We start from the raw sequence: 57,266 nt of genomic DNA, 5'->3' as shown, positions 1-57,266 counted from the left end.
GCTGTCGCATTGCTGCACTTCGGTACATACTCTCCGAAGCCTCTAGAAAACACTCGTTGACGTGGAATACTCGTCGCCAATAGTTGTTTTTCTACTTCACGAGCTCGCTTTTCAGATAGCGTGTCGTTGAAGCTTTCAGCTCCCGTACTATCCGCATGACCATCAATCACGACATCAACATCAGTTCTTCCAGCCAGATAGTGACCAATGTTTCGAATCCAATCTTGAGATTGAGCAGATAACCGTGCAGAGCCCGTTTGAAAATGCACTTGCTCTTTCAAACGTATCATCAGGTGACCACCACTGAGCGTCTCGTGAGGAATGTTATGCCTGCTCAGGAACATTTCCAGAGAGGTCACGTTTTGCGACTTTTTTACTGACGCCCTCGCCGTTTGATATGGACGAGGGGAAGAAGCCACATTGGATGCGCTCGGGTATCCCCATTCTGGGTGTCTCAGCTCTGTGTTTGATTTAGGAGCTGTATCTAAAATGTTCCCACCAGGGACCATATCTTGATCGAGGCTGCTGCACCCGGCCAGAATGCCACAAACAATTAAAAACCAATGCTTCATACCATTACCAACGTAGAAAAACTCTTGTTCATTGTGTCGACAAAACACGCCGAATCTTTAGCGCTTTTGTCCACCGATTGGTTTGTCTATGCAGCGTTCATGCCACTGGAGTCAATGCAAAATCATCTCTCAAATAAAAAGCAACACTAAAATACCCTACCCTTACAGCCCATACGTCAGGCAAAGTCTGTTACCAATGGTCTCACTTTATTGTTATTTAATGGTTTTAGTCACTATCGTTAACCGATAAACTAACGCAAATTTCTCATTTAGAGCACTACTATGTTAAAAACCATATCGAAAGGCTTTGCTGTTGTTGTTGCCGTAATGGCTTTGTCGGCATGCGATAGCGGCAAGAGTCAGCCTCAGCAAGGCAAACAATACGAAGTTTTGCCAGTATCCCTTGAAGAATATGATTTAGCTCCCCTGACTGAAGCATTCTCTTTAACTTGTGGCCACTGCCGCTCAATGGAAGAGTTTGTCCCTCAAATTGAATCATTGACCGATCAAAGCGTTGAAAAAATGCATGTAACGTTCAATGAAAGTGCACAAGTGAGCGCCATCATCTTCTATACTGCCGTAATGCAGCTTGAATCAACACCAGATAAAGCGTTTATGGCGGCTCTTTTTACTGCTGTGCAAATGGGTGCCGATGCAACGGCTGAGGAACGCCAAATCGCCGTAGAGAAAGCCTTTGAGTCTCGCAACCTTATCAGCCCTTACCATTTAGATGAAGCACAGCAAAAAACGCTGTTTGAGTACATCACTAAGGCAGAAGCGATCACGACTCGCGGCCAAATTAACTCCGTTCCAGCCTTTATCGTAAACGGAAAATATCAAGTGATTACTGGTGGTCATGACAGCGTTGAAGCCATGGCAGAAACCATCAACTTTTTGCTAAAACAACCTAAATAGACAAGGAGATTACGTGTCTAAATTTTTGTTTCCTCTTATTATTTTTATTTTGGCGGGCTTTTTCATTTACCGTACTTGGACAAACCATAAAGTAGCAGATGAAAACTTTGCCAAAGGCCAAGCATTCTTACTAGAAAATGCGAAAAAAGAAGGCGTTATCACAACAGAAAGTGGCCTTCAATACATGGTTCTTGAAAAAGGCGAAGGTGAGGTTCACCCAACGGCAACAAGTAAAGTAAAAGTACACTACCACGGCACCTTGATTGATGGCACGGTATTCGATAGCTCTGTTAATCGTGGTGAGCCTATTTCATTTGGTCTTAACCAAGTCATTAAAGGCTGGCAAGAAGGTCTACAATACATGGTAGAAGGTGAGAAAATCCGCCTTTTCGTACCAAGCACGCTTGGCTATGGTAAGAGTGGCTCTGGCCCAATTCCACCAGCAAGTGTTTTGATCTTTGATGTTGAACTACTAGAAATTCAATAAATCTAGAAAGCTTTGTCTTAAAGCCAAAGTATCAAAACCAAAAACGCCGCGAACTACGCGGCGTTTTCTGTTTTAAGAAAGGTTAAAAACCAATATAGTGATCCGAAAGCAATGCAATGAACAACGCCAAAAGATGATAGATAGAGAATTTAAACGTCTCCATCGCGGTATTTGGCTCTGGTGCATATTTTAGCTTCCATGCATGGTACATAAAGCCAACATTGAGTAGTAGCGAGGCAAAAAGATACACCACGCCGACCATACCAACCAAAACCGGTAGGACACAAACCAAAGTCAATAGCACCGTATACAACAGAATAGAAGTTTTGGTGTACTCAATGCCGTGTGTCACTGGCAGCATGGGAATATCTACCTTGCGGTAATCCTCGACACGATGAATAGCCAGAGCCCAAAAATGTGGTGGCGTCCAGATAAAAATGATCATCACGAGCAGCCAAGCATTCGCATGTAATTGCCCTGTTACAGCAGTCCAACCGAGAAGAGGCGGCATCGCACCGGCAATCCCTGCAATGACGATATTTTGGGGCGTAGCACGTTTGAGGTACATTGTGTATACCATCGCATAGCCGAGCAAACTCATCAAAGTCAACCATGCCGTCAGCGGGTTGACCATCGCATATAGAAGTACAAACCCTAAGACACCTAAAACTGTAGCGAAGGCTATCACCGATGATGGTTTAGTCTCACCCGATGGCAATGGTCGTTTGTGTGTGCGTGCCATTCTCGCATCAATTCGGCGGTCAATTAGATGATTAAACGCTGCCGCAGACCCTGCCATCAGACCAATCCCCGTTAGGCCAACTACCGCCTGCAACCAGGGGAAATCATCAACCGGGGCTAAGCTCATCCCTACTACTGCCGTCACCAACATTAACGCCACCACTTTAGGTTTCGTTAACTTCAAATAAACGGAACTTAGTCGCTTTCGCCCATTTAACGACAGCGCGATTTCTTTACTCATAGCGAACTCCTTTCGCGGTGTAATTCCAAGCCGTTTTACCCTGCCACAAGTAAAACTGGCTAACACAAACGAGACTCAACATAACAGCGGCACCAAGGTTGTGCGCCACCGCGACATAGATAGGAAGTTGAAATACTACGTTGCTTACACCCAGCATAATTTGGCACACCAGAGTGAATAACAACCACCCTCCGATTCTCTGTGAATGATGAGAATCTTGCCTCATAAGCCCAATACTATAAGCCAATACCACGGTGGCGGTAACAATAGCGCCTATACGATGAGTGACGTGTATAGTCATTCTTGCCGGATACTCCAAGACACCAAATTCATAATTCTCGAATCCAGTTTGCCAGAAAGAAAACGCTTCTTTCCATGAGAGATGGCTCATCCAGTCTCCCTCACAAATCGGCAGTGTGGTACACATCAGCGCAGCATAATTTGACGAAGTCCATCCTCCAAGGAGCACTTGCACCAAAACAACCAGGAAAACCAACAATGAAAAGCCTCTCAGAGAGCTAGAAGATGGAGAGAAATAGAGATTGTTTTGCGCTTTTAATTGGCAGTAAAAAATCGCCTGTAACGCCAATAAAACAAAACCACCGAGCAAGTGAAGCATCACGATGACGGGCATTAATTTAAGAGTAACTGTCCACATTCCCAAAAGTGCCTGCCCAATCACCAATACGCTTAGCAACATTGGAATGGTTGAATTTACACGCTCAGACCTTACTGATATCGCTGCCATCGCAAAAATGACTAAACCTAACGTTCCTGCAAAATAGCGATGAATCATCTCAAGCCATGCTTTCTCATGCTCTACTGCCCGCTCGGGGAAGTTCAGGTTAGCACGTATGACGTCTTCTTCTTGATGCGGCACAGAAAAGTGCCCATAACAACCAGGCCAGTCCGGGCAACCTAACCCTGCATCTGAAAGGCGAGTATATGCCCCTAACATGATCACCACGAGAGTTAGCAGCAAACTGAATCTAACCAACTGAATTAATTTCATATGCACTTCCTCTAACCGACTCGTGACAGTTTTAAGAGCTTGCGTAAGTCCGCCAACATACCTTTATTCAATAGGACTAAGTCCTCATTTGGTTTCGGCGAGTAAGACATCACCAGTTGCCCAAGAGGATCAACGATCAACATTTGCCCAGGTTTCACTTTTGCGGTAACCAATTCATTCATTTGCATCGCTAACATCGATACTTCTATGGGATCTGAATGCTCAGTCTGCCAAACGACTGGCACTACTCGCTCTTGATACTTACCTAAAGCAACATGGCTTTGCTGAAGCAGGTAAAGCTGCTGTTTACACTCTTCAGTGCATTCGTTAGGCAATACATAAGCGAGTTGCCAACCATGGTCTTTGAGAGGTGACTCTTGACCAAGTTGCTCTAACGTCGTGTATGGTTCGACTAACTCGCCTCTATTGGTCACTCCGCTTTGATACCACCCTTGTGTGAGAATGACTTTTGCAATGACAGCGGGAAGCGCGAACGTACAAACCAGCGCAATCAACATTAGTCGTCCTTTGGTTACTTTAGATGTCATGCTTCACCTCCATGTGACGCAACTTTTTTTGCCAACGAACAAAAACAATTAAAGTCAGTAATAAGAAAACACCTGCCATCGAAAACCATTGAATCGAATAGCCAAAATGTTTGGCACTATTGAGAGGCAATGGATTCCAAGGAAAGTCATAGGGCCAACGAGTTAAATTGTCTGGCTGCAAGACTGCGGGCATAAGTTCAATATTCAGTAGCTGATTCAATTGCGCGATGTTTAGGTTTTGCACGCGAATAACATCGCCAACTTCCGGCATTAACTCTGAACTCAGTGGATTAGTAGATTTTCGGTACAGGCGTCCTGTGATGAAAGTCGAATTATCGAGTTTGGTGACCGTTGGTAACACTGAGCGTTCTGCTCTTCCCTCGACAAAACCAAGCTCCAATAACGCATAGGCACTAGGCTCATCGATCGTCAATACAATCTGAAATGCTAAATATCCCACACTGCCTTGATGCGTTTGGTTGTCTAACAAAATTACGGGAAACGCCTGAGGAACAACATTAACTTCCACTTTTTTCCCGAGGATACTTTCCTCTCGCCAGTCGTTGTCTTCAAGAACGACGCTTAGTGCTTGGTACGCACTATCCGCACGCGCGAGAATGGCTTGTTCCAATGCTTGTTTTTCTTGCCCTCTCTCAAACTGCCAAAAACCCAGTTTGACCAAAAGAGAAAACACAACCACAGTTAAACCAACTGCAACCCAAAACCGTTTCGATAGCCATAATTGTCTTGATAACAACAATGATGAAACCGGAGGTGCCATGTCCACCGTATTTCTATTCAAACTGACGCTTGTCCTTTTGCTGCTTTTCATTATCTTCAACCTCGCAAAAGCGCTTATCGAAATGGTTCGTGAAGACCCAGATACTCCTGAAAAAAGAGACAAACCCATGAGTCATTACTTAGGCCGTCGAGTCATGTTCTCCGCTTTAGTGGTCGTCCTTTTGCTTATTGCGCTCAGCTCGGGTTGGCTAGCACCAAACCCTCGCCCTTATTAGTCGAACGAAGAGTTCACACTGCGCCTAAAGTACGTAAACAAACACAAACAGACATAACCAAACCACATCCACGAAATGCCAATACCAGCTGCCCGCTTGAAAGGCAAAATGGTTCTTTGGCGAAAAGTGATCTTTAGCGATTCTGAACAGCAGCACGATCAAGAAGATAGTCCCAAGACAAACGTGTAAACCGTGGAACCCCGTCAACATGAAGAACGTGTTACCGTAAATACCGGACTGCAACGTGAGCCCTATGTCTTGATAAGCATGAACATACTCAACCGCTTGGTAATATAGGAAAAAGCCAGCAAGTACGATGGTTATCTCTAACCAAACAATCAGTGCCGTTCTTTTGTCTTGTTCAAGGCTTATATGCGCCATATGTAGCGTAATAGACGACAATAGCAGCAAGATAGTATTGGTAAGGGGTATGCCCTGCCACGGCATAGCTTGTGTTGTTTCTCCCCCCGGTGTCAGTGTGAGTGGCCACATCGCTTCGAAGGTTGGCCACAGGACTTCGTTGGTCATGAAGTTATTATCTGCCCCACCTAACCAAGGCACAGAAATCATTCTGGCGTAAAACAAGGCACCAAAAAAGGCACCAAAAAACATCACTTCAGAAAAGATAAACCAGCTCATTCCTTGGCGAAAAGAACGAGTAATTTGCGAGCTGTATTTTCCACTCAGTGATTCAGTAATCACATTACTAAACCAACCAGCCAACATGTAAAGCAAGAACAAGAAGCCCACCGCTAGCACAATGCCACCAATGGTTCCCACTGCACCGTCACTTTGTGTCCCCTGGACGGTCATGCCTGCGCCAACAGCAACCAAAAACAGAGCAAATGCACCGATGATCGGCCAGCTACTTTGAGCGGGAACATAATATGTTCCTGGCTTGTTACTCATAATTTCTCTCCTTACTGACCAACCTTGGTCTGTATCTCTCTCCCTGAGTGGCTAAGAGCCTGTAGGAGGGGGAAGTTTATAGAGTGTGTAAGACAGCGTTAACGTGTGTATAGACTCCGGCAAGTCCGGTTCGATATAAAAAATCAACGGCATTTGAGCTTGCTGTTTACCATCCAGAGGCTGCTGGTTAAAGCAAAAACACTCAATCTTATTGAAGTAAGCAGCTCCAGTCCCGGGAGAAACAGAAGGAACGGCTTGCCCCACCAACTTCTGCCCGCTTTCATTAAATGCAAGGTATTCGGTTTGTACGACTTCACCTGGGTGAACATCCATCGAAATCACTTTGGGTCTAAACTCCCAAGGCATATCTGGGCTGACATGCGCCATAAACTCCACGCGAACAGTTCTGCTCATGTCCGGTTGCATACCTGTCGGTTGAATGGCGGCTACTTCACTTGTCTTTCCATTGATTCCCAGTGCGTCGCACATCACGTCATAAAGTGGGACCAGTGCATAGCCGAAGCCAAACATTAACAGGGTCGCCAAAAGCAACTTCACGGTGAGCTTCTTGTTTGATGGATTCGGTTTCATGTCACTCACCCCACTCTTTGCTAGTCAATCTTAGGCGGTGTAGTAAACGTATGATGCGGCGCAGGGCTTGGCACTGTCCACTCTAAGCCTTCCGCACGTTCCCACGGTTTTGCAGAAGCCTTCTCCCCGCCACGAATACACTTGATCACCAACCATAAGAAGATCAGTTGTGACAACCCAAATGCAAACCCACCAATTGATACTATTTGATTAACATCAGCAAACTGAATGGCGTAATCCGGTATGCGCCTTGGCATGCCTGCTAAGCCTAGGAAGTGCATTGGGAAAAACAGGACATTGACGGAAATAATTGAGCACCAGAAATGCCATAAACTCAGCTTGTGGTCGTACATATTGCCCGTCCACTTAGGTAGCCAGTAGTATGCCGCTGCCATGATCGAGAATACCGCACCAGATACCAACACATAATGGAAATGGGCAACCACGAAGTAAGTGTCATGATATTGGAAATCCGCCGGCACAATCGCCAACATCAGTCCCGAGAAGCCGCCAATAGTAAAAAGCACAATAAAGGCAATGGCAAACAACATTGGCGTTTCAAATGTCAGAGCTCCACGCCACATGGTGGCAACCCAGTTAAAGACTTTAACCCCCGTTGGTACCGCAATCAGCATAGTGCAATACATGAAGAAGAGCTCAGCAAAAACTGGCATCCCCGTGGTAAACATGTGGTGCGCCCACACAAGGAAAGATAACAATGCAATGCTGCACGTCGCGTAAACCATCGAATGATAACCAAACAGCTTCTTACCACTGAAAGCAGGCAGAATGGCGGAAATGATTCCAAACGACGGTAAAATCATGATGTACACTTCTGGGTGACCAAAGAACCAAAAGATGTGTTGGAACATTACCGGGTCACCACCACCAGCTGCGTCAAAGAAGCTAGTCCCGAAATATTTGTCAGTAAGAACCATGGTCACCGCACCCGCTAATACCGGCATAACCGCGATTAGCAAGAAAGCGGTAATTAACCAAGTCCAAACAAACATTGGTAACTTGAACCAAGTCATTCCCGGAGCTCGCATATTTACGATCGTCACGATAACGTTGATCGCGCCCATAATGGAGCTGATACCCATGATATGCACAGAGAATACAAACAGCGCAGTGCTATCCGGGCCATAAGTCGTGGACAGCGGAGCATAAAACGTCCAACCAAAATCAGGACCGCCGCCAGGTAAAAACAACGAGCTCAACAAGATGAGAAATGCAAAAGGTAAGATCCAAAAGCTCAAGTTGTTCATGCGCGGCAGCGCCATATCTGGAGCGCCGATCATCATCGGGATCATCCAGTTAGCAAGCCCCGTAAATGCTGGCATCACCGCACCAAATACCATCACTAAACCGTGTACCGTGGTCATTTGATTAAAAAACTGCGGATCGACTAGCTGTAGCCCTGGCTGGAACAGTTCGGCACGAATGATCATAGCCATCGCACCACCTGTAAGAAACATCGCAAAGCTAAACCAAAGGTAGAGGGTGCCTATGTCTTTATGGCTTGTAGAATACAACCAACGAGTGATGCCCTGGGGTGCATGATGCTCGTGACCATCATCAATCGCAATGGTACTGTTCGCACTGGCTTCTGCTGGCGCAGACTTCACTGCCTTATCTATTGGCTTACTCATATTTCCTCCTTAGCACTGCCTTGTGCTTTAAAGGCATTCACATCGGATGCTTGCACTGTATCGCCAGTATCGTTGCCCCATGCATTTCGTTGATATGTGATAACCGCGCCAATTTCTTTGTCACTTAACTGATTAGAAAAAGCCTGCATTGCGGTGCCCGGGCGACCGTTGACAATAATATCTATGTGCTCTGTAACATCTCCGGTTGCAATAGGACTGCCTTTAATCGCGGGAAATGCACCCGGAATCCCCTCACCATTTGCCTGATGACACACAGCGCAACGCGCCGTGTATATCGATTCGCCTTGCGACATCAATTCATCCATAGATAAGTCTTGAGAGAGCGCTTCTTGTGCCGCCGCTTTTTGAAGTGCGAGTTCTTGCTTCTTACTCGCTAGCCATTCATCGAACTTCTCTTCTTCCATCGCATGCACCACCACCGGCATAAATCCGTGTGCACGACCACATAGCTCCGCACATTGGCCGCGATATACGCCTGGCTCATCAATTCTTGTCCATGCTTCATTAATAAAACCTGGAATGGTGTCTTTCTTGACGGCAAAGTCCGGTACCCACCAAGAGTGAATGACATCATCAGAAGTCATCAAAAAACGCACTTTGCGATTCACAGGCAACACCAAAGGGTTGTCTACTTCCAGTAAGTAATGTGCGCCTTTAGCTTCGATTCCATCAATTTGTTTTTGGCTGGTGGCAAGCAAACTAAAAAACTCAACATCTTCGCCAAAATAGCTGTAATGCCATTTCCATTGCGAGCCTGTGATCTTGACCGTGATATCCGATTGGCTTGTGTCTTCCATTGCTACTAGAGTTTTTGTTGCGGGAATCGCCATAGCGACAAGAATGATGATGGGTATGACCGTCCAAATAATTTCCACTTTTGTACTTTCATGGAAATGTGCGGCAACTGCTCCTTTTGACTTGCGATGACGGAAGATGGAATAGAACATCACACCAAAAACAATCAAAGCAATTACACAGCAGATATAGAAAATCAGCATATGTAATTCATACACTTGCCCACTTATCTCTGTGACCCCTTTTGTCATGTTGTAGTCATTTTCCTTTGACCAACCAAAAGAGGAAAATGTGATTAAAATCACATTCAGTGATAAGGCTAGAGTAGTCGTTAATCTTTTCAAAAGATCTCTCCTCTGCTCAGCCGCTACGCCTACGCGAGCTTCCTTGCGTCCCGATGCAAATATCGAACAACTTTACGAAAAATCACAAAAACTACGATTTCGACACGGTTTGTTATATTTATGTTAAAAGACTAGTTATAGTTCCAAGGTTCTTCAAGAAATTAAGTATGATTAAATTTTGTTCGGATAAGAAAAATTAATTCGGTTTATCGATTGCCCTCTTTGAAATGTAATTGAGAACCATTTACATTGATTTAAAAGAAAACATTGAGATACTTACCAAACGAAGTGTCCAAGAAAGTAGGCTCCCCCTACTAAGGAATGACTGATATGACAGCACTAATTACGCAATGGCTAGAACGAGACCCTGATCCTAAGACTCGTGAAGAGCTACAACACCTCGTCGATACGAACAATGAACAAGAACTTACTGATCGCTTTGGCTCACGCCTTGCCTTTGGTACTGCAGGCTTACGTGGCAAAGTGGGCGCAGGTCCAAACCGAATGAACCGCTTGGTGATTCAAGAGACCGCCACTGGTTTAGGGAACTATTTGCTTGAGCAAGTCAAAGATGCCGCGAGTCGTGGTGTCGTTATTGGCTACGACGGTCGTCCCGATTCAAAACAATTCGCGCATGATACCGCCTCCGTACTGACGGCCCTTGGTATCAAGGTTTACCTAACGTATGACGTTGCAGCAACCCCAATTGTTGCGTTTGGTGTCCGTACATTGAATGCTGCGGCCGCTGTTGTTGTTACTGCCAGCCACAATCCACCAGAATACAATGGCTTTAAAGTATATTGGGAAAATGGCGCACAGATTATTCCTCCGCACGACTCTGGAATCGCAGCGAAAATTGATGACGCAACAACGAAGCCATTACCTTTAATGTCTCTCGATGATGCAAAACAGCACGGTTTGTTAGTTTGGTTGGAAGACGACTACTACCAAACTTACCGTAAGACAATGAATGAAAACGCGCTGCTTACTCCTGACAACAATACCGATATATCTATTGCTTACACCGCAATGCATGGCGTTGGCGCGAATATGGCGGAAACGCTACTTGCCGACGCAGGCTTCCAAAAAGTGGCAAGTGTTAAGGAACAGCGCGAACCTGATGGAAGCTTCCCAACCGTCAACTTCCCAAACCCTGAAGAAGCCGGTGCAATGGATATGGTGATGGCATTAGGTAAGTCCGTAGATGCCGATATCGCTTGCGCGAACGATCCAGATGCGGACCGTTTTGCCGTGGCAGTTAAACGCCCAGATGGCGAGTATCAAATGCTAACAGGTGATCAGGTGGGCTCACTGTTTGGCGATTACTTGCTGGAACAGCAACCTAACGCTTTGGTTGGCAACACCATCGTATCCTCAAGAATGCTGAGCAGCATCGCTAAGGCGCATGGCGCACAATACTATCAAACATTAACTGGCTTTAAATGGCTTACTAACGTTGCCATGGAACAAGAGACAGAAACCAACCCATTCTTGTTTGCTTATGAGGAAGCGCTCGGTTATACCGTGGGTAACAAGGTGTGGGATAAAGATGGTTTATCTGCAATCGTCGCGTTTTCACAGCTAACAGGCAAGCTTAAAGCGCAAGGCAAAACACTGTGGGATAAACTGGAAGAGCTGTACCGCGAGCACGGTTTCTACTTCAACGCACAACGCAGCATCGCTCTCGACCCGAACTCTCCACCAATCGGCGACAAACTCCGAGCCAATCCACCAACAGAGATTGCTGGTAAAAAAGTTGCAGTAACCGAAGATCTTAAAATATCGGTTCGCATGTTTGACGACGGCTCTGAAGAATCCATTGACTTACCAGCAAGTGACGTATTGATTTATCACCTAGAAGATCAATCTCGCGTGATTGTTCGTCCTTCTGGTACTGAGCCAAAACTAAAATGTTACTACGAAGTCATCAACCTCTTCCCTGCGGATATGAGCTATGAACAAGCACAGCAAGCAGCAGAAGCGAAGATGAACGAACTTATCGACGCGCACCAGCAAAGTTTGTAAGTCAAAGAGAAACATAGATATTTGATACAACAAGAGGCGCAAATTCGCGCCTCTTTTTTGATTTTCACTAGAACAAGTCAAGCTAACCCGTGCTTTCCCTAGCCTACAATTTCCTTTTGTAGAAAGTACTTGTGGATGCCCTCTGCAGGATAGCCTGAGTACTGCCCCACTTTCTCAAAACCCAATTTGAGATAGAACTCAAGAGCTTGAAAGCTGTAGGTATCCAAATAAACATGGGTAACCCCATGAGGCTTTACTTTTTGTTCTAGCATCGACATTAATTGACTACCGAGACCAGAGGTTCGACTTTCAGCGTCTACCCACAAAAACTCAACAAACACCGTATTTTTAAACATTTCGCCAGTCAAGCCACCCATGATCTTGCCATTCTCATCTTTTGCGAAACAGCCTATAGCATGCACTTCCCCTTCAGGTAAATGCAGTCGGTTATAAGATCGAATACCTTCACGAACAAAATCAAGGTCTGTTTGATCTGGATTTAAACAAAATTCAAGCTTCATATACCCTCTCCTTAGGAAACACCAATATCCTAAAACAAAAAGCCAGCAATTGCTGGCTTTCTGATGGAATATGATAACTTTACAAGGCGAAACTACTCAGCATCCACAACGCCAGAATAACAAACACTAACCCCATTAGTTTATGTTGATACGTGCGGAATTTTTCGTTCTCGAGCAGCCCTTTGCCCAATGTGCCTGCTAACCCAACAAGTAATAAATTGAATGACAAGCCAAGAACGTTCAACAATAACCCTAGCGCTAGCATCTGCTCACCAGAAGATGCCGTGATATTGCTTGAGACAAACTGCGGCAAAAACATCACAAAAAAGACCAAGGCTTTAGGGTTGAGCAAATTACTCATCAAAGCACGTTGATAATAAGTTGATGCCATTTTGTTTTGACCATCAAGCTCTGGAGCCGAAGATGCCTCAGCTCGTAAGCAGTCCCAACCCATTTTTAACAAGTAAGCGCCACCTAGTAGATGAAGGACTTTAAGGGCTATTGGGCTCATGGCAATCAGGGTAGATACGCCCATCGCAGCAAGCAAAGTAAGAATAACACCAGACGTCGCATTGCCTAAGCTAGCAAAAAGACCGACCTTCTTACCGTAACTCATACTAGAACTCGCTATCAGCAACATATCGGGCCCTGGTAACAGCAACAAAGCCACTACTGCGGTGAGATAAACAGGAAGTACAGATAAATCAATCATGATGGAACCGCTTTTCTACAACAAGGCGGCGAATGTTATACCAACAAAATAACATCATCCAGCCCAAAATAGCCAAGATAAATCAAAAAATAAAAATCATAGTTTGCCCAGCTGAAAAATAGCAATCAATTCGCCTGTTTATCAAAATCGAATAGCAATTTTGTACAAAAATAAGCACGATGGATCCGTTACACTTCTAAAATGATTTTCTTGAGCAGACCGGATAAAGATGAAAGAAAAGAATAAGGAAATCGCTACCTTCAAGATAGCTCAAGAGCTCGGCGGTTTAGAACTTCTCGATGCAAAGTATGAGAAGCAGAATTTTTCACGCCATAGCCACGAAGGTTACACTATTGGTGTCATCGAAAAAGGGGCACAACAATTTTTTAGGACGGGCGGGAATCATATCGCGCCACAGGACAGCATCATCCTTGTTAATGCAGATGAAGTACACAACGGACATTCAGCCTCGGAAGGCGGCTGGGAATACAAAGCAATGTACCCCGTACCTCAGCAGTTTCAAACTTTAGGACAAGAGCTTGGTTCACCAAATGTAGCTCTGCCCTATTTCCCTCAACCTGTGGTTTACGATCCTGAGCTGGCTAGTCAGTTACGATTGGTATTTGAAACACTAGAAAAATCAGACAACCGTTTGTTGAGAGAAACTTTGGTTTACGGCACGTTGATTAAGCTAGCCAGTAAACACAGCACTCATCGGGCACCACTGAAAGAATCAACCAGAGCTCAGCGACAAGTGCAGCTAGTCAGAGAATTTTTGGAAGACTTTCCACAAACGGACGTCTCACTAGAAGAACTCGCCAAACTGTCTGGATTAAGCCCTTTTCATCTGCTGAGAGAGTTTCAAAAGCAATTTGGCTTTCCGCCTCATGCCTATCAAATTCAGCAACGTTTACGTATGGCGAAGAAGCTACTAAAAATGGGACAAAAAATTTCAGACGTGGCACAAGAATGCGGCTTCCATGATCAAAGCCATCTGCATCGACACTTTAAAAAAGCCATGGGCGTCACTCCCGGCCAATACGTCCGTCACAGCTAAAGCAGCAATATTGTACAAGGCGTTATGCGACTACCGAGCTATCTTGGTAATCTGATTTAGGAATAAATAAGAAGAAACTATGGACCACACTTTGCCGTTACAAAAAGAATCAAAAGCCACGCTATTTTGGCAAGGTACACTTGCGATGATGCCTCTGAGTATCGCAGTGCTCCCTTGGGGCTTACTCGCAGGCTCATTCGCAATTGATACTGGGCTTCACCCTTTGGAAGGACAAGCACTATCCGCCATTTTGTTCGCAGGTTCTGCACAGCTCGTCGCGATGGGAATGATTAAAACGGGAGCAGGTCTAGTGACCATGTTACTGACAACGTTTTTTATCACCTCTCGACACTTCCTCTACAGTGTATCGATGCGCAGTAAAATTGCACCGCTCCCTCTAAAATGGCGATTATCACTCGGCTTCTTACTTACTGACGAGCTGTTTGCGATTGTAGGCCACCATTCCGATAAACAATTTAATCGCTGGTATGCACTTGGGGCTGGTCTGAGTTTTTACCTGTTTTGGAATGTCGCGACATTGACGGGCATTATTGCGGGAAGTCTAATCCCTGAACTGAACGAAATGGGTTTGGAATTTGCTGTGGCCGCAACTTTTATCGCAATTGTAGTTCCGACTATTAAAAATGCAGCGGTGCTCGCGAGTGTTCTTGTGGCTTTGGTGAGCTCGGTTGCCCTAACCTATTATCAAATTGAGGGAAGTTTGATGATTTCGAGCATTTTAGCCATGCTTACTGGTTACTTTGTGGAACAAGTAAAGGAGAAACGCTAATGATCATGTTGGCTATTTTACTGATGACGGTACTTGTTTTCACCAGCCGCTACTTGTTTTTAGAACCCAAGCTGCCATTGCGATTAGGGACGCGCACTCAAAAAGTACTCAATTACGCTAGCCCCGCAGTACTGACTGCGATCTGGGCACCTATCGTTTTCATTCCCGATGGGGAGCTCAGCGTCAATGTGCAAAACCCATTTTTACTGGCTGCCGTACTGGCTGCTTTAATCGCTTATTTTACTAAAAATGTTCTTTTAACGACGGTTATCAGTATGGTGGTATTTCTCGTTCTACGAATTTGGCTTTAATCCGCCAACCACTCAATCTCCAACAAGGTGACATCGCCACACTTTAATCGACCAAGGAAGATGTCACCTTCATGTACCTCACCAACGCCCTTTGGTGTACCGGTCATCACTACATCACCATCTTGAAGTGTTGTGTAACTGGTTAATTCATCCAGGATAGTTAGCGGCGGATAGAGCATTTGGTTAACGTGACCTTTTTGTACACGAACACAGTTGATTAAGAGCTCAAGGTTAAGATCATTGATATCAATGTTATCCAAAGAGACAAACCGACTAAACACAGCAGAGCCATCAAATGCCTTAGCTCGCTCCCACGGCAACCCCTGATTTTTAAGCGAGGATTGCAAACCACGCTTGGTCAGATCCAATCCCAAACCAACCGCTGAATAACGTCCATCCTTGATCAAAAAGCAGATTTCAGCCTCATAATGAAGGGGCTCTTGATGGAATGAACGCAGAGTTGTTGATACGGAAGTTGCGGGTTTATTAAATACAACCATTTGCTCAGGCATTGCATTATTAAGCTCATGAATATGTTCAACGTAATTTCGTCCAACACAAAGCACTTTACCCACTTCTACTTTCTTTTCTTCAACTTGAATAACACTCATCATTCTTCCCTGCAAAACAAAAATCCCATCATAATCTAACCTATTGACTTAACGACACTAAATAGCAACCTCTAGTGTAAAAAATAAGACATTCACCCCGTTTTGAGTTTTGTATCACCTAATTGAAACAGCAAAGTATTTGTAAAACAAATAGACAAAAAAGCCAGCACGAGGCTGGCTTTAGATCAATGAGCTGAATAATAGTTCTCGCTAAATCCTATTATAGGTAGTAACGAGCACCTAACGCCCATTTGTCATCAGTTTCACGACCATTGTCGTCATTTAGGTCAAACTGGTAACCCGCGTAACCAACAAATTTAGGCGTGAAGTTGTATTCTGCTTGTAGTGCCATTTCTTCACGAGCAGTTTCTGTTTTAGAGCTCTTAAACTCTTTACCTTCCACCATCTCATAGTTAACACTCAAGTTTAGGCTGTTTGCTAGAGCGTATGCGATGATCGCCTCGTACGCATCACTTTCTTCTAAACGGTCACCTTTTGCACTGAAGTTCATGTTTTCGTTTGAACCATAAACCGCAGCAAGGAATAGGCCTTGGCCGTACGCACCGTAAGATGCTGATACAACGTGTGATTCCGCCGTGTGCTTACCTGCATATGCAGGGTGCTGGAAATCGCCGCCATTGTAAGAGTAACCGATTTTAGCGCCCATGATTGAGTAAGAAAGCGCAGCTTGCACACGGTCATCGTATTTAGCACCGCCAGTTATAACTCCAGCATCGTTGCGCGTGTAATCATCGTTTGCACCCTGCCAACCAAGACCAAAGTTGATCACACCCGCTTCACCCAGCTCGATGGCATTACGGTAAGAAAGCATTTTATCCGCACGGCCAGTGCCAAGGTTTCCATGATCGTCATAGATGAAGTCGTTGGCAAACGCGATTGGCATATCTGCAATACCTGCGACATCGTAGTAAGGTGACCATTGCGTACCACCTACTGCACGACCATAAACCTCATGCGTTATACCTAAGTAACCTAGACGAGTTTTAAACGACTCTTCACCACCGTCTAAGTAGTTTAGCGCCCATTCACCACGTGCGTCTGCGGTGAAGCCATTACCCAAATCCTGTGTCGCAGAGATATTGATACGAGGAGAGTTAGTACCCACATCCGTGTCACCTTGCTCTGATCCATTTAAATTAACAGAAACGTGGCCGCCCATCGAAAATGTTGTGCCATCGTTATTATATAGTTCCACTGCAACTGCTTGAGTACCGAAGGTTGCTGCCGCGATTGCCGCTGCTAATAATTTTTTATTCATTTCTAAATCCATTACTTATTAGTTGGTTAGTCAGTTTTAGACCCGGCTTTGGTTCACTTTCGTAAAAACGAAATGATGAACAAAGAGAGGAATACAAAGGCTATCCGAGGCATCGTTTCCACCAGATTAGTTTTACCTTTGTGTAACAACTGCCGACACTTTATTTGATTAGTTCCTGACAACCGAGTGAAAAGATCTCAGACAAAACCTAAAAAGCAATCGTTTACTTAGCCTTCAAAAAATCGAGAAATAAAAACCTTACAATAAGAAATGCTTTAGAGAGAGTTAGCTCACAAATAGCTGATGATTCGCTATTTTTAGGCCAAACTTCCCTGCCAAATTGAAATGTTTACTTACATTTAGGGTCAAGAAACAATTCAGGAACTTTTTGAAAAAAACACAGTCTTTAACGGAGAGGAAAAAACCTCAAAAAAGATAAACCTTTCTTTTTATAAGTGGTATGAGAAGGGGCACTTATTCTTTCCAGCAATAAAAGTGCAATCAAATCATAACTTAACAGAAATCTATCTTTCATTTTCAGCCTTTACCTTAGCGTCATCAACACATCGGGCAAGAAAGCCCATCGATTACAACTAGGGTAATAAGAAAATGAAAAAGGCAGCACTAACTACTGCAATTCTTACAGCATTGGTATCAGCACCATCATTCGCAGCAACTGTATACAAAAACGACGGTACTGAATTAAAAGTTGGCGGCCGCGTTGAGTTTCGTGGTGACTTCATCGGTTCAGACGGTGCTGAAGTTGAAGGTTCCATGGAAGATAAAAGCCGTGCTCGTCTTAACCTAAAAGGTAAAACAGACATCGGCAACGGCCTTTCTGCTTTCGGTGTTTACGAAGCCGAACAAAAAACGGGCAAGAGTGAATTCAAAAACCGCTACATGTATGCAGGCGTCGACTCTGATATCGGTGCTTTCTCTGTAGGTCGTCAAGACATGGCTGCCGTCATCATCTCTGACATGACGGATATCACTGAATTCTCTGGTGTTCAGCAAGTTATTGATTCGTCTTCTGATAAGCAAGACAGCGTTTTCGCATACCGTGGTGCGTTTGATGCACTACAACTTCAAGCAACCTACCAAGCAAACTCTAGCGATAACGAAGATAAATACGGCATCTCTGGAATGTACTCACTACCAATGGGCCTCGACTTTGGTCTTGCATACTCTGGTGGCGATGTAGATAAAGATAACTCTGAAGATCAAATTCTAGGTGGTATCGCTTACTCGATGGACAACCTTTACCTAGCAGGTACTTATTCTCAAGGTTCCCTGACTGACTCTGAAGACTTTACGGCTTACGAGCTAGTCGCAAGCTACAAAGTAGCAAGCAAAGTGACACTTGCAGCTCTATACACAGCTCAAGAGAATGATCCAGACAACGGTTCAAAGTACGACACCGTTGAAGGTATCGAGCTTGTTGGTTACTACAAACTAAACAGCAACTTCCGTACTTACCTGTCTTACTACATCAACCAACTTGATGAAGCAAAAGATGCAACAACAGGTCTAGTAACAGAAGGCGAAGATACACTGCGCCTAGGCGTACGTTACGATTTCTAATTCACTCTTGTCCTAAGAGCGAGTCCACTTGGCCAGCACCTTTGCTGGCCATTTTTTATGTAACCCAACACAACTCGATAAGTTTTCACACTATCGAAGCATCGCTCAGCAATGAAAAACGACCGTAACGATGCCTACTTCTGCCCTCTTTTAATGCGATTGCTCACTAAGTTAGTGCGTTTCATCTAATCGACAACATAGAAAAACCAAAAAACCATTTAAAATCAAATATATAAAAGTTGGCACGTGTTCTGCAATATTATTTATGCAAATGCATGGCAGCGTTTGTGCTTCTCGTTCTTTGTACCTGTTATAACAGGCACGTCCTTTGAATTGGTAATGTCGCCTCCCTCTGGGAGGCATTTTTTTATTGGCGCGAAAAACAATAGGACGTATGATCCCGCCACCTCTATCAAACTGGAATTTTTCAATTGAATCATCATCCTGTTCAAGGTGCGTCCTGGATGCTAACAGCTGGCTTGGCATTCGCCATAGTGAACAGCTTCGCCCAAATTGCTAGCATCAACTTTGGTGTCTCCTCCACCACATTTGCGTTATTCCAATATGCAATCGCCTTATTTGTTATTCTGCCCTACCTACGTACACTTGGGATTAGACGTTCTTTAAGAACCCAACACTTTGGCTGGCATGCATTCCGCATTTTTCTCTCTGTTATCGGGATTCAACTTTGGTTATGGGCTCTCGCTTACCCAGTTCCAATTTGGCAAGGCATTGCACTTCTCATGACCTCTCCATTATTTGCCACAGTTGGTTCTGGCTTGTTACTCAAAGAAAAAGTAGGTACTGCACGCTGGCTCGCTACATTGACGGGGTTTGTTGGTGCCATGATCATTCTTGAGCCTTGGGCAGACTCATTTACATGGGCGACCCTGCTCCCTGTTGGCGCCGCATTTTTCTGGGCAGCGTATTCATTAATGGTTAAAAAAATGTCGGTAAACGATCCGCCTTCAACCATGGTCGTCTATTTGTTACTGCTGATAACGCCATTTAATATCTTGTTAGCGATACCGACGTTTACTATGCCAGATACGTGGACGATATGGGGTGTGCTTTTAGCCGCAGGTGCACTTACAGCACTCGCTCAATGGGCTATCGTTAAAGCATATGCAGTAGCAGACGCCTCATTTGTGCAACCATTTGATCACGCCAAACTGCCTTTGAATGTTGTTGCTGGTTGGTTGGTGTTTGGTTGGGTGCCACCTGGTCGTTTATGGTTAGGTGCTGCGATTATTATTGCATCTATTGCGTTTATTACGCATTGGGAAGCGAAAAAGACAAAGTTAGTTGAAAGAAAAATCTAATTTAAAAGTTCTATATTTTCAGGAAAGGAAATGAGGAACCCATATGAGTCAACCAATCAAAATTACACTGTATCGCTGGGCTGGTAGTTGGGGCCCATTCAAAGTCAATATTCCTTGTGGTGAATGTACATTAACCAAGGATATTTTAAAGGATACTTTTGAAAACGAACTAGCCGATGTGCCCGTTGAACTTGAAGTAAAAGATTGGTTATCGCACTGGTGGGAACCATTAAAAGCTGGTGCTTGGCATGCACCCATTCTTCTTGTTGAAGGGAAAGTTATCAGCCAAGGAGAAGCATTGAATCGGGGTGTGCTTGTACAATCTGTTATTGCTGAGTGGGTAAAACGCGATGAGCTAAAAGGCAACATTGTTTATGGTAAAGCAACTTGCCCTTACTGTGTCAAAGCCAAACAATTACTTGACGAGGCTGGCGTTCAGTATGAGTACCATGATGTAGTTAAAGACAGCGCCGCCTTATACCGCATGATTCCTGAAGTAAAAGCCATCATTGGCGAAAAAACACCGGTAACAGTGCCGCAAATCTGGTTAGATGGAAAATATATTGGAGGCGCTGACGATATAGAAAAGTGGTTATCAGCAAAGGGGCTAGATAAAGTGCCTAACAATGTTGTGGAGATACCAAGCCAATCCGCGTAATTCTAGATTTAAATGTCATCAGTCTTTGAGTAGCGTTTTGCCAATGTTGTGCAATATGTTGGCTACTTACTAACAACAAAACAGAGAAAAGCAAAAAGCCCTGATTTTTCAATCAGGGCTTTTTAAATTATTTCGCCAGTTTTTTAATAACACGAGCAAAAACAGAAGCTTTTTTCTTCTTCGCTTTACCGTAAAGCGCTTTGTGCATCGCGTCTTTTGCAATCATCTGGCCAATATAAGCACCACCAAGTTCGTTACCCATGACCTTCTCCTGAATGTATTGACTTAACTATGTTGTAATTTTACACCGCAATTAGATAAAAACAAGACTCCAGTCACATTTATTTTGTAATTAACTTTCAGTTTGATTTTCGTGGATTTCTTGAAATGAGCGTCTATCGCTTAGGTTGTTGGTATGTTTTACCCGCTGCGACGTACGTATCTTTCTGTTTGATTTCAAAGAATGTTTCAAAGAACCACGCAGCAAACTTGATCAAGTGATCGCCTTCATTCATGACGTGCTCTACGTATTCTTGCTCTTCTCCGGACTCATCTTCTTGAGTGGTAATATGGTAAATACGTTTCTCACCATCAACTTCTGCAAGGCCAAACTGACCCGTTAGGGATTGCGCCGCTTGTGCAACTTCTTCTTCCTCACACGCCTTCAAGATTTCAAGTGCCTTTGGCATGCTTTCTTGCTGAGTAATTTCTTTTACCAGTGTTTCAAATTCGTTTTGTTGCATTCTTTCACCTAACGATTAGAGATCGGATAGCCATTGGGCAGAAATGTATTCCAAGCTTGAGAGAAGTATCAAGGTTCGCCCTCTTCCTTTCAAACCAAGTCATTCAGTATACACAACAAGCCAGACTTAATTTAGCTGCGCATTTTAGAAAGCCGACCTTCTGGTTGCAAGTATATTCAGATGGAAGTTTCTGCTTGAACCGTCCCTTCTGGCACTTTACGAAATTGGCTTAGTACAAGAACAAAGCAAGAAAGTAACGCAATAAACAAATAAAACACCCCAAGCTGCTGCTGATTCGTAACCCATGAGTCTACTAAGTACCCACCAAACAAACCTGCTAAACACATTTGAATAGAACCAGATAGCGCAGAAACCGCGCCTGCCTGTTGCTTATGTGGTGAAAGTAGCAAACTGATCGATACCGGGAATGACATTCCTTGAGCAAAACTTAAACACGTGAATGCCACTAGTAATGAAAATACACTGAAGGGTGTAACCAACAACATGAAGCCAGCAATAGCAACAATCGCGAAACTCATCAGCAAGATTTGCTGAGCTTTGTAACGAGCGTTGATCAAATTCAGCACTAAGCTACCCGTCAGCAAACCAACTGATGGTATGATCATTAAAGAGCCGTAATCTGCCGCCGTTAATCCTAACTCTTGTTGCATTAAAAATGGATACAAGGAGAGCGTAACCAGAGCCGATAAATAACTAAGCCAGTTGTAGCTCGCACTACCAATCACTTGTGTATTCGTTAACAGACGCAAATAGTTCGCGCTTACTTCGCCTACTTTAAATTTTCTCTTCGGATAAGGCAGCGTTTCTGGCAACACCAACAAACCAAGTGTAAAAATTGCCATTAAGTAAATCAGCACAAACACGAAGACAGCATGCCAACTCAGGTGAAAAGCAATCCAGCCACCAAACAGCGGAGCAATAATTGGCATCACTGAAGCAGTGACTGAAATATAAGATAGCGCTTTGGTTAATTGCATACCGTCATAACTATCACGCAGTACTGACCGACCAAGTACCGAAGCGCTGCCCGCTCCTAGGCCTTGCAGTAACCGTCCCGCTTCAAGGGCAACAATGTTGTCCGAAAACGCGATGCAAATAACCGTACCAACTAGATATACACTTTGCCCCAGAATAAACACCGGCCGACGACCAATCGCATCAGACAATGGGCCGTAAAAAAGCTGAGAGATACCGAAGCCAACGAGAAATAGCGTGACGAGATTCTGAATCGAATGTTGCGGCAAATTCAAGTCATGACCAATCAATGGCAAAGAAGGAAGATAAATACTGACGCCAACTTGGCCTGTGGCAATGATCATCATCGCTAATAACAATGGTGTTTTACGCAAACGTTCCTCCTACTTTGTGACAGATTGATGGCAAACAGTGTATATTTGTTACTCAAAGATGATAATCAGCTAAGTTGGAAAGGAATTAATTCCCAAGGAGATACAATGGACTGGATTCAAAGCGTGAAGAGTTATATTCGTGTGGTCGAAGAAGGTAGCTTTAATGCAGCAGCGCGGAAACTCAATACCACCAGCTCAGCCATCAGTAAGCGAGTTCAATGGCTAGAAGATAAAATTGGCGTTCAACTACTCAAACGTACGACCCGCTCAATTAGCCAAACTGAAGCTGGTGCTCTGTTTTATCAACGAGCAAAAAGTCAGCTTGATTCATGGCAATCGGTATTAGATGAAACTCGCTCAGTCAACCAATCACCAGCGGGGCTATTAAAAATTGGGGCAACGTTGGCCGTTGGTTCTAAATTTCTAGTTCATTATCTTGATGATTTTCTTGATAAATATCCAGACATCACACTTCAATTAACAACAACGCTACCAGGTCAATTGCCAGAGCTAAGCTTAGACCTGTTTATTAGCCGGGAATTAGAGCAACTGAACTCTCTAAGTTTCAAAGCTACTGCACTTTTCGAACATAAAGCCCAGTTTTACGCCGCGCCTAGTTACCTAAAGAAATATGGCACACCACAATGCGTTGAGGATCTGACAGAGCATAATGTCCTGATTTGGGGAGAAAAACCCTCACGAGAAATCAAAACAAATCGAGGCAAACGTATCAGCTTGTCCGGTAACTTTGCCACGACCAACCCAGAAGCGCTGTTTCATGGTGCCAAAAGAGGCATGGGTATTTTGATGACGAACAACGTCATGATCAAAGATGATCTCAAATCCGGCGCGTTAGTCCCTATCCTGCCCGATATCACAGCGGATAAAGCCACTGTATATGCCTACTATCCAAAGCTGGATTATCAGCATACCCGAACTAAGCTATTCCTCGATTATCTCAAATCACGATTAGAAGAGGAGAAGCGCGCCTAGCTTAGCGTTTTTATCGCTATAGCTTTAAAAGGTTCAAGCATAAAAACATGAAAATAATGATTTGTTCGTTCACAAAATTTGAAAAATCTGCCTTAGTAACCGATAGTTTATTTGATGCATATCAAATAATAATTCGTCGTGTCTTACACGATATGTAAATAACAACGCTAGGTGAAATGCTCAATGGGTCAGGTACAAATCAGTTTCCACAAAATTGATGAGATATTGAAGCTAAACGGCACGGCTCAGCTAAACCGAGTCACGCTAGATATTCATCAACACTTGCAGAGCCATTGCACTTGCGTTGTAGAAGTTGCGCATCTTCAGCATTCGGCTCATACCATTTCCTTCGCCAGCAATGGAAAAATTACAGACAACCTAAGCTACCACCTTTCAGGCACCCCCTGTGAAAAAGTGGCGAAAGACATTGGCGAACATATTTTCTATCAAGACCAGGTATACAAGCGTTTTCCTGAAGATCAGATGTTTCAAGAAGATGGCATTCAAGCTTACATTGGCCTGCCATTGAAGACACAAAATGGCGAAGTTCTGGGAATTTTACTGTCTACCTTTACCCGAAGCATCCACGCGAAAGAAGCGCAAGATATCCTCGACTTCCACCGATTTTATGCCAATGTCATTATTCATAGCTTACGTGAAAAGTGGGTCAGTGAACGTTCAGATAAGCTTCTTAATCAGCTTAGCTATGAGGTATCGCATGATAACCTAACTGGACTGCTCAACCGTAGCTGTTTAGCTGATACCTTGGAGACATTAACGCAGCAGGCGACTCGCCCATTCAGTTTGGCGTATCTTGATATCGATAATTTCAAATCGATCAATGATATCAACGGAAACTATATCGGCGACCAAATCATTAAGTTCACAGCTAACGCCATTCAACAGAGCTTGTCGTCGCCAAACAATGCGTTCCGTGTTGCAGGAGATGAATTCGCCTTCATCACGTACGACGAAGATCCTGTCGCCGTGTGTCAGGAAGTACTCGACAAAATTGAAAGCGGCTACAGCGACAAATCTAACCGGATTTCTTTCACCGTTAGTATTGGTATTGCACGTGCCCCAGTACATATGTTGAACAGCGATGAGCTGATTTTGAATGCCAGTCTCGCTCTCAAAGATTGTAAAAAACACCGCGATACACGGATTCAGCATTACGACACACACCTTAGTGCTTTATACCACCGTAGGACGCAGCTTATTGAGGCAATGCGAATCCAGCTAAGTACTGATATACAAGACAGCGATGAGTTGTATGTAGTGGTTCAACCGATCGTCGATATCACGAGCGACCGCTGGAATTACTTTGAAATTTTGACTCGTTGGAATAGCAATATCTATGGAAATATCTCTCCAGCGGAGTTCATTGAAGCTGCCGAACAATCAGGCCTGATTATCGAGTTAGGTGAACGGATTATTGAACTCGCGTGTATCGCAAAGCAAGAACTCGAAGCGAACCTAGGCTATAAAGTCAAACTCTCCATCAATTGCTCAGCGTATGAGCTGGTTGATTCCAACCGTTATATTAATCACTTAACCAACATGGTTGAAAAGTATCAGCACGAAGCAAAAGACTTTGTTATAGAGCTCACCGAGACCGTCTTACTCTCACAAAGTGGCCGTGAACAGATGGTACTTAACTCGTTGCGATACTTGGGTTTTAAAGTCGCACTGGATGATTTTGGTACGGGATACTCAAGCTTGAACTATATACACAATTATCCAATTGATAGCATCAAAATCGATGCTACCTTTGTGCAGAACATGCTCTCAAATACAACCTCTGAACAAGTAGTGTTTTTGATAGCGCAATTGGCAGAGCTGCTTGATGTGGATTTGATTGCCGAAGGCGTAGAAGACGATAGAGCACTACAAAAGTTAATTGAAATGGGCTGCCACTACATCCAAGGTTATTTTTACTCTCGTCCACACAGTGTTGAAGAAATCGTACACCTGATAAATGAACGTGAAGTGCGGAGTGCCTAACGTACTGAACAGACTGCTGTCATAGAATTCAAATCTAGTTAATGCACAAAGTAAAAGAGACCAAGCTATGCTTAGTCTCTTTTTGTTTTTTAAGCGAAGTACTTTATTACAGCACTGCTTTCTCTTTATCGCGTAATAGTCTATCCATTTCATCTCTGTTCGCGACAAAAGTAGCCATCTCTTTCTTAGGAACAGAACTCGCCATTGGGATATTTGCTCGCATAGCGTTAACTGGACGGCCGTATTCAATCAACTCATAGTGAAGGTGTGGCCCAGTCACTCGACCTGTTTTACCAGAAAGACCGATACGCTGGCCTCGAGAAACCTTTTGCCCTTTCTTCACCAAAATCTTACTTAGGTGTAAGTAACGGGTTTTGTATTTGCTGCCGTGCTCAACAACCACGTAGTTACCCGCATAGGGGTGTTTACGAGTCATGATCACTGTACCATCACCAGTAGAAACGACTGGTGTACCGGTTGGTACAGCAAAGTCAGTGCCGTTGTGCGGCGCAACACGCCCCGTTACTGGATGTAAACGATTAGGGTTGAAGCCAGAACTGATACGCCAACGGCTACTTACAGGGTAACGCTGGAATGCGCGCTGTAAGCTTTCACCTTTGGCATTGTAGAATTGACCATCAGTATGAAGGTAAGCGGTGATCTCGCGGCCGCGATTATAAATCTTAATCGCCTCAATTTCGTTCTTACCTGTTGGTACACCATTGATGCTTTGTGAGCGACGAACAACTTCAAATCGATCACCTGCACGAAGGTCACGTCCAAAGTTAAGTTGTTCTTTGAGTAAGCTTACGACTTGACTCACTTCCGCCGACGTTAAACCTAAACGACTCGCAGAAGAAGAAAAACTGCCTTGAATAACGCCAACTAAAGGCTCTTGGCTCCACACGCCAGGAATGGAAATATCAGTAAAGTCATAGCTACCATCACTATTCAGCTTGTAGACCACTTTATCTGCAATAGAAAATTGCAGTTCCATTTTCGCTAACTCGCCTGTCGCATCATCACGCCAGAAACGGAGCGTATTGCCCGGCTTAAGTGTATCAAGTGCCAAGTAGTTCAAATCCGTTTCCATTACTTTCATTAACGAGCTGTAACCGAAACCGAGCTGACTAAAAATAGTGCTTAGGTTGTCACCTGCTTGGATTTGATATTCGAAGTTCGGGGGAGTGACAACTTCGGCAGTTGTCGCATCAAGAATTTTTTCAACGACCTGAGATTCAGGTAGGTTCAATGCGATGGTTTTGGTTAAAGATGACTCTTTGAGAGAGTGAGAAACACCAATCGCAACTAAAACTGGCAAGGAGTATAACAGCAGCGCTCTACGACTTGTCAGATTCGGCAACCGTCTTGTAATTTCATTTGTAGACACGGGAATTACTATCTCCTTTCAAACAAGGCTCATAGCTTATGCATTCCCGAATAAGAAATCACTAGGAAATTTCGAGATCTAGCGCAGAAAATACTGAATTTTTACAGAACTCAAAAAAAATTCATCACTGTTGCATATGTAAGTTATTCCCTACACGCTGTAATGTGGATGAATTGAATTGATTTGGCGTGTCTGCCATTGCTTGATCGTCACCGTGCGCTAAATATGAAAGCGTGATAGTTGTATCACTTTTCCATTCGAGCTGAGTAAATTTCACGCGGTCACCAACAAAAATACTGTCTAAAAGTACAACTCGGCTCGGCACGGGGTCAAACTTGAACAAGCCAACATAGTTAAACGAACCGCTACCTTGTGTCGTTACAATCATCGGTGCAACAACCCATGAAACACCTTCAATCTCACGCTGACTAATCGACGCAGTTGGGACAAGTACCTGACCTTTCGTCGCACCTGCATCATAGTCACCTATCAAATAGCCGTTTTCTTTATCCCACTCATCAAGAAAAGTGACCGCACCCTGCTCGGGGACTTGGATCGTCCAAGGATTACGTGCAGTGATACCAAGCGTCTCTTGCACAATAACGTTAGTTTCTACTTCTGTTTGAGGAAACTTAGCCATGATCTCGTCATCAGACAAACTAAAACGATAAACACCCGCGATCACAACCACAACTAATAAAACGATTGGAATAAGTAGAATAAGTGGTATCGGCAGGATTTTTTTGTGAGTCATGAAAGCTTCCTTGTTTCAAGGTATAAACGAAAAGCGAGTATACCATTGTATACCCAAATGATTTCACCTCTTCAAGTGTTTCAAAATTAAACTAAACTGATTATATCCAAATAGTTTCAAGTCCAGAGCTCATAACGAGCTAGTGACACAAGCTCTGTGCTCTAGGTCTATTGGTGTATTGGGACAAATAGGTAATCACGATGACAAAAACCATTCATACATGCGAGTGCGCCTGCGGTTTAGTTGAGATCCGTTGTAAAGGAGAGCCCACCCACACGTCTGTCTGCCATTGCTTCGAATGCCAAAAACGAACTGGCAGTGTTTTTGGGGTACAAGCTCGCTTTGAAAAAGAGCACGTCACTTTAAACGGTGAAGTCACTAGCTATACCCGAATTGGCGATGATGGCAGTGAGGTTCAGTATGACTTTTGTCCATCCTGCGGCACGACAATGAGGTTGTTCGTTGCTGCATACCCAGAAATCATGATCATTCCCGTCGGTCTATTTACCGATAAAGAGTTCCACCAACCTACCGTTTCAGTCTATGAACAAATGAAACACGGGTGGGTGAGTTTCGAATGCACAACGGAACACATCTGCTAGCGGGCAATCCACGTTCACATATTTACTTTGGCTCGGACAAACACCCTATAAGTGAGATTTTTTTGAGAATGATCAATCGAGTTTTACTGTAAAGGGTTTCGTAACTCGGTGTGAGCGTTATAATCGGCTCCTAATATTTGGTGGGGGTTTATTGTGATTTCCAGACTTCCTCGTTGGGTGGAATATGGCGCGTTTCTACTAGCTCTTCTCGCGGGCTGCGTCAACGCCGTTGGTCTTCTCGGCTTTCAACACCAAGCGATAACTCATCTTTCGGGAACCGTAACTCAGCTAGGGAACAGCTTGCTAACAGGTGTGGATAGCTCCATTCACCTGCTCTTCATCGTATTTAGCTTTTTGATTGGCGCTGCCTTTAGCGGCTTTTTTATTGAAAGCAGTGCGTTAAAGCTAGGACGAAGATATGGTGTTGCACTGTGCATAGAAGGAAGCTTGCTCTTACTCAGCTTGGGCTTTTTGGTGCAAGGGGATTTGTACGGCCAATATCTAGCATCAGCAGCATGTGGATTACAAAACGCAATGATCACCACGTTTAGCGGCGCAGTAGTCAGAACCACACATATGACCGGAATCATCACCGATCTAGGGATTATGATTGGAGAGAGCTTGAGAGGTCGTCAATTTGACCGACGTAAAGCAAAATTATTCCTATTCATTTTCTTTGGCTTTTTGTTTGGCGGCGTCGCGGGAGCGGCTCTATTTACGGTATATGGTTTATATACGCTGGTTTTCCCAGCAATATTGGCTTTTTCTACAGCTCTGATTTACTGGAGTTACCTATACATACTTAGCCGTCAACAAAAAGCATAAAATTTCGATCCGATTGAAGCGACATGCTTCAATCGGATTTGGCTCAATAGGTTCACACTGCAACGGTACAAGAAACGCTGAACGGTATTTTGACACCACTAAAAACCTTAAAATAGATAAGGCTAACTGAATTTCTGGCAAAGAAGTTAGTTAGATCAAAATCACATTTGTTTACCATTTTATTATTCCAGTCACAATGCGCCCCATAATTCACTGCGCAATTCGCCTCTCGTGCTACAATTTTCTAACACAAGCAACATATTCGCATACACTTAGACGTTATTTGACCAATTACCCGACAAATCGGCTGAATAACTAGATGTATTTAATGAATAGTATTGCAATGGATGCAGTTTGCGGGTACCCTCCGCAAAACTGTGATTAAATACGGATGTTTAGTGAATATTTATGTCATGGAAATGGCAAGTATTGACTAGTAGTAACACGAGACAACTATGCATAACACCACTAATGCTACTGAAGCTCCTAAGGGCAACTTTTGGATGTTTTTCATCCCTTCCCTAATTGGTCTTCTACTCTTTATGGCTCCGATCTCTTACGATGGCGGCCTAACCATTCCCGTTGCCGTGATGGCAAAAGTCATCCCAGCGGTGTTAGGCGATACCTTGATTGCTATCGTCACCAGTATCATCGCTTTCATGGCCGTTGCTTCTGTTCTTTGCAAAATTTTTAAGCCAGCTGCAATTTTACGTAATGGTTTTTTAAACGGTCTCTTCAACCCATCTCCACTTTGGCTCGTTGTTCGTTTAATCGGCGGCGCTGCCGTGTTAATGACGTTCTTCCAAGTGGGTCCAAAAGCAATTTGGGAAGAGAACACTGGCGGGCTTGTTCTTACTGGTCTCCTACCTACTCTGTTTGCCGTTTTCATTTTCGCGGGTTTACTGCTTCCGCTTCTTTTGAACTTCGGTCTTCTGGAGCTATTTGGTGCGTTACTCAGTAAAATAATGCGTCCGGTATTCAACCTACCTGGCCGCAGTGCAATTGACTGTATGGCATCTTGGTTAGGCGACGGAAGTGTTGGTATCTTGCTAACCAGCAAGCAATACGAAAATAAGTTCTATACTCAGCGTGAAGCGGCTGTTGTCGGGACCACTTTCTCAGCAGTATCGATCACGTTTAGCCTAGTTGTTATCGCTCAGGTAAAACTAGAGCACTTATTTTTGCCTTTCTACGGCGCTATCTGTCTAGCTGGAATCGTAGCTGCGATTATCATTCCTCGCCTGCCTCCGCTTAGTCTGAAGAAAGATCGCTACATTGACGGCAGCAACCCTGATAAAGACGCAGATGCAGTACCAGAAGGCCACACCACATTCTCTTGGGGTATGGATCTAGCTCTTAAGCGAGCTGGTCAAGTCACATCGGTTCAGTCTGTATTTAAAGAAGGCGTACACAACGCAGTCGACATGGTATTTGGCGTACTACCTGTAGTGATGGGTCTTGGTACCGTTGCATTGGTGATTGCAGAATACACGCCTGTATTTGCAATTCTGGGTCAACCGTTTATCCCATACCTAGAGCTACTGCAAGTCCCTGAAGCTGTTGCAGCATCACAGACAATCGTTGTTGGCTTTGCGGATATGTTTATTCCAGCAATTTTAGCGGCCTCAATCGATAACGAAATGACACGTTTTGTTATTGCGGCAATGTCAGTAACTCAGCTTATCTACATGTCGGAAGTAGGTGCCCTACTGTTAGGCAGCAAAATTCCAGTAAACATTGTAGAGCTCTTCGTAATCTTCATTTTACGTACGTTAATCACGTTACCTGTGATTGCTGGCGTTGCTCATCTTATTTTCTAAAATCGAGACGTCAATAAACAAAGGCTCCGCATCGTCGGGGCCTTTTTTATACCCAAAACTCCGTTCACATTAGGCTTTTAGTAAAAAGCTCATAATTTACAAAGACAAAACTTCAACAAAACACCTGCCAGCACCAACAAAATTTTCATCACCTCACCTGCAAAGCCAGTTGATGCCACTACTTGTTAAGCAATTCTTTTCATTATGACGATTTCATTAATCGAGCTCGCAAACATGATCACACTCACAAGTTTTAACGTAAACTACCGTTTTGTTTAAATTTAGTTAAAAAAGACGACAAATGAGTTCATGTTTTTGACAAAGATGTCGATAAAAATATAACCAAACACAATAGGTTTCTCTTTATGCCCAATTCGCTCGGTTTAAAAGAGGCGAAAGCAAAGTGGAACCAACCGGGAGAATCAGAGGAAAGCTCATGAAATTCAGACATAAGGTTGTCACAGCCTCTTCATTTTTGCTGCTAATTACCGTGTCGTTATTGTCGACACAACAAGTTATGACCATCCGCTCCCAAACTCAGGAGCAAATCGACTCAAGTGTAAACGAGATATTGACCAGTGTTGGTAACACTGTGCAATCAGAAATGAATGCAAAGAAGGATCTCGCTCGCTCCATTACTGAAGTGATTGAGCTTGACCCCAGTTCACATAGCTATGTTCAAAACATACTTGAAAGACCCACGCCAAAAAGCAGCTTCCTTGCCATCGGTTTTGGTTATGAAAGTAATGGCTTTGTGATTGAAAATGACGACGGCTGGGATGCGGGCCCAGACTACGACCCACGTCAGCGTCCTTGGTTTATTGCAGCTAAGAGCAAAGGCGATTTGGTCGTAACCGATCCGTACGTCGATGCGTCTTCGAAAAACGTTATCATCTCTGTTGGTACGCCAGTAAAAGAAAATGGCCAGTTTTTAGCCGGTATGTTTTATGACCTCGAATTAACTACCCTTTCTGATCTCGTCAACCAAGTGAATCTGTTTGATGCTGGTTACTTATTTTTGGTCACCGCTGATGGCACAACCATTGCTCACCCTCAAAGTAAATACAACGGTGAGAAAGTCGGTAGCTACCTCCCACAAATCGAACTTACGCAATCAGCACAACATGTTGAGATTGATGGCAACCGCTACATGGTTAACCTGACTCACATTCCTGGCGAGAACTGGTACGTAGGTTCGGTGATCGATGAAGCTGTTGCCTATTCTGCCGTAGGAGAGCTTCGTAACAACGCTATTATTTATTCAATCATTGCCGTGATTGCATCTATTATCGCCCTAACTCTGTTGATTCGCACTCTCATGCGTCCTTTGGACACGCTAAACAATGCGATTAAAGATGTAGCATCAGGGAAAGGCGACCTTACACAACGCCTCGAAACAGATACTGACCAAGAGTTTTCTGAGCTTGCCACAAACTTCAATACGTTCATGGAGAACTTACAACAGCAAATCATTGAGTCGAAACGTATTTCTGATCAAATTTTAAATGGAACTCAAATCACCGCTGAGGGCGCAAAAGACTCGGCAGGCGCAATTCACACTCAGCTGCAAGAGCTAGAACAACTTGCTACCGCGATGCATGAGATGTCTGTCACCGCGACAGAGGTTGCTAATAATGCGCAAGGTGCGGCAAGTGCAGCCAAAGAAGCCGACCAAGCAACGGTTGAGGGGTCTTCTATCGTTGGTGAATCGACACAAACGATAAACATGCTTTCCGATAGCATTGACCTTGCAGTCGAAGAAGTACAAGTGTTGGAATCTGCTACCGCCAATATCGAAACGATTCTAAAAGTCATCAACGATATTGCGGACCAAACGAACTTACTCGCGTTGAATGCCGCAATCGAGGCTGCACGTGCGGGAGAATCTGGCCGAGGCTTCGCCGTTGTTGCAGATGAAGTACGTACACTGGCACAACGTACCCAAGAGTCGACAACAGAGATTCGTACTATGATTGAGCAACTACAATCTGGCGCTTCATCTGTGGCAAATGCCATGCATCAAAGCAAAGGTAGTGCTATAGAGGCCGTTGAAAAAGCGGGTTTAGCAAATAGTGCGTTACAACGCATTCGTGATGCGATTCAGCGTATTTCCGATATGAACTTGCAAATTGCCTCAGCAGCGGAAGAGCAAAGCCTCGTCGCTGAAGAGATCAACAACAATACGGTGAATATTAAAGACCTATCGACTCAAGTCGCCGAATCGGCAAATCGAACCAACGACGCGATGCAGGCGCAACAAGAAGATGTACATAAACAAGATCAAATCTTAAATAGATTTACTGTCTAACACTCATCTAAGCAAAAACAGCGAGCATCGGCTCGCTGTTTTTGTTTTTAACCCTCAACCCTAGTATTGGTCGATGTTACGTGTGCCATGTTGGTGCTTTTAAGCTCAACATTACAAGAACGCCGACTATGTGTCCTTTCAAGTTTAATTGAACTCGACATGGATATAGCGATCATTAGAACGACGATAATAGCGGTCGTCCACTTTTAGATAAGTGAAATCTCCAATCTTTATGTAGGTACTATTCCGAGGAATTCGGTCATGGTAATAGTAACTGCGCCTTGGTCGTCGGGTCTCCACATAAATAACGTCACGATGTTTGTGTTTATGCTTGTGCTTGCGCTTGTGTTTATGATGGTGGTGATGCGCATGATGGTGATCGTACCGATGTCGATGCTTATGCTTCGGGTCAGCCACCGCTTCTGTACTCAACACACCTAAAGACAACATAACGCCAACCATGGCAAAAGATAATTGCTTTGACACAACAGAGCCTCTTATTCATATCAACATCGATATAATAGAAGGGTGAATCACTGTACATGTCAGCCTTTCGCTAAGGAGTTTTACTAAAAAGTCAGCGCTAACCGTGATTATCAGAGAAACGTCAAACATCACAAATGCTGATGACTTTGAGTGGCCTGGGTTCGGCTATGAATACAAAAAAGCCGCCCGTTTGACTACGAGCGGCTCAGTTTTTAAATAAGCTAGCGTGATTTTATACTGCTTGGGCAAACAGCAAGAAACAGCCGAATAGGAAGATCATGCTCATTCCCATTGCGCCGCCACCAGCTTCATAAATATTGTCATCTTTTACCGGCACTCGGCGCACTTTCATGGTCATTGATAATGGGACAAAGACCGCGAGAAACACAAGAATAATCCCCGCGTAGCTGAGAATAGCTAGGAAGTGTTCTGGCGCAAATACAGCACCTAATAGTGGTAGCACAAAAGTAGTAACAAAAATCACTGGCTTACTTGCTTTCAGTAGGTCTGCATTTTGATCGTATAGCGCCATTGCAACACCTAAGAACGACGTTAGTAGTGCCAAACCAGTAAACATGGATAGGATGAACTCTAAGCCCTCGTATTGCTGACCTAGTACCGATATCAACTCTGTTACGTTGGAGTATTGAACAAGCTCATGAGGTGGTAGGTTGCCGACAACCGCTAACAACCATAATAGGTAACAAACAAGCGGAATAGTTGAGCCCACGATAATCATATTACGCAGCTGTGTTTTACTCGCTTCTTTGTTGTAAGTTACAAGCGATGGGATCACGACCATAAAACCGAAACTGGTGAAAAGCACCGAACTGGTTTTGATAAGTGCCATTTTATCGTCGCTCACAACCTCATCAAGTCCTTCAAACGAGACGCTTGGTGCAAGCGCAAAAAGTGTCAGGATCAGCGCTACGATCATGCCTAGGAACAAACCGCGATTCAGCTTATCTACTACCCCTGTACCTGCCGAAACAATGATACCAACTAAAAGAGTAAAACCGACTTGGCTTGAGATCGTAGATGTTGGAAGCCCAATTGAGGCTGTTACTTTTTGTACGAGATCACCCGCACCAATGATGTAAGCCATTAATAGACAAACTAACAGGGCGTAAAGCAAGCTGTTGGTTACCAACTGGCCTCCTTTACCAAGCGTTTCGCGAGCAATTGCATTCATGCTCACACCACCACCTACTTTACAACTGGCTTCAAGAAGGAGCAGCGCAGCATAAGTCGTTCCAGCCCAGATGAACAACATAAGAAGAGTGCCCCAAAGGAGGCCAAATTGAGCAAGCACCATTGGTATAGCAAGCATACCAGCGCCAAGAGCAGTACCTGCAACGATCAGGGAGCTGCCGACAAGTTTTAGGTTCACGGTTAATACCTCTAAATTCAATCCGTTAATTTCTCACCAGTTGTGCTTTATCTAAAGCACACAACAAAACGCTCCGACTTAGTCAAAATTTGGTTACAAGAGCACTATGTTACAAGAGCCCTGTATGGCTAAGAAAACATGCAACAAAAGGTGGTTAATCATTTGCACATGAACACTTGAGAGTCATTTTTGGCGATGTCATCGCTGATGAAATGTGCGCAACTTTGGGTTCGAAGCAAAATTGTTCATCTTAATTCATCAACCCCATTCGTTATGAATGGATTTGGTTCGAAAAGATTGTAAGGCATAAGCAGGACGATTGAAAAGCAAAAGGTCAATCTTATAGCGATATATTTTAACAACTCTTATCTTTTACCTAAGATGTGTTGTTTTTTTCGTCACTAATTAGTCTTTTATCGCTTAAAGAAAAGGAAGAACGTGCTCAATGGCTCAATTTGGCTGGGTGTACAGATTAATTTACAGGTTAAGTGAAGGTGTTAGATTCCAAGGACGTAGCCTAGATCGGACAATATCGCTATTATTCGCTGCGTACCGACACTGTTCGGTTCACATACCTCTAAACACTGATTTACGGTTCGAAAATATAGGTAAATGAGTGTCCGAATGCTGGGTGTGGTTCCCCAGCATTTGCATCCTTTCTTTTAGATGGCATCAATTGATCGAAATTCCATAAATCTTGTATCGCCCGACTTTACGGCTGTGTTAATACGCTTTATCTAGCGCGCCAATGATATAAGTTAACACTGGAATACCCATATCGGCGACCTGCTTCTCAGTCTCACTCATATTTTCATGCGCCATCCGCAACTCTACTTCACTTATCGATTCTTTGTGAAGGTAAAGCTCTTTGTAGTTCATCAATCGCTGTTGTGACTGTTGAATCAGTGTCACAACATTCTCTTTAGTCTCACGATGTTGCTGATCAATTTCACTAAATAAATGATCTAAAATGCGTTGCATTTTGCGAATAGAAGCTTTCGTTTCTATTGATTTGTATGATTGATACTTTTCCATTTAGTTAATAACTGACTAAAATATTTACGTTTTTATAAGACAGTTATTTTTATACTGATTGCAAAGCAGGTAAATATGTGGTGGTTAAACTGGTCCACTTCTTGCTCCGTTTAGGTCAAAACTGTCCTTTCAGGAGAGCACATGCAGGTAGACCCTATAATTCAAGCACTGATCGCAAGACGAAAATCGAATGGCCTCTCCCGTGAGCAAATGGCAAACATCGCTGGAATGAGCGTAAAAACATATCAAAGGATCGAGCGCGGAGAGTCCGATCTTAAACTCTCACAATATCGTGCCATATTGCGTTCGCTTCATTTGACTGACCTAGATATTGCCTTAGATGTACGTGATGTTCAGCATGTCACAGCAAATGACTTAACGGCCGTGGCGCGATTGCTCTCACCGGAAGCTCAGTCCCTGCTCGTTCGCCTGTTATCGTTAATCCTTGAACAAAAGAACAAGAAAGGTGATTAACCACATTACTCATACTCAAACGATGAATGCCCTGTTGAGCGTTGAAACATGAATCGTTTAGACAAAAATAAAACTCGTCAAATGACGAGTTTTATTCTTTATATCAGTCCGTTACTCTAGGCTTTTTAATTCCGATGTATCAACGCCTTTTATTGCATCTTTCGCCACTTTATCAGGATCAAAGACATCACGTTCTTCATACGAATTATCAATCATGCCTTGTCCTATCGCGGTCGCCTGCTTTTGTAACTTGTTACCCTCTACCTCACCAGCATCCCAGCCTTGTCGATAATCGGAGTCGGTTTGATACCTTGTTTCGTCCTTAATATAGTGTTCAAAATCATTCCCTGCCTCTTGCATACCACTATGCCGACCGTCATGAAAGCCTTGAATATAAGCTTCATCATAACCGCTCTCTTTTAACGCGCTGTCACTCGTACCACAGCCTGAGAGGAGAACAAAAAATAGCGAAACGAATACCTTATGAAACATATTTAGGCCTCAAAGCTTTCAAATAAATTAATCATAGTTCGCGATTTCAACTTCTGCTTACTTCAGGCTATTAGATAGCATTGTGACTCGACGAAGCCTGTGAACTTGAGTCCCTACAGTGAGTACAAAGCTGGACAAAGCATCACACCTACTGATAAACATTATACTCAACGCGCGTTTAATACTTCCATCGCAAGTGCTTCATCATCTTGCTCAGCCAAACCGCTAATGCCAATTGCACCGACGATTTTCCCCTCTTGTTCTATAGGCACACCACCCATAAAGCCTGTGATCTTCGGGTCAGTCCAATAACTCAACTGCTTACCCGTCTCACGAGCCCAAGCACCCAGATTGCCGCTAGGCTGACGGTCTCTAGCCGAGGTGTAAGCTTTGTTCTGGGCCAACAAACCTGCTTGCAGACTCACATCATCCATTCGGGCAAAACCGAGCAATTCTCCATGTGTATCAACCACGGCAACCGCAATGTTTTGCTTGCGAGCAGTCGCAATTTCCAATGCCGTTTGAATCAGAGTTTGAACTTGTACGTATTTCATTTTTCTCTCCTACGGGATCTCATGACCAAGGGTTTTCTCGAGCAAGCCATACCAATGGCTGCGCGACAGCGTGACGTTTTCCACTTGAGCACAAGCGCGAATACGTTGTGGGTTTGCAGTACCAATAACAGGCTGAATTTGGTTTGGATGACGCGTCAGGAAGGCTAAAACAATCGCCTCAGACGACACGCCATATTCAGCTGCCAGCGCCATCACCATCTCCGCCGTCTGTCTGGTGTTGTGATCATCAGAATGTAAGCCACGCTCTGAGAATCTTCCCTGCGCCATACTGCCCCACGCTTGCAGTTGGATATTGTGCTTACGGGCATGTTCCAGTGTTCCTGCAACGTAATCAGATGCCGACGAAGGAAGCCCCATGCCTTGCTTGATGAAGTCAGACTTAGCCAGACTCATTTCCAACTGGTTCGCCACGATAACTTCACCCGTAGCTTGTTGGAGAAGATCAATTTGAGCACTGTTCATGTTAGAGACACCAAAGTGGTTAACTTTGCCAGCTTGTTTCAGTGCTTGGAGCGCTGTGCCCAGTTCTTCAAATTCAACCAAAGGATCCGGGCGATGCAGCATCAAAACATCAAGGTTTTCCACGCCAAGGCGTTCAAGAATGCTCTCAACAGAAGCCGTCACCCATTTAGCAGAGAAGTCATACTGCTTCACACCTTGCTCATCTCCTAGACGGATGCCGCACTTGGATTGCAGATAAATTCGTTCTCGTAACGTTGAGTCATTGGCTAAGATGCGCCCAAATACTTCTTCTGCCTTACCGAATTTGTAGATATCCGCATGATCAAAGAGATTAATGCCTACCTCTAATGCTGCCTCTACAGCGGCATAAGCTTGGTTTTCATCTTGGGCGGTTAATGGGTTGCGATTCCACTCCCCTCCAAGCCCCATGCAGCCGAAGACCAAGCGGCTAACGTTAGGTAAGGTTTTGGCGAGCGGTAGTGTTGGGTTGTTCATCGTTGTTCTCACTTTTCCGATTTCTGCATTTTCAATTTCTGAAATTAACTCGAACCATCTTACCGTTCGTAAAAATTAGTTTAATACCGTAAAATCGAATTCATTATCCTCGTTAGCGAACAATCGAGATGACAGATTACAAAAGAATTGAAAAACTGATGCTGTTTGCCGAAGTGGCTCAAACACTCAACTTTTCTAGGGCAGCGGAGCAACTTGGCATTTCTAAAAGTTACCTGTCAGAACAAGTCAAGCGATTGGAATCGGAACTCGCTACGCCTTTGATTGTTCGAACTACACGCAGCGTGAGATTGACGGCAGAAGGTGAATCGATCTTTGCGCAAGCGGAAGATCTCAAACGACGCGTAATGGAAATGGAAAAGAGTTTAAGTCAGCAATCTGAGCAAATAGACGGCCTGATTCGGCTTACCGCTCCCAAGATGTTTGCTGAAGCGGTACTGCATGATTTATGTGTGGCGTTTCGCGCTCTACATCCAAACGTAGAGTTCGAGATCCTTTCTAGCTATCAAGCGTTTAATCTGACGGAAACCAGCGTCGACTTTGCGTTTCGAGCGACAAGAACGCCGCCAGAGAATATGATTGCTCATCACCTTTTGGACTACTACCACTGGCTGGTTGCCTCTACTGAGTATCTGCAAGAACAAGGCACGCCGGAGACATTAGGTGATTTAAAAAGCCATCAATGCTTAACCACGTTGCATCAAAAAGAATGGCCTTTAAAAACGGGAACGGTTCAAACCCAAGGTTGGCTTTCAAGCAATGAAAACCGCCTACTCAAAGAATCGGCCCTGTCCGGCAATGGCATCGCTCGATTAGCAAGTTACTTTGTCGAGCAAGACGTTGATAATGGCCGACTAGTGCAGGTTCTATCGGAAGAAACGGACCACCAGCACAACGCAGTGTACTTGGTGTATCCGCAACTTATCTATCAATCGGCGAAAACCAAAGCCTTCATTGAATTCGTGAAGCAGCACTTTGCTAAATAACTAAGGCAGTTAATCCGCTGACCACACCGAGCGAATATCTGGCCAACCCCAGTTAGTTAAAGCGACGTCTTCTAACACACCTTGGAAGCGCAAAGTTTGTGTATGGTGGAACATAGGTGCAATCCAATACTCGCTGATCAACGTCGATGCAATTGGCTCCAATGCATTAAGGTACTCCTCAAGTGGAACGAAAGATCTGACTCTCTGTAGTTGTTCATCTAACCATTGTGCGTTCTTTTCTCCCAAAGTGTGGAATAGCACAGCGTTGCTGAAGAAGTTCGTGAACGCTGAGGCATGACGATTATCATCTAGGTTTATGTTCGTTACGACCATTGTCTCATTTAGCTCACCGTTCTTAGCCTTCTCGTTCAGCTCACGGTAGGAATACATAACAATTTCTACTTTACTGCCAACACTCGCCAAACGATTAGAAATAGCCCGCGCACAGCGACGCAATGCGGTATAGTTATATCCTGCTATCGTAATGTGTTTAGGTAACTTAAGCGGCTCACTGAACGGACGGAGCACTGGCTTCCAACCTGGTAGCAGGTTATAAGCGGGTATACTCCCAAACACAATATTCTCGCGGCGCATCACTTCGGCCAAGTGCTCAGGTTGAATTAGCTCACTAATATAACGGCGCTGCGCTAAAGAGAGTTTGTGCTTAGCGTGCTGATTAAATAAGGTGAATAAGCAACCATCTTCTATTCGGCTACGCTTGCTCGCCGATGAGTTTTCTCGGTTTTGCGTCGACATATAGTGTCCACACAAATCCTCCTCGGGCGAAGCATCCCTTTGCAACGTATTTGCTGCCAATGACGGGTTCTCCATTTGCTCGTCATTAACAATCCAGATAGTCACCAAATCCGTTAGAACTCTACATGCGTAGTAACCATTAAATGCTTGCAGTTTTAAACGACTTTCATTGTGCTCGACAACAGAGAATGGGCCACTTCCGACCACCAGCTTGTTATTCGCTACGTTAACTTGGCTTACTGGTTGAATGCCGTATTTCACCCCAGAAATAAGTCCAGCAAAGCCCAAGTCAGCTCGATTAAGCTTAAAAACAACTTTCAATGGCGTTGGCGCAGTGATGTTAGCGACATGTGCCAATTCTTTTTCGTAATACTGTAGTGAACTCAATTTTGCAAACAAGCTAACCACTGTTTCTGCATCAATGGAATTACCATTATGAAAAGTCAGACCTGGACGAAGGTAGAAAGTCCATTCGTAGGTGTCTTCGTCATAACGCCAGTGATGTGCGAGTTCTGGTTGCACTTTCCCATTGTGATCACTCGAAACTAAGCAACAATAGATTTGCCTTAATAAGAAACGTTCGCTGCTACGCTGAAGTTGATGTGGAACGACGCGCTCAAACATTCGCTTATAGGTTAATTGAATATTGAGCTGTCCTTCTTGAACAGAAGCACCAGACGTTGTTTTTAACAAACGGCCAAATGCCATTTCGTCTTCATCTAATATCGCCAGTGCTTTTTCATACTTACCTAACTTGATACGTTCAAGAGCCAAGCTCTCTTTTAATACGTCTAACTCCATATTCAGAATAAGAGTCGATCGTTGGTTCCGCCCAGCTTTCGGGTGCCAGCTCAACCACGCCTTCTGCTGCATTTGCGTTAGCAGGCTACGAGCATGCCGAGAAGAAGTGAACATGATGTCGGCAATGTCCTGTAACGTGGTTTTTGTTTCATCACCAACGCTAAACGAGAGTAATCGTTGGTAATAGCGAAACAAATTGAGATCAGACACTGAATCAACCTTAGAGCTGTGAAGCTTGTGGATAGGAATAGTTTACTTAAGTTGGCGGTAATAAAATAAGAAAACTTCCTAATTATCTGTTCCCCTTTTCCACAATTAACCTCCAAATTCGGCTTTAAAGCCCCATATATTTACGTTATTAGGAAAAAAGCCAACAAAAGCACTCTCTTTTTTATATCCCCTTTTATACACATAATTTACTCGTCAGCTAAAGGAGGAAAAAATGAAGAAGCCAATGATGGCGTACTTTTTTCAGCAACGCCTAGCTCAATCGAGTAATAAAATAGAAGTGATGACTCTGGTTTATCTTAACGATATGTTCCAGTGGTCATAGCCTAACCTCAAGCAGAACTTAGCTCCTGATACTACACCCCCACTTCGTTGTATCTTAAGTTCTGCTTTTTCATCATTTGCACTCCAATACCTTATTGCAGGTTACTAAAAGTTGACTATTTGAAATAGTATTATTTCATGCACTATTAGCGTTGTTGCAAAATTCTTACAAGAGGCTAAACAGCCTAAAGAGAAGTGATTTTGATATAAAACACTGAGCTTCAGGCATGCCAAACCCTCTAAGCTTGTTGAGCACTTTTAATCATGGTGTAAGTTTCACCAACTTGAGCGTTGTAGTTTCTTAGTTATAGTTTCTAACCCAGCAACTGCTTTACTCGATACATAGCTTTTTCGGAGAGTGCACATCTGAGCTCTTTCTTGACCTCCTTTATATACCGTAGAATGTCTTACATCCTAAAGCCAGATTACGAAGGTATCCACGCTCCTAAAAGGCCGATCCTTCCCTTGGCTAAATGATAGGAACTGCTTTCTTTATTCGTATGACATCATGGTATTTTCTTGTGCCATAAGTGCCATCATCTGATACTTCTAGGACCGTTTAATGTGTCTACCTAAGTAAATGGGGCAATACTTCGGCACCGGTTATTTAGATAAACTCAGAGCTACTTCGACTATTTCGCACGCGCTGGTATCTACGGCTAAATATAACTTGCGCCAGATACTCTATTGCGCTCCTAGTGTTGATTTAAATGAAAGCTTAATGCCCTATAGAGAAAACGCCCTTTACCACCAGTGCGGTAGTAATAGCTAGGTCTCAGATCCGACGAGACATAGTACGCTTGTTCGATTTGCTTTGCTTCTATTCGCTTATGGTTTATTCATCAACCCCAAAAGTGGGTGAGCCCCGGTTAATGAAGGCATTATTTAGTGGTTTTCTAACGAGGTTTACGCATATGGTTATGGTTATGGTTATGGTTATGGTTATTAACTAGTGCAGCCTATCAAATCGCAACTTATTTATTTAGTTACATCAAATTACTCAGCACAGACGAATTTGGTAAGAAAAGTTAAGTAATATTAAATTTTTAATATCATTTAAATTTGACATTTCATTATAAATAGCATTAACAAATATAATTCACCATTAAAAAAGCCTAACAAAAATTAACAGTTAGGCTTTGTTTATTTTAAATGTAAAATATCATATAAACTAATTAATATATATGTTGCAAAACCGTGCTTGCAATCTGATTCACATTACTTCCATTAGCGTTAACCCCTTTAGAAGTAAAGTTCCACTCTTTATTTTTATAAGTCAAAAGGCCAATATAAATTCCTGTATGACCCCCTTGCTCATTTAAAGTGAAGCGACAAATCTCATTTGAAGATTGATCCAAAATACGGCAAAAAGCATTTTCGACTTTATCGAAAGTTTGTCCTCTAAAACTGTTAACTGTAACAGCAATGTATTTAACAGAATTAGGCAACTTTGTCAGGTTAATAGTAATTTTCTCATCGTCACCATCACCTTTGCCTGTCAAATTATCTCCTTGGTGGATAACAGACTTACACTTTGATTTCAACTGAGCGTACCAAACAGAATCTAGTACATTTAAATTTTCATCAATCAATAGGCAGGATGCATCTAAGTCAATTGAAGCGGTACCGAAAATAGAAGCAAGGAAACCTTTCGATTTAGCTACGTCCCAACCTAAACCAACAGTAATACTAGATAATTTTTCAACTTCTTTAGTAAGCGATATCGTTGAGTTCTTTGATAAATTAATAGACATAATCTTACCTTATTGATAACCAGCCACAATGTCGCCGAGACCTAGTTGGTAGCCAGCTCCAACTGCATGGAACTCCCACTCGTTACCACTTTTAACTAACGAACCTACTTGCACAGCAGATTCGTTTGCAAACTCTTGACCTAGTTTGTACTCAGCAATCAAGCTCCCAGTTACGTCATTGTAAAGCCTAATGTAGCTGGTATTTACATGTGAAAAACCACGTGTATCGTTATGAATCGTAACAAAAATAGATAACTCAGCTGCTCTTAGGTCAATTGATTGCAGATCTATGTTGATGACCTCATCATCACCATCGCCCGCACCGGTGCGGTTATCACCATGGTGTACCACCGCTCCCTGGGGACACTCCAGATTATTGTAAAAAACAAAGTGCTGATCAGACAAAAGTTTAGGCTGATCTTGTGCATCGTAAGAGCAAATAAATATACAGCAATCAATGTCAATTGGTGGTTCTGTGGGTATTAGATCCCAACCAAGCCCAAGCCTCAACTTACGCAACGCAGGCTCAGCTTTCGTTAAGTTTATTGTATTACCTTTTTCTAAATTAATCGACATTGATTATTCCTTATTTTTTAATAGCTTAGATAATTCTTTTTTCATATTAACCATTCTCTCATCAGCGATCTCGCGATTTCTAGCTCCCTCCTGTTCAATGGAAACAACATCTTGCAATGTGGTAATCAGAGTATTTTGCACGTGCTCCAGTGTTTCCAGATCTATAACTGAACGTTGATTCGCTCTTGCTGTTTGCAACGTATTTTGTCTTAATAAATCTGCATTTCTCTTAATTAAGTCATTTGTAGCATTGTCAATTTTGCCCGCAAGTTCTAGCGACTTTCTCTGCTCTAACATAGAAATAGCAAGCGTAAATTGCTTCTTCCACGATGGGATCGTTAATGTCTTAATATTGTCGAACTTCTCAATCAAAGTGATATTGTTAGTCTGTACCATCCGAATCATTGGAGCCGTTTGTAACGCAAGCATTTGCAATGACCTTAAGTCGTGAACACGTTTTTCAATACGATTGTGAAAGGACTGTAAGTCGCTTAATTCTTGCGCTTTTAAAGGAGAGTTTTCATCTTCAAGCTCTTTTGCTAAGACTTCTGCTTTACCTTTTATGAGCAAACGCCTTGATTCTCCGTATATTATGGCTTCTGTTAACGCCTTATACTGCGCTATGTTTTGAGAAAAAACAGTTTCGAGCTGAACAGAACGCTCCTGGAGACGCACTTGCTGCGAATTAATCTCTTTTACTACCCTGTCGAGCTGAGTGCTTACCGAGTTAAACTGAGCTAAAATAGCCTCTTTAGAATATTTGAATCTAGATATCAACTTTCCAAAAAAGCTGTCTTTCCCCATTAGCCCACTTAAATCAACTCCTTTAGCCAAGCCCACAACTTGATTTAGGTTCTCTCCCATTTCTTCCAGATCTTTAGTCCGAACTTGATTCAACATAGAGTCAGAATATTCAGCTATTTTCTCAGCTGACTCATGACCGAGAGTACTAATACCTCGTGACGAATAGATATCAATCTGATTAAGTTGAGTAACTATACGTTGAAATGCTTCTCTCGGGTTTAAGTTCGCTTCGTTCAGATCAGCTTGATAAACTTCAATCGATTTTTCAACACAACTGTATATACTTTTAACATTTTGTCCTTTAATCGTCGGAAGTTTAGAGATATCTGTAGTGCCTTCAACTATTAGTGAGTTTTCTATTGTTTTTACAACATTAGTATTAGATGAATTTTCTATATTGTTAGAATTAACATTTTTGGATGTAAAAGTCTTCGGTTGGAATACCATTTATCGCAGCTCCTCTATATTTCGAATCAATTGTTCCTGAATGTCGTTCAGCTCATAGTAAAGTATTGAATCGTTTGATTCGTCGATAGCAATAACTGTTAAAAATTGCTGTTTCCAGACTTGAATAATATCTACTTTAATTTTTTCTAACTGTTCAAAGCTACCTAACAAATTAGAGCTATATAATTCTATTTGGGGGAAAGTCAAATCTATAGATTGTTTTAGAGAAAGCAAAGTTTGTACTTTCCTTTCCCATCTTTTAATTGAATCAAATCCGTTTTTTTTAAAAGAGTCAGAAAGATTAATACTTTCTTGTTGAATTGATTTTTTTTCTTTATCCATCCTTAGTATCAATGCTAAAATTTTGAATATAAGGTTTTTATTCAAGCTTTGTAACTCTATAGACCAATACTGAAACTTTTCGAGATGCGTTCGCATTTCAGCTAGGTTATCAAATACTCGATTTATTCTTTCGTCAATATTATCACTTACATAATCAAAGTCATACTTAATCTTTCTTATTTTTTGATTATGGTTACCAAAAAGTTTAGATAGCTTCGTACCAAACTTATGTGGATTGAAAATATCAATATCTATACTTTTTGCCAATTTAATAATGATCTGTCCTAATCCTAAAATTTTATCTACCTTACTTAACTTAGCATAATCGGACAAAAACCCTTGTAATTGTTGGAATTTTTTTGACTCCACATTTCCAAATTCTATTTGATACATAGGATCATTGAAAATAATAGAATTGTAAATGTTAATTATAACCAAATAGTCTCCATTATTTAAATTGACATTTTTAAACTCTCTTCTACACAGTTTTTCAACTTCAATTTTAAAATCTTCTTCAACATTAACTAAGTCACTTTGAATTGACTTTATTTTATTGCTAAATAAAACTGAAGGTTTTTTCTTATTATTATATTTTATGTTTTTCCCATATTTTTCACTCTGAAGGTGTTCAAAACTCTCTTCGGATACAAGACTTCTATTAGACTTTATATGGCTAAATTTCTTGACAGCTAATTCATGTTTTTCTTCATTTTCAGGAAGTTCATTAACATGAGTTGGATCTAAATCTTTATGATGAAATGTTTTTATCATTACTTTTCGCACTATGATATTAAATCAAAACTTCCTCAATAATAATTATCAATTTGAGGTCATAAGTTGTCTAAAATGAATTAGCCAAAAATTTAGTTCGTTTAGCCCAATTACTGTGGCATGCTACTTCCATCATTTGTCCATTCATTTTATAAACTGCCGGGGAAGAATCTGCCAAAACTGACTCAGCTTGAACAATATGTGTATTTGAATAACTTTTAAAAAAACCTTCAATTATTTTAACTTGTTGAGGATGAATAGCAGTTTTTCCAAAAAGGCCATAGTTAACATCCATAGCAAGTTCCCTTATCAACGTTTTATGGTCATCGATCATATCAAACACAGGCGCAGAAAGCTCATAACCGTATGGCCTAAAAGCGATAATTAAATTCTCTATCACCGAACGTAAGGGGGTTTCATAAATTGTTTGGCCTGTCATACGTTTTATACCCAGAAGATTGAATAAATCGTTACCTCCTATACGAAGGCAAGTTATATCTCCATAGATATTTTGTAAACTTCTTCTAATCTCTGGTAATTTAAACGCATCAATTACATCAAGAGATTCTAAGGTAGGCATTAGTTTAAACTTAATAGAGTGACATTTTAATACTCTATGATAATCTTCATTTGTTTTTAGATCATATTTAGGGAGAACAAAACCATCTATTTTTTCAATCCCTCTAAAATACAATATATTTTCAAGAACTTCTGGGCTTCTGGGACGAATAAACCTTTTGAACTGTGTATTTGAACTATCTAATCCATCGATCGCAACACTCAAATTCTTAAGTGATTGATTCAATTCACCTTCAGAAATGGCATCTTCAGTACAAAAAACCATACTCTTTGATCCCAATCCTTCTTTCATTAACATTTTTAGATTCGGGTGATTACACGGAGTATACAATGTTGCTCCCAAAGAGAAGTAGCTAGAGATGTTCATTTTATTGCCTCTATATTAAGTGGCTTAATAAGTGCACATGCTTCAAATAGCAAGGTTGGTTCTTCTTCTACTTTGACTCCTTTTTCATCTGCTAGCATTAATAAATGTTTGACTTTATTGCTGTCTATTGAGCGAACAATAAGTAAAGAAGGAACACGTCTTAGCATGACTCTAGTTGCTTCGGCTATCCCAGGCTTAATATAGTTTACATCTTTAATAGAATATTTAATGGTCAATGAGGATATAAATCTTTTTATTTGATCTTTAGTGTTACCTAAATCGACAATTGTCTCATGTTGCTCAAAAGGTTCATCTTTAAAGTTTTCTTTCAAAAAACATTCTGCTATCTTTTCCACAAACCAGTGGGAATAGTCAAATTCTTTTAGGTGATTATTGATTACGCAGCCATGGAATTTTTGTTTTTTAGGATCTTGCCATAAACTTCGCGAAATCAAACCTGATACTGTAGAATTCAACATAGACGAAGGTATTGGATAGTCTTCTTTCGTGGCACAATAATCGGCAACCCCACCTGTATCACTGACAACATAAAGGTACGGTTTTATATCAGTATTATTTCTTTTGTTATAAGAGAAAATAGATCGCTTTAATTCCTTAGTGATTACTCCTTTTGCAGTCCAGCCGTCAATGAATACTAAGGAAGAGGAATCATATCTTTTAATTTTCAACAAGTAATCAAGAGCAACCGAATCAATACCTCTATCCCGAATAATGCTAATACTATAATGACAAACTTTTCTATTAAAATAATACTCTAACGCTCTCTTTATTAAAACGCCAATTGGTGTTCCTGCTCTAGCTAAAGAAACCAGAGTGATATCTCCCAATTGATTATTATTAATCTTTTCAGCGAGAGAAAAAATGTGTTTTGCTAGTTTGTTTTTATACTTATCGGTAAATTCAAAGAACAGTCTTTGATATTTAATTGATGGTTTTGATTCTTTGTTCAATAATTCAGAGTAATGAACCCCTTCAGACTGGATTAGATTTTCTTTTTCATTAATTGAAAAGAACTGACACTTGACAACCTCTAAGAGGAACTGACAGTCGTTCTCATTATAACTACCGATTATTGGAGATATAGATAAGCTCATAATATTATTACCAAGATAATGAATCTGCGATCTGGCTTTTAGTGGGCATCAAAGCAAAATCAGAAAGTTTCATAAATGGGATATCAGATAGGCTATCGCCCATGGTTAAAATTAATGACTTTTCATCTAGCTGACGTATTATATAATCAACAGCTAATTTTTTCTGGGTATAAGGTGGCAAAAGTGCCATATTTCGGCCATTAATATGTATTTTTATATCATTTAAATCTATACTGATTTGTGAAAGTATTGAATCGAATATAAAATCATAATCTATACCTTCAGTGCATTTTACACAAACATAACAATCAATATCATCCTCGGAAACAATATAACTTTGTGCATTAAACCCTTTAGAAAGTATAAATTCTTTTAATTCTTCATTTATTAAATTCAATTTATCAGACCATAATCCAAGTGGAAATTTATTTTTAATATGCTCAACCCAGGCGTTGCACTTCTTTCCGTTAGGTTCAATAATTAAAGCACCATGAGAAACGACCATCCACGACTTAAATAATGAACTTACTTGAACCCTTTTGAGCGTGTTATAACTCCGTCCAGTTACCGGAATAATTGTAGATCTAGTGTCAATAAATAACTCCAAAAGAGTCCGCTGTTTCTCTGACATAAATGAACGAGCTTGGCCGTCAATATCTAATGACGCTATAGAAAGGCTATCGCTTTCTGAAAACTTCCTTTTAGTTGCCATAAAACAATCATCAATATCTGTAAAAAGCACAGTACGCATGATAACTACTCTCTCTCAAGTGGAGGAAAACGCTGGGCTAATTGGTGCTCAGATCTAAGTGATTCATCTTCTAAAAAGAGCACTGGTAGCCTCTCATTCTCTTGAAGGTTATAAATGTAATGCTCTACATCTCGGCTATCCACCTGAAAAGCTTCTTTCGTATTAATTGCATTTCCCACCAAAATCGGGGAACGAGTTGTAGATTGAAAGATCACATCTCCTCCTCGACTCTCTGCTAGCTCCGCAGCTAGGAAAGGCAAATATAGGTGCTCTCCATCTCCGATAACAGTTCTCGGAAAAGTAATATCTAATACAGGTATATGACCACAGAATGGCATTTTCATAGCAAATCGCCCTAAATCATCCCTACAAGGCTTTTTGACAAGGTCTCCATCAACTTTTTCTGGGAGAGAAAGATTTAAGTTAGGCTTTGCCTGAAAGTCAAACTGACCATCAATTAATGAAACATGAGTAACTGTAACATCCCACTCTTCATACTGAGCGCGATTTTCTTCGCTTAACCAGTTGACTAATGAGACTATTACAACCTCTTTCACAAATCGCATCTTTGGTAAAATCTTATCACCGAGTAACTTTAGCGTACGACCAGTTGAAATCTCATCATCAACGAGTATAAGACGCTGACAATTAGAAATAGGTTCTAATAGTTCTATCTTTGGTTGATACAAAATATGATCAATAGCGTGACTATGATTTTCATCTAACGTAAACCAGATTGGCAGGTCGCACTTGTAACGAGTGGTATGCTGATAGTAAACTTCTCTGCTTTGTGCCCTAGCTAGACTATCCGCAACACCAGCACCAAAGCCCGTCGCGGTCTCAGCCATACCAATCACAAAACTGCTTAGATCATTATTAATCTGCGAAACAAGTAAATCATAAGTATCTCTCATCGTACTTGGTTTTACTGAAATATGTTTTCCTAAAACTTTAGAAACAAATAAAAAACCTCTTTTAGGGTTCTCTCTTGAAGCGAAGTCTAATAGATCCTCAAATGGCATCATCTGCTTAAATAAATCAATATTTAATGTTCCATTTTTAATTTCTATTTTAAATTTATTCATTATTATCGGTTGCTAATTAATTTCATTCATCGTGATTATTTACTTTCACAAATATAAAAAAGAATGAAGAGATCACTTAAAAAATAGAGTTAATATAATAATAAACATAAAAAATGTATATTAGGAACTTGCAGAAAGAACTAAAACTCTAATAATTTAGTGATTATGCATGTCAAGCATGTGCTTTTAACATCAAAATCGCCAAAAGTCTTAGTTTTTGTCCTTTCCATCGAAAATTAAAGGTAATTTCAATCGTATAACTTCCACGTAGATAAGGTGTAACACTTTACCTAAATCAATAGATTTAAATGCCTATTCCTCCGCACCTCTCCAACTTCAACATTTAATTCAATGATAACCGCTAACTTATCGTCATTCCTTAAGGCTCTAAACTCATTGTTTTATGAGAAGGTTTGCCTTTAAACCTAACTCGTTTTGAAGGTAACAGGTAAGCTAGTAGTTTATCACCCTAAGCTAAGTCAGATTACACCTTAAAGCTCCATTGCAGTTTTTGTGGTTACTAAAAGTTAACTAGTTGAAACACCGAAAAACAGAGTTTACATTGAAGTCTCATCCCCCAATCGCTTTGTTGAGAAAGGGGCATTCATGGATATACACCACCAATTCGGGAGTCAATATGGCAACTTCAGTGAAACTTAAAGCGGGCGACAGCTTCCCTCATCTTCAAGCCACTTTGCTAGATGGTTCAAGCGTAACGTTGGGTCAGCCGCAAGGTGATGCGACTTGGCAAGCAGTATTCGTTTATCGTGGTAAACACTGCCCTCTTTGTACTAAGTACCTCAACGAGCTTGAGAGTTACAAACAGGCTTTCGCTGATGCTGGCGTCGATATTCTTGCCGTTTCTGGCGATTCAAAAGCACAGCTAGAGGGGCATCTAGAGAAACTCGAAATCAGCTTCCCTATCGCTTACGGCCTGACCGAAGAACAAATGAAAACGCTAGGCTTGTATGTATCTATTCCTCGATCTGAACAGGAAACCGATCATAATTTCGCAGAACCAGGTCTGTTTGTGGTGAATGAACACGGCGACTTACACGTGGTGGATATTTCAAACAACCCGTTTGTTCGCCCTGAGCTTGGCGCACTATCACGCGGATTGGCATGGATTCGCGATCCAAACAATAACTACCCTATCCGTGGCACATTGGATTACTAATATCTTCTACACCCAAGTAAACTTTCTATCCTTAAATAAGCTAGGATTCTTGCCTTAGTGAGAATAACTTGGAATACATATCAGATCCGTGAGATCTGATATGTATCAACAAGTTGGAAATAGAGTCCTTGTTCATTATACAACGCCTTGATGAAAAACAAGATCAGTGAAGCCCAGGCTCCCCTCAAACAACGTTAGTTATTTACTTCTAAGTCACTTTCACGATAAATACATGAAATTAAGACTAAAAACTTAGACTTAACGGATATATAAATCATAACGGTACCTACACAAGTAGTTGGCTAGCGATTATTATCCTATTGCAACTCACAATTGTGCAAATCTAATAATTCATACCATAAATGAAAACATAGATACCGTAAGAGACAAAATAAAAGCAAACGATTAAATTATCAATAAAACACCGTTCAATTAAAATAAAAAACACTTCACTTTATAAAAGTGTAATTAATCGTTATTTGCAATCACACATCTTAATTGAGAAATACAGTATGAATAAAATCTCTTTGCTTTATATGGCCGTTTGTATCGGATTAGTTGGATGCGGTTCAGGAGGAAGCGACAACGATCCAGCAAAAGATATACATCCCACCATTTCAAATCCGGAACAAGTCAACGCAATGACGGTGGACAAAGGTCATTTCTATTGTTCTGTAAACCAACAAAAACTGGAACACGGAGGGACATCTGCAACCATGTCCTACCTGATTGAAAAGAAGAGAAATTCTACGGTTGTTGACGATTATGAATGCACCGAATACGGTTTAAAGAAAGGTGAGTCAATTATCGTCACTAAAAGTGCAATTGAAAACTTTTCATACTCAAAACATTATAAAAGCACGAAGAAGAATGACATTAATGGGTTTAAAATCATCTACCCTACAGGGCTTACGACTCCGATTAATAAAGATTATGAAAAAATTACGATCACGTATAATACGGAGAGACCTGACGTTAACATTAAGATAATTCAATATTTTGACGAAAAGTCTAAATTATATACCATCAAAAAATATGAAAGCCACGTTAACGACAACTCACCAATAGGTTTAGTTGAGAAAGAGGAATTCGATAAATATTCCGATTTTGAAAAGAAACTGGAATTAAATAGTGCTTTTTTAAATTCAACTGAAGTGAGTGATTTATTCTACAACTTACTAAGTATGATAAAATAATAACTAAAAATCAAAAACTTAAAAAGTACGATTATGCTCAAGTAGCTTCGATATGCCTGACTCGAAAGAGTACGTTGTTTTACGAAACAAATTACGATTTGAATGAAGTACATCTAAGTTACTTGGGTATAAACGGCGATGTATTGTTAATCAGCTTTCAAAAGAGAGTGACGTTTGCGATTAACTACTTTGGTCTTAACGAAGCTCAATTTGATGCTTTTCAGACCAAATTCGCAAATCATCAAGAATCTTAAGTGCGGTACGGCCGAACTCTGTTAGTTCATAGCTGACTGCAATTGGGCGGTCGCTGATCACTTTGCGCACCACCATACCTTCCGCTTCTAACTCTTTCAGGCGTTGGTCGATCATCTTTTTACTTGCACCGCCTAGCATGCGTGCTAAGTCATTGAAACGAACTGGGCCGTCTTTCAAATGATAAATCAGAGAACCTTTCCATTTACCACCAATTAGACGCATCCCTTTCTCGATAGCACATGGCTCCGCACATACGTTCGCCACTGACTTACGACCTTTGCTATCTACACTGATTCTGCTTTCCACAATACACCTCAAGATACGCACCTAATCTAGGTAACGAAAAGTAAGCTAGATACATTTAGTGCTTTAGAGTAATAAAAACGTCACCTCGCCGCAAACAAATAAAAATGGACCGCATGTAGCAGTCCATCTCAATTCATCATTCAGTTCGCACTATCTTTCTAAAAGGATTAGAAGTTTTCGTTAATGTGAGCTTCGAAACGAACAAAATCGTTTTCGATATCTGCGTTCTTCATCACGTCGTAACAAGCGAATGTAGGCAGTGCTGACATACCAAAGAAGCGGAAGTTAGCGTGCATGTGGAACATCAAATCGTCCACGCCTTTACCTTGGAATAGGTATTCGCTCTCATCATCAAACGATTCTTCTGGCGCGTTGAATGTCAGTGACAGCATGTATTTGCTGTTGGTTTGAGTGCCGCCTGTACCATAGTTTTTCTTTGGTTCTTCTGCGCTACGGCCATCGAATGCACATAGTGCGCCGCCCATACCCGCAGTAAACACGTCGTCCATGTATTTTTTGAATGACCAAGGCACAGACATCCAGTTGATTGGGCTTTGGATGATCACGCGATCAGCCCACTCAAAGTGTGCGAGTTGCTCATCTACGTTGATCTCATCTTGCATTGTCACAACGCGAACCTCATGGCCTTTTGCTTGCAGAAGCGTCTGTGCTTTGTCGACAAGAGAAGCATTTAGACGACCTTCTGAATATGGTGATGGTTCGTGTGCATTGATGATCAGTACGTTGCTCATGGGATTACCTTTAAATAAGTTCACAAGATGACGCAGTAACCATTGTGCGTCGGATGTGGTTTATTATGGTAACCTAGAAATATAGTGCAATTAGTTAACTTTTAGTAACCTACTTAATTTTTTATTATATCACTGTTTTTAAAACATATATTTTTTCAATTTTTTATTCATCGTTATTTTACGATTAATTTTTTCATCGAGTTGTTGAATCTTCCACAGAGCAGGCGTACACTTTATCGCAATTCGACGATTAACTATTAAGGCCAGCGAATGAGTGATAAGTGCAAGGACACGTGCGAAGTTGTTTTTCAGACAACGCAACAACAGCTCGAGAAAGAACAAACTCTCGCAGCGCAAGCAAAAGCTTTGTCGCATCCAGCACGTTTGCGCATTCTGCATATCCTGCACACGCTCGATACCATGGGCGGTTGTTTGAACAGTGATTTGGTTTCTGAACTGGGTCTTGCGCAATCTACTGTTTCCGAGCACTTGCGTATTCTCAAGCAAGCAGGCTTTATCAGCGCCGAGCCAAACCCACCTAAGGTGTGTTACCGCATTCAACGCGACGCGTTTGATCAGTTCAATCTAGGATTTTCCAAGTTATTTGATTAATTCCCTTTGCACGCTGGTCAGGCGTGCAGAGATAAACTATACCTTTAACTATCGCCTTTCGACGATAAACGAATAAGAGAACACTATGACTACTCAAGTTTTAAATAGTGCCAGCGACAAAATGAGCTTCTTGGACCGTTACTTAACGGTGTGGATTTTTGTTGCAATGGCAATCGGTGTAGGTATTGGCGCAGCATTCCCTCAAGTTGCTGAGTGGAACGAGTCAATGTCTGTTGGTAGCACAAACGTACCGCTAGCGATTGGTTTGATTTTGATGATGTACCCGCCACTCGCAAAGGTGAACTACAACCTGCTAGGCACAGTGACGAAAGATAAAAAAGCAATCACGCTGTCTTTGGTCATGAACTGGATTGTCGGCCCTATTTTGATGTTCATCCTTGCATTGACTTTCCTAGGTGATCATCCGGGTTACATGGTTGGTATCATTCTGATCGGTCTTGCTCGTTGTATTGCGATGGTATTGGTATGGAACGATATCGGTGGTGGTAACAAAGAATACGGCGCAGCCCTAGTTGCATTAAACAGCGCTTTCCAAATCGTGACTTACAGTGTGATGGCATGGTTGTTTATCACTGTGTTGCCACCAGTCTTTGGTTACGAAGGTTTCGTAGTTGATATCTCGATGATGGACATCGCGGAAAGCGTTCTTATTTACCTTGGTATCCCATTCCTAGCGGGCTTCCTAAGCCGCAAATGGCTGGTCGCTGCGAAAGGTGAACAATGGTACAACGACGTATTCATCCCACGCATTTCACCAATTACGCTTATCGCCCTGCTTGCGACCATCGTACTGATGTTCAGCTTGAAAGGTGAAATGATTCTTGAACTGCCAATGGATGTATTCCGTGTAGCAATTCCACTGGCTATCTACTTTGTGTTGATGTTCTTTGTCAGCTTCTTCGTTGGTAAGAAAATGGGCATCGACTACGACAAAAACGCGTCAATTGCTTTCACGGCAACAGGCAACAACTTTGAATTGGCAATTGCGGTTTCTATCGCGGTGTTTGGCCTAAACTCAGACCAAGCTTTTGCTGGTGTCATTGGCCCGCTGATCGAAGTGCCTGTATTGATTGCTTTGGTGAATGTAGCATTGCGAATGAAAGCCAAATATTATGGCTAACCTAAAAAGCACAAAAAATACAAAAGCGGTAAAACATTAACTCACTACCGTTTTAATATACTCGCTGGGCGTTAGGCCGAACTTACTTTTAAAGCGTTGGCTAAAACGCCCCTCTGACTGATAACCACACAACTGTGCGAGCAGCGCAACGTTATACGAGCCATTTTGCATCAAGTAAAGTGCGTGATTTAAGCGCACTTCTGCCAATACTTCGCGATACTGGGTACCTTCTTGTTTCAGTTTGCGTATCAATGTTGCTCGGCTCATAGCAAAGTGCCCCGCGACCATGTCTAATGGATGCTCCTCCCCTGGAGAGCGCGATAAGTAACGACTAAGTTTCTGACTAAAAGAGATATGTGAACTCGAGAACAACCGATGCAATAACCCTCTCTCAGCTAGCTGCTGATATAGGCCCATAATCCAATAGCGTTGTGTCGCTTCACTTAAGCTTTCCCGCTCAAACGAAAACAAAGCATTTAACGTCGCTTTCAATGCTTTATCTGTCTCAACAACAGGTACATAGTTTCCTAATGCGTTGCTCATGCTTAGCTCCAACATTTCATCGCTAGGCACACAGTGAAAACTGAACATTCGAGAAAGAAATCGCCCTTGTAGAGGAAGGTTTTCAAAATTTAGGGATGCATTTGCTTCACAAAGCATGATATTTGGATGATGGATGTCGAGTACTTCATCTTTCCAGAAAAGATGTTTACTCCCCTTAACAATCTGAATAAGGCTTGGGGAGTGAATCCTGACATTACGAAGCTTCTGCTGCTGCTCCGCACGAAACAGCGTAACCTGATATTGGTGACCCATTCTCTCCCCTTATATTCAATTATCGCGTGTAAGTCGTGGTTAATGTCGCTTTACCCAAAGCAACACTATTCAAAGTAAACCCTACAATGGCTGGTGGCGTGTTTTCATCCAAATTCAGTTCGTCAGTTGGCAATGCCCACACCGTAAACTGGTAACGATGCATCCCATCATTCTTTGGAGGACACGCGCCGCCGAACCCCGTTGTGCCGTAGTCAATACGAGATTCTTTGCCGCCTAACTTGTTCATATCAATGCCTCGAGGCAGCTCGCTAACGGTGGATGGAATATTAAACGCTATCCAATGCCAAAAACCACTGCCTGTTGGTGCATCGGGGTCATACACGGTGATCGCAAAACTTTTTGTGCCCTTTGGAGCTT

Annotated in this window: 59 protein-coding genes and 1 pseudogene (2 of these 60 cut by a window edge); 22 read left to right on the top strand and 38 right to left on the bottom strand. The window is 42.3% G+C overall.

The window, feature by feature from the left end:
* A protein-coding gene (locus R7R78_RS06025) for an OmpA family protein (RefSeq protein ID WP_213903491.1) crosses the window boundary here: on the bottom strand, positions 1-572 show its 5' portion. It extends 55 nt beyond the left edge of the window; only the first 572 of its 627 coding nucleotides appear in the window; it begins with the start codon at positions 570-572; the stop codon falls past the left edge of the window.
* 282 nt (positions 573-854) lie between these two features.
* Between R7R78_RS06025 and R7R78_RS06020 the strand changes: the two genes are divergently transcribed.
* Positions 855-1,487 carry a thiol:disulfide interchange protein DsbA/DsbL gene (locus tag R7R78_RS06020; protein ID WP_213903490.1) on the top strand — a complete coding sequence of 211 codons (633 nt, stop codon included), beginning with the start codon at positions 855-857 and terminating at the stop codon, positions 1,485-1,487.
* 13 nt (positions 1,488-1,500) lie between these two features.
* Positions 1,501-1,974, top strand: coding sequence for an FKBP-type peptidyl-prolyl cis-trans isomerase (locus R7R78_RS06015; RefSeq protein ID WP_005375638.1), 474 nt, complete (start codon positions 1,501-1,503; stop codon positions 1,972-1,974).
* A gap of 82 nt (positions 1,975-2,056) precedes the next feature.
* Here the strand turns inward: R7R78_RS06015 and cyoE are convergent, their stop codons facing one another.
* Genes cyoE through R7R78_RS05995 form a run of 4 tightly spaced genes read right to left on the bottom strand, consistent with a single transcriptional unit; the run spans position 2,057 to position 5,297 of the window.
* Positions 2,057-2,956 (bottom strand): heme o synthase, encoded by a 900-nt coding sequence (gene cyoE / locus R7R78_RS06010; protein WP_005375639.1) that lies wholly within the window; start codon positions 2,954-2,956, stop codon positions 2,057-2,059.
* The gene (locus R7R78_RS06005) at positions 2,949-3,968 is read right to left on the bottom strand and encodes a COX15/CtaA family protein (protein WP_017635865.1); all 1,020 of its coding nucleotides are present in this window, start codon (positions 3,966-3,968) and stop codon (positions 2,949-2,951) included. Before R7R78_RS06005 ends, cyoE begins: the two co-directional genes overlap by 8 nt.
* 11 nt (positions 3,969-3,979) lie before the next feature.
* Positions 3,980-4,516 (bottom strand): hypothetical protein, encoded by a 537-nt coding sequence (locus tag R7R78_RS06000; protein ID WP_025768462.1) that lies wholly within the window; start codon positions 4,514-4,516, stop codon positions 3,980-3,982.
* The gene (locus tag R7R78_RS05995; protein ID WP_195723057.1) at positions 4,506-5,297 is read right to left on the bottom strand and encodes an SURF1 family protein; all 792 of its coding nucleotides are present in this window, start codon (positions 5,295-5,297) and stop codon (positions 4,506-4,508) included. The genes R7R78_RS06000 and R7R78_RS05995 overlap by 11 nt, the downstream gene beginning before the upstream one ends.
* On the opposite strand from R7R78_RS05995, the gene R7R78_RS05990 reads away from it, so the two are divergent.
* Positions 5,296-5,532, top strand: a complete 237-nt coding sequence (locus R7R78_RS05990; protein ID WP_206225727.1) for a DUF2909 domain-containing protein — start codon at positions 5,296-5,298, stop codon at positions 5,530-5,532. The genes R7R78_RS05995 and R7R78_RS05990 overlap by 2 nt on opposite strands.
* A 24-nt stretch (positions 5,533-5,556) precedes the next feature.
* Here the strand turns inward: R7R78_RS05990 and R7R78_RS05985 are convergent, their stop codons facing one another.
* From R7R78_RS05985 to coxB, 4 genes are read right to left on the bottom strand one after another with little or no spacing between them, the layout of a single operon-like run.
* Positions 5,557-6,441: a cytochrome c oxidase subunit 3 gene (locus tag R7R78_RS05985; protein ID WP_005385214.1), complete on the bottom strand. Its 885-nt coding sequence runs from the start codon at positions 6,439-6,441 to the stop codon at positions 5,557-5,559.
* 51 nt (positions 6,442-6,492) lie between these two features.
* Positions 6,493-7,032, bottom strand: a complete 540-nt coding sequence (locus R7R78_RS05980) for a cytochrome c oxidase assembly protein (RefSeq protein WP_005385211.1) — start codon at positions 7,030-7,032, stop codon at positions 6,493-6,495.
* A gap of 20 nt (positions 7,033-7,052) precedes the next feature.
* Complete coding sequence (ctaD, locus tag R7R78_RS05975) at positions 7,053-8,684, bottom strand: cytochrome c oxidase subunit I (RefSeq protein WP_005375510.1); 1,632 nt, start codon at positions 8,682-8,684, stop codon at positions 7,053-7,055.
* Positions 8,681-9,844 (bottom strand): cytochrome c oxidase subunit II, encoded by a 1,164-nt coding sequence (gene coxB / locus R7R78_RS05970; RefSeq protein ID WP_017821602.1) that lies wholly within the window; start codon positions 9,842-9,844, stop codon positions 8,681-8,683. Before coxB ends, ctaD begins: the two co-directional genes overlap by 4 nt.
* A gap of 330 nt (positions 9,845-10,174) precedes the next feature.
* On the opposite strand from coxB, the gene R7R78_RS05965 reads away from it, so the two are divergent.
* Positions 10,175-11,869, top strand: coding sequence for a phospho-sugar mutase (locus R7R78_RS05965; RefSeq protein ID WP_225473274.1), 1,695 nt, complete (start codon positions 10,175-10,177; stop codon positions 11,867-11,869).
* A gap of 98 nt (positions 11,870-11,967) precedes the next feature.
* Here R7R78_RS05965 and R7R78_RS05960 read toward each other — a convergent pair whose 3' ends face one another.
* Both R7R78_RS05960 and R7R78_RS05955 read right to left on the bottom strand, forming a co-directional pair.
* Positions 11,968-12,390 carry a GNAT family N-acetyltransferase gene (locus R7R78_RS05960; protein WP_054701313.1) on the bottom strand — a complete coding sequence of 141 codons (423 nt, stop codon included), beginning with the start codon at positions 12,388-12,390 and terminating at the stop codon, positions 11,968-11,970.
* A 79-nt stretch (positions 12,391-12,469) separates the two neighbouring features.
* Positions 12,470-13,102, bottom strand: a complete 633-nt coding sequence (locus R7R78_RS05955; RefSeq protein WP_005375522.1) for a LysE family translocator — start codon at positions 13,100-13,102, stop codon at positions 12,470-12,472.
* A 229-nt stretch (positions 13,103-13,331) separates the two neighbouring features.
* On the opposite strand from R7R78_RS05955, the gene R7R78_RS05950 reads away from it, so the two are divergent.
* From R7R78_RS05950 to R7R78_RS05940, 3 genes are all read left to right on the top strand, one after another.
* Entirely contained in the window at positions 13,332-14,159 is an 828-nt protein-coding gene (locus tag R7R78_RS05950; RefSeq protein ID WP_005385198.1) for an AraC family transcriptional regulator, read from the top strand.
* A 79-nt stretch (positions 14,160-14,238) separates the two neighbouring features.
* On the top strand, positions 14,239-14,949 hold the full coding sequence (locus R7R78_RS05945) for an AzlC family ABC transporter permease (RefSeq protein ID WP_054578691.1): 711 nt from the start codon (positions 14,239-14,241) through the stop codon (positions 14,947-14,949).
* Complete coding sequence (locus tag R7R78_RS05940; protein WP_005385193.1) at positions 14,949-15,260, top strand: AzlD domain-containing protein; 312 nt, start codon at positions 14,949-14,951, stop codon at positions 15,258-15,260. The genes R7R78_RS05945 and R7R78_RS05940 overlap by 1 nt, the downstream gene beginning before the upstream one ends.
* Here R7R78_RS05940 and R7R78_RS05935 read toward each other — a convergent pair.
* On the bottom strand, positions 15,257-15,871 hold the full coding sequence (locus tag R7R78_RS05935) for a fumarylacetoacetate hydrolase family protein (protein ID WP_017635857.1): 615 nt from the start codon (positions 15,869-15,871) through the stop codon (positions 15,257-15,259). The two genes, R7R78_RS05940 and R7R78_RS05935, sit on opposite strands and share 4 nt — an antisense overlap.
* Positions 15,872-16,091: 220 nt before the next feature.
* Positions 16,092-17,150, bottom strand: coding sequence for a porin (locus tag R7R78_RS05930; protein WP_042521502.1), 1,059 nt, complete (start codon positions 17,148-17,150; stop codon positions 16,092-16,094).
* A gap of 609 nt (positions 17,151-17,759) precedes the next feature.
* Here R7R78_RS05930 and R7R78_RS05925 point away from each other — a divergent pair.
* The 3 genes from R7R78_RS05925 to R7R78_RS05915 all read left to right on the top strand — a co-directional run bounded on the left by R7R78_RS05925 (position 17,760) and on the right by R7R78_RS05915 (position 20,711).
* Entirely contained in the window at positions 17,760-18,731 is a 972-nt protein-coding gene (locus R7R78_RS05925; RefSeq protein WP_005375535.1) for a porin, read from the top strand.
* Between the two features lie 464 nt (positions 18,732-19,195).
* On the top strand, positions 19,196-20,053 hold the full coding sequence (locus R7R78_RS05920) for a DMT family transporter (RefSeq protein ID WP_005375542.1): 858 nt from the start codon (positions 19,196-19,198) through the stop codon (positions 20,051-20,053).
* A gap of 43 nt (positions 20,054-20,096) precedes the next feature.
* Positions 20,097-20,711, top strand: coding sequence for a glutaredoxin domain-containing protein (locus tag R7R78_RS05915; RefSeq protein ID WP_136976481.1), 615 nt, complete (start codon positions 20,097-20,099; stop codon positions 20,709-20,711).
* Positions 20,712-20,838: 127 nt separating this feature from the next.
* Here R7R78_RS05915 and R7R78_RS05910 read toward each other — a convergent pair whose 3' ends face one another.
* From R7R78_RS05910 to R7R78_RS05900, 3 genes are all read right to left on the bottom strand, one after another.
* Positions 20,839-20,973: a hypothetical protein gene (locus R7R78_RS05910; protein WP_017635854.1), complete on the bottom strand. Its 135-nt coding sequence runs from the start codon at positions 20,971-20,973 to the stop codon at positions 20,839-20,841.
* 133 nt (positions 20,974-21,106) lie between these two features.
* On the bottom strand, positions 21,107-21,454 hold the full coding sequence (locus R7R78_RS05905; RefSeq protein ID WP_005375501.1) for a hypothetical protein: 348 nt from the start codon (positions 21,452-21,454) through the stop codon (positions 21,107-21,109).
* A 176-nt stretch (positions 21,455-21,630) separates the two neighbouring features.
* Positions 21,631-22,824, bottom strand: coding sequence for a multidrug effflux MFS transporter (locus R7R78_RS05900; protein WP_031780949.1), 1,194 nt, complete (start codon positions 22,822-22,824; stop codon positions 21,631-21,633).
* Positions 22,825-22,929: 105 nt separating this feature from the next.
* On the opposite strand from R7R78_RS05900, the gene R7R78_RS05895 reads away from it, so the two are divergent.
* Both R7R78_RS05895 and R7R78_RS05890 read left to right on the top strand, forming a co-directional pair.
* The gene (locus R7R78_RS05895) at positions 22,930-23,817 is read left to right on the top strand and encodes a LysR family transcriptional regulator (RefSeq protein WP_025768470.1); all 888 of its coding nucleotides are present in this window, start codon (positions 22,930-22,932) and stop codon (positions 23,815-23,817) included.
* 183 nt (positions 23,818-24,000) lie between these two features.
* A complete protein-coding gene (locus R7R78_RS05890; RefSeq protein ID WP_005375494.1) occupies positions 24,001-25,821 on the top strand; it encodes a putative bifunctional diguanylate cyclase/phosphodiesterase in 1,821 nt (606 codons plus the stop codon).
* A gap of 106 nt (positions 25,822-25,927) precedes the next feature.
* On the opposite strand, the gene R7R78_RS05885 is transcribed toward R7R78_RS05890, so the two are convergent.
* Positions 25,928-27,211, bottom strand: a complete 1,284-nt coding sequence (locus R7R78_RS05885; protein WP_025768471.1) for a peptidoglycan DD-metalloendopeptidase family protein — start codon at positions 27,209-27,211, stop codon at positions 25,928-25,930.
* Between the two features lie 124 nt (positions 27,212-27,335).
* Positions 27,336-27,965, bottom strand: a complete 630-nt coding sequence (locus R7R78_RS05880; RefSeq protein ID WP_017635850.1) for a hypothetical protein — start codon at positions 27,963-27,965, stop codon at positions 27,336-27,338.
* A 200-nt stretch (positions 27,966-28,165) separates the two neighbouring features.
* On the opposite strand from R7R78_RS05880, the gene R7R78_RS05875 reads away from it, so the two are divergent.
* The 4 genes from R7R78_RS05875 (at position 28,166) to R7R78_RS05860 (ending at position 33,520) form a co-directional block, all read left to right on the top strand.
* On the top strand, positions 28,166-28,567 hold the full coding sequence (locus R7R78_RS05875) for a GFA family protein (protein ID WP_025768472.1): 402 nt from the start codon (positions 28,166-28,168) through the stop codon (positions 28,565-28,567).
* A gap of 153 nt (positions 28,568-28,720) precedes the next feature.
* Positions 28,721-29,392, top strand: coding sequence for a YoaK family protein (locus R7R78_RS05870; protein ID WP_005375484.1), 672 nt, complete (start codon positions 28,721-28,723; stop codon positions 29,390-29,392).
* 455 nt (positions 29,393-29,847) lie between these two features.
* Complete coding sequence (locus R7R78_RS05865) at positions 29,848-31,212, top strand: YjiH family protein (protein WP_017635848.1); 1,365 nt, start codon at positions 29,848-29,850, stop codon at positions 31,210-31,212.
* Positions 31,213-31,648: 436 nt separating this feature from the next.
* Positions 31,649-33,520: a methyl-accepting chemotaxis protein gene (locus R7R78_RS05860; protein WP_017821611.1), complete on the top strand. Its 1,872-nt coding sequence runs from the start codon at positions 31,649-31,651 to the stop codon at positions 33,518-33,520.
* A 144-nt stretch (positions 33,521-33,664) separates the two neighbouring features.
* Here R7R78_RS05860 and R7R78_RS05855 read toward each other — a convergent pair whose 3' ends face one another.
* The 3 genes from R7R78_RS05855 to R7R78_RS05845 all read right to left on the bottom strand — a co-directional run bounded on the left by R7R78_RS05855 (position 33,665) and on the right by R7R78_RS05845 (position 36,431).
* Positions 33,665-34,006, bottom strand: a complete 342-nt coding sequence (locus R7R78_RS05855; protein WP_213871208.1) for a hypothetical protein — start codon at positions 34,004-34,006, stop codon at positions 33,665-33,667.
* Positions 34,007-34,238: 232 nt separating this feature from the next.
* Entirely contained in the window at positions 34,239-35,396 is a 1,158-nt protein-coding gene (locus R7R78_RS05850) for an amino acid permease (RefSeq protein WP_213867825.1), read from the bottom strand.
* Positions 35,397-36,119: 723 nt separating this feature from the next.
* A complete protein-coding gene (locus R7R78_RS05845; protein WP_005375472.1) occupies positions 36,120-36,431 on the bottom strand; it encodes a hypothetical protein in 312 nt (103 codons plus the stop codon).
* Positions 36,432-36,572: 141 nt separating this feature from the next.
* On the opposite strand from R7R78_RS05845, the gene R7R78_RS05840 reads away from it, so the two are divergent.
* Positions 36,573-36,905 carry a helix-turn-helix transcriptional regulator gene (locus tag R7R78_RS05840; protein WP_005375470.1) on the top strand — a complete coding sequence of 111 codons (333 nt, stop codon included), beginning with the start codon at positions 36,573-36,575 and terminating at the stop codon, positions 36,903-36,905.
* Positions 36,906-37,016: 111 nt separating this feature from the next.
* Here the strand turns inward: R7R78_RS05840 and R7R78_RS05835 are convergent, their stop codons facing one another.
* From R7R78_RS05835 to R7R78_RS05825, 3 genes are all read right to left on the bottom strand, one after another.
* Complete coding sequence (locus tag R7R78_RS05835; RefSeq protein ID WP_005375467.1) at positions 37,017-37,397, bottom strand: hypothetical protein; 381 nt, start codon at positions 37,395-37,397, stop codon at positions 37,017-37,019.
* A 167-nt stretch (positions 37,398-37,564) separates the two neighbouring features.
* Positions 37,565-37,951: a GlcG/HbpS family heme-binding protein gene (locus R7R78_RS05830; protein ID WP_017821615.1), complete on the bottom strand. Its 387-nt coding sequence runs from the start codon at positions 37,949-37,951 to the stop codon at positions 37,565-37,567.
* Between the two features lie 9 nt (positions 37,952-37,960).
* A complete protein-coding gene (locus R7R78_RS05825) occupies positions 37,961-38,929 on the bottom strand; it encodes an aldo/keto reductase family oxidoreductase (RefSeq protein WP_206957800.1) in 969 nt (322 codons plus the stop codon).
* A gap of 128 nt (positions 38,930-39,057) precedes the next feature.
* On the opposite strand from R7R78_RS05825, the gene R7R78_RS05820 reads away from it, so the two are divergent.
* On the top strand, positions 39,058-39,933 hold the full coding sequence (locus R7R78_RS05820) for a LysR family transcriptional regulator (protein WP_225473273.1): 876 nt from the start codon (positions 39,058-39,060) through the stop codon (positions 39,931-39,933).
* Positions 39,934-39,942: 9 nt separating this feature from the next.
* Here R7R78_RS05820 and R7R78_RS05815 read toward each other — a convergent pair whose 3' ends face one another.
* From R7R78_RS05815 to R7R78_RS05770, 10 genes and pseudogenes are all read right to left on the bottom strand, one after another.
* Entirely contained in the window at positions 39,943-41,700 is a 1,758-nt protein-coding gene (locus R7R78_RS05815; RefSeq protein WP_017821618.1) for an SgrR family transcriptional regulator, read from the bottom strand.
* Positions 41,701-42,208: 508 nt separating this feature from the next.
* Positions 42,209-42,723 (bottom strand): annotated as a pseudogene (locus R7R78_RS05810) (IS5/IS1182 family transposase); the annotation flags it as partial.
* 494 nt (positions 42,724-43,217) lie between these two features.
* Positions 43,218-43,796, bottom strand: coding sequence for a TerD family protein (locus tag R7R78_RS05805; RefSeq protein WP_225473271.1), 579 nt, complete (start codon positions 43,794-43,796; stop codon positions 43,218-43,220).
* 9 nt (positions 43,797-43,805) lie between these two features.
* Positions 43,806-44,372, bottom strand: a complete 567-nt coding sequence (locus R7R78_RS05800) for a TerD family protein (RefSeq protein WP_225473270.1) — start codon at positions 44,370-44,372, stop codon at positions 43,806-43,808.
* A gap of 3 nt (positions 44,373-44,375) precedes the next feature.
* Entirely contained in the window at positions 44,376-45,623 is a 1,248-nt protein-coding gene (locus R7R78_RS05795) for a toxic anion resistance protein (RefSeq protein WP_225473268.1), read from the bottom strand.
* Entirely contained in the window at positions 45,624-46,736 is a 1,113-nt protein-coding gene (locus tag R7R78_RS05790; protein WP_225473267.1) for a hypothetical protein, read from the bottom strand.
* Between the two features lie 70 nt (positions 46,737-46,806).
* Positions 46,807-47,682 carry an HpcH/HpaI aldolase/citrate lyase family protein gene (locus tag R7R78_RS05785; protein WP_225473266.1) on the bottom strand — a complete coding sequence of 292 codons (876 nt, stop codon included), beginning with the start codon at positions 47,680-47,682 and terminating at the stop codon, positions 46,807-46,809.
* Complete coding sequence (locus R7R78_RS05780) at positions 47,679-48,797, bottom strand: cysteine protease StiP family protein (RefSeq protein WP_225473265.1); 1,119 nt, start codon at positions 48,795-48,797, stop codon at positions 47,679-47,681. The genes R7R78_RS05785 and R7R78_RS05780 overlap by 4 nt, the downstream gene beginning before the upstream one ends.
* A 7-nt stretch (positions 48,798-48,804) precedes the next feature.
* On the bottom strand, positions 48,805-49,548 hold the full coding sequence (locus R7R78_RS05775) for an HAD family hydrolase (RefSeq protein ID WP_053303784.1): 744 nt from the start codon (positions 49,546-49,548) through the stop codon (positions 48,805-48,807).
* Between the two features lie 5 nt (positions 49,549-49,553).
* Complete coding sequence (locus R7R78_RS05770; protein ID WP_225473264.1) at positions 49,554-50,633, bottom strand: phosphoribosyltransferase domain-containing protein; 1,080 nt, start codon at positions 50,631-50,633, stop codon at positions 49,554-49,556.
* A gap of 637 nt (positions 50,634-51,270) precedes the next feature.
* On the opposite strand from R7R78_RS05770, the gene R7R78_RS05765 reads away from it, so the two are divergent.
* Positions 51,271-51,810 carry a redoxin domain-containing protein gene (locus tag R7R78_RS05765; protein ID WP_005385152.1) on the top strand — a complete coding sequence of 180 codons (540 nt, stop codon included), beginning with the start codon at positions 51,271-51,273 and terminating at the stop codon, positions 51,808-51,810.
* Between the two features lie 512 nt (positions 51,811-52,322).
* Positions 52,323-53,006 carry a hypothetical protein gene (locus tag R7R78_RS05760; RefSeq protein ID WP_138939625.1) on the top strand — a complete coding sequence of 228 codons (684 nt, stop codon included), beginning with the start codon at positions 52,323-52,325 and terminating at the stop codon, positions 53,004-53,006.
* 195 nt (positions 53,007-53,201) lie between these two features.
* Here R7R78_RS05760 and R7R78_RS05755 read toward each other — a convergent pair whose 3' ends face one another.
* Together R7R78_RS05755 and R7R78_RS05750 are read right to left on the bottom strand one after the other, a co-directional pair.
* A complete protein-coding gene (locus tag R7R78_RS05755) occupies positions 53,202-53,567 on the bottom strand; it encodes a winged helix-turn-helix transcriptional regulator (protein ID WP_005375456.1) in 366 nt (121 codons plus the stop codon).
* Between the two features lie 167 nt (positions 53,568-53,734).
* Positions 53,735-54,319 (bottom strand): NAD(P)H-dependent oxidoreductase, encoded by a 585-nt coding sequence (locus R7R78_RS05750; protein ID WP_017635228.1) that lies wholly within the window; start codon positions 54,317-54,319, stop codon positions 53,735-53,737.
* A gap of 270 nt (positions 54,320-54,589) precedes the next feature.
* Between R7R78_RS05750 and R7R78_RS05745 the strand changes: the two genes are divergently transcribed.
* Both R7R78_RS05745 and arsB read left to right on the top strand, forming a co-directional pair.
* Entirely contained in the window at positions 54,590-54,931 is a 342-nt protein-coding gene (locus R7R78_RS05745) for an ArsR/SmtB family transcription factor (protein WP_005375451.1), read from the top strand.
* An 85-nt stretch (positions 54,932-55,016) separates the two neighbouring features.
* Positions 55,017-56,072 (top strand): ACR3 family arsenite efflux transporter, encoded by a 1,056-nt coding sequence (arsB, locus tag R7R78_RS05740; RefSeq protein WP_005385145.1) that lies wholly within the window; start codon positions 55,017-55,019, stop codon positions 56,070-56,072.
* Between the two features lie 36 nt (positions 56,073-56,108).
* Here the strand turns inward: arsB and R7R78_RS05735 are convergent, their stop codons facing one another.
* Together R7R78_RS05735 and R7R78_RS05730 are read right to left on the bottom strand one after the other, a co-directional pair.
* Entirely contained in the window at positions 56,109-56,888 is a 780-nt protein-coding gene (locus tag R7R78_RS05735; protein WP_225473263.1) for a helix-turn-helix domain-containing protein, read from the bottom strand.
* A gap of 19 nt (positions 56,889-56,907) precedes the next feature.
* Positions 56,908-57,266: the 3' portion of a YbhB/YbcL family Raf kinase inhibitor-like protein gene (locus R7R78_RS05730; protein ID WP_225473262.1), read on the bottom strand. The gene runs 175 nt beyond the window's last position; 359 of the gene's 534 nt are visible here — the last part of the coding sequence; the start codon falls outside the window, past its right edge — the gene reads right to left on this strand; its stop codon occupies positions 56,908-56,910.

The organism is Vibrio sp. 2134-1, from assembly GCF_033339495.1.
The sequence above is the reverse complement of the archived record's forward strand: the minus strand, read 5'-3'. Positions and strand labels throughout refer to the sequence as shown.

Excerpts from the sequence above, each read along its gene's own strand:
- R7R78_RS06020 (WP_213903490.1), top strand. The coding sequence starts at position 855 with ATGTTAAAAACCATATCGAAAGGCTTTGCTGTTGTTGTTGCCGTAATG.
- cyoE (WP_005375639.1), bottom strand. The coding sequence starts at position 2,956 with ATGAGTAAAGAAATCGCGCTGTCGTTAAATGGGCGAAAGCGACTAAGT.
- R7R78_RS06005 (WP_017635865.1), bottom strand. The coding sequence starts at position 3,968 with ATGAAATTAATTCAGTTGGTTAGATTCAGTTTGCTGCTAACTCTCGTG.
- R7R78_RS06000 (WP_025768462.1), bottom strand. The coding sequence starts at position 4,516 with ATGACATCTAAAGTAACCAAAGGACGACTAATGTTGATTGCGCTGGTT.
- R7R78_RS05990 (WP_206225727.1), top strand. The coding sequence starts at position 5,296 with ATGTCCACCGTATTTCTATTCAAACTGACGCTTGTCCTTTTGCTGCTT.
- R7R78_RS05995 (WP_195723057.1), bottom strand. The coding sequence starts at position 5,297 with ATGGCACCTCCGGTTTCATCATTGTTGTTATCAAGACAATTATGGCTA.
- R7R78_RS05985 (WP_005385214.1), bottom strand. The coding sequence starts at position 6,441 with ATGAGTAACAAGCCAGGAACATATTATGTTCCCGCTCAAAGTAGCTGG.
- R7R78_RS05980 (WP_005385211.1), bottom strand. The coding sequence starts at position 7,032 with ATGAAACCGAATCCATCAAACAAGAAGCTCACCGTGAAGTTGCTTTTG.
- ctaD (WP_005375510.1), bottom strand. The coding sequence starts at position 8,684 with ATGAGTAAGCCAATAGATAAGGCAGTGAAGTCTGCGCCAGCAGAAGCC.
- R7R78_RS05965 (WP_225473274.1), top strand. The coding sequence starts at position 10,175 with ATGACAGCACTAATTACGCAATGGCTAGAACGAGACCCTGATCCTAAG.
- R7R78_RS05960 (WP_054701313.1), bottom strand. The coding sequence starts at position 12,390 with ATGAAGCTTGAATTTTGTTTAAATCCAGATCAAACAGACCTTGATTTT.
- R7R78_RS05955 (WP_005375522.1), bottom strand. The coding sequence starts at position 13,102 with ATGATTGATTTATCTGTACTTCCTGTTTATCTCACCGCAGTAGTGGCT.
- R7R78_RS05950 (WP_005385198.1), top strand. The coding sequence starts at position 13,332 with ATGAAAGAAAAGAATAAGGAAATCGCTACCTTCAAGATAGCTCAAGAG.
- R7R78_RS05945 (WP_054578691.1), top strand. The coding sequence starts at position 14,239 with ATGGACCACACTTTGCCGTTACAAAAAGAATCAAAAGCCACGCTATTT.
- R7R78_RS05940 (WP_005385193.1), top strand. The coding sequence starts at position 14,949 with ATGATCATGTTGGCTATTTTACTGATGACGGTACTTGTTTTCACCAGC.
- R7R78_RS05935 (WP_017635857.1), bottom strand. The coding sequence starts at position 15,871 with ATGAGTGTTATTCAAGTTGAAGAAAAGAAAGTAGAAGTGGGTAAAGTG.
- R7R78_RS05930 (WP_042521502.1), bottom strand. The coding sequence starts at position 17,150 with ATGAATAAAAAATTATTAGCAGCGGCAATCGCGGCAGCAACCTTCGGT.
- R7R78_RS05925 (WP_005375535.1), top strand. The coding sequence starts at position 17,760 with ATGAAAAAGGCAGCACTAACTACTGCAATTCTTACAGCATTGGTATCA.
- R7R78_RS05920 (WP_005375542.1), top strand. The coding sequence starts at position 19,196 with ATGCTAACAGCTGGCTTGGCATTCGCCATAGTGAACAGCTTCGCCCAA.
- R7R78_RS05915 (WP_136976481.1), top strand. The coding sequence starts at position 20,097 with ATGAGTCAACCAATCAAAATTACACTGTATCGCTGGGCTGGTAGTTGG.
- R7R78_RS05910 (WP_017635854.1), bottom strand. The coding sequence starts at position 20,973 with ATGGGTAACGAACTTGGTGGTGCTTATATTGGCCAGATGATTGCAAAA.
- R7R78_RS05905 (WP_005375501.1), bottom strand. The coding sequence starts at position 21,454 with ATGCAACAAAACGAATTTGAAACACTGGTAAAAGAAATTACTCAGCAA.
- R7R78_RS05895 (WP_025768470.1), top strand. The coding sequence starts at position 22,930 with ATGGACTGGATTCAAAGCGTGAAGAGTTATATTCGTGTGGTCGAAGAA.
- R7R78_RS05890 (WP_005375494.1), top strand. The coding sequence starts at position 24,001 with ATGGGTCAGGTACAAATCAGTTTCCACAAAATTGATGAGATATTGAAG.
- R7R78_RS05880 (WP_017635850.1), bottom strand. The coding sequence starts at position 27,965 with ATGACTCACAAAAAAATCCTGCCGATACCACTTATTCTACTTATTCCA.
- R7R78_RS05875 (WP_025768472.1), top strand. The coding sequence starts at position 28,166 with ATGACAAAAACCATTCATACATGCGAGTGCGCCTGCGGTTTAGTTGAG.
- R7R78_RS05865 (WP_017635848.1), top strand. The coding sequence starts at position 29,848 with ATGCATAACACCACTAATGCTACTGAAGCTCCTAAGGGCAACTTTTGG.
- R7R78_RS05860 (WP_017821611.1), top strand. The coding sequence starts at position 31,649 with ATGAAATTCAGACATAAGGTTGTCACAGCCTCTTCATTTTTGCTGCTA.
- R7R78_RS05845 (WP_005375472.1), bottom strand. The coding sequence starts at position 36,431 with ATGGAAAAGTATCAATCATACAAATCAATAGAAACGAAAGCTTCTATT.
- R7R78_RS05840 (WP_005375470.1), top strand. The coding sequence starts at position 36,573 with ATGCAGGTAGACCCTATAATTCAAGCACTGATCGCAAGACGAAAATCG.
- R7R78_RS05835 (WP_005375467.1), bottom strand. The coding sequence starts at position 37,397 with ATGTTTCATAAGGTATTCGTTTCGCTATTTTTTGTTCTCCTCTCAGGC.
- R7R78_RS05830 (WP_017821615.1), bottom strand. The coding sequence starts at position 37,951 with ATGAAATACGTACAAGTTCAAACTCTGATTCAAACGGCATTGGAAATT.
- R7R78_RS05825 (WP_206957800.1), bottom strand. The coding sequence starts at position 38,929 with ATGAACAACCCAACACTACCGCTCGCCAAAACCTTACCTAACGTTAGC.
- R7R78_RS05820 (WP_225473273.1), top strand. The coding sequence starts at position 39,058 with ATGACAGATTACAAAAGAATTGAAAAACTGATGCTGTTTGCCGAAGTG.
- R7R78_RS05805 (WP_225473271.1), bottom strand. The coding sequence starts at position 43,796 with ATGTCTATTAATTTATCAAAGAACTCAACGATATCGCTTACTAAAGAA.
- R7R78_RS05800 (WP_225473270.1), bottom strand. The coding sequence starts at position 44,372 with ATGTCGATTAATTTAGAAAAAGGTAATACAATAAACTTAACGAAAGCT.
- R7R78_RS05795 (WP_225473268.1), bottom strand. The coding sequence starts at position 45,623 with ATGGTATTCCAACCGAAGACTTTTACATCCAAAAATGTTAATTCTAAC.
- R7R78_RS05790 (WP_225473267.1), bottom strand. The coding sequence starts at position 46,736 with ATGATAAAAACATTTCATCATAAAGATTTAGATCCAACTCATGTTAAT.
- R7R78_RS05785 (WP_225473266.1), bottom strand. The coding sequence starts at position 47,682 with ATGAACATCTCTAGCTACTTCTCTTTGGGAGCAACATTGTATACTCCG.
- R7R78_RS05780 (WP_225473265.1), bottom strand. The coding sequence starts at position 48,797 with ATGAGCTTATCTATATCTCCAATAATCGGTAGTTATAATGAGAACGAC.
- R7R78_RS05775 (WP_053303784.1), bottom strand. The coding sequence starts at position 49,548 with ATGCGTACTGTGCTTTTTACAGATATTGATGATTGTTTTATGGCAACT.
- R7R78_RS05770 (WP_225473264.1), bottom strand. The coding sequence starts at position 50,633 with ATGAATAAATTTAAAATAGAAATTAAAAATGGAACATTAAATATTGAT.
- R7R78_RS05765 (WP_005385152.1), top strand. The coding sequence starts at position 51,271 with ATGGCAACTTCAGTGAAACTTAAAGCGGGCGACAGCTTCCCTCATCTT.
- R7R78_RS05760 (WP_138939625.1), top strand. The coding sequence starts at position 52,323 with ATGAATAAAATCTCTTTGCTTTATATGGCCGTTTGTATCGGATTAGTT.
- R7R78_RS05750 (WP_017635228.1), bottom strand. The coding sequence starts at position 54,319 with ATGAGCAACGTACTGATCATCAATGCACACGAACCATCACCATATTCA.
- R7R78_RS05745 (WP_005375451.1), top strand. The coding sequence starts at position 54,590 with ATGAGTGATAAGTGCAAGGACACGTGCGAAGTTGTTTTTCAGACAACG.
- arsB (WP_005385145.1), top strand. The coding sequence starts at position 55,017 with ATGACTACTCAAGTTTTAAATAGTGCCAGCGACAAAATGAGCTTCTTG.
- R7R78_RS05735 (WP_225473263.1), bottom strand. The coding sequence starts at position 56,888 with ATGGGTCACCAATATCAGGTTACGCTGTTTCGTGCGGAGCAGCAGCAG.